This is a genomic window from Flavobacterium sp. TSSA_36 (assembly GCF_051547165.1).
In the GTDB taxonomy this organism is placed as follows: domain Bacteria; phylum Bacteroidota; class Bacteroidia; order Flavobacteriales; family Flavobacteriaceae; genus Flavobacterium.
In genome coordinates this window covers 288,357-346,027 of record NZ_JBPTTP010000001.1, presented here as the reverse complement: position 1 = coordinate 346,027, position 57,671 = coordinate 288,357, and the positions used below count along the sequence as shown (strand labels likewise).

Here is a 57,671-nt window from a genome sequence, read left to right as displayed (position 1 = left end):
AACAGGAGTATAACCAGTAAACATTGAAAACAACCAAGAGATTAAATAGTACGTCGCAATAGCTAGTGTTGCAGCGACAACCACCGATTTAAATTGCTCTGTTACTTTTACAATTTGGTATTTATAGAGTCCTAAGCAAACGGCAAAAGTTACAAAAGTGGCACCCACTGCTTGAGTAACAATTCCAGGGTATTTCGCTTCAAATATAGCCGAAATTCCCCCAATGAATAACCCTTCAAAAACGGCATATCCAGGTGCCAAATAAGGTGATAAATGAGGTTTGAATGCAGCAATCATAACCAAGATTAGTCCTACGATAGCTCCGCCTATAGTGGGTACCATCGGATTCATTTCATTAAAAGCCATCCACCATGTAATAGTCGCAGAGGCTGTTAGTAACAAAAACAAAATTAAACTTCTGTTTAAGGTTCCAGATAACGTCATACTTTGATTATAATCAATAACCGTAGCTTGGTGTACCGTTTCAGGATTTCCTTGATTCTTAAAACTTTTATTGTTTAAAAATGGATTATTGGAGGTGTTAAAAGCCATATGTTGTTAATTTAAGTTAGTAGTCGATTTTATATTGGCGATGCTAAAGATATACATTCTTATTAAATTGAGAAAAAAATACTATAAAAAACGCCCCTATTGAGGGGCGTTACATTTATAAACTGCTGTACATTATTCTATTTCAGAAACTCTCAGCGTGTTAACCATCCCTTTGTCTTTAATTGGCATTGCCGCTAAGTTGATTAGGTAATCCCCTTTTTGAACAAATCCTTTTTCTTTGACGATTTCATTTACATCGGTTACTGTATCATCGGTACTAACATCTTTAGTGTACATGAATGATTTAACGCCCCACAATAAGTTCAATTGTGTTAAGATGCGCTTGTTTGAAGTAAATACTAAAACATGTGCATTAGGTCGCCAAGCCGAAATTTGGAAAGCGGTATAACCACTATTGGTTAGTGTACAAATCGCTTTGGCATTGATAGAATTGGCCATTAAAGCCGCATGATGACAGATCGTTTTAGTGATGTATCGGTTGGTTTTAATTTGAGGCGTATTCTGAGGAACATTGATTAGTGGTGAATCTTCAACAGCTTCCAAAATTTGAGTCATTTTTTGAATCACTTGAACAGGATAATTTCCTGTTGCCGTTTCTCCAGAAAGCATTACAGCATCTGCGCCATCCATTACTGAGTTGGCCACATCATTTACTTCAGCACGAGTTGGAGTCAAGCTAGTAATCATGGTTTCCATCATTTGTGTAGCTACAATTACTGGAATTCTTGCTGTTTTAGCTCTTCTGATTAATTCTTTTTGCACTAAGGGTACTTCATGAGCAGGAAGTTCTACACCCAAATCGCCTCTGGCTACCATTAGAGCATCGCAATAAGCTACAATTTTGTCTATGTTTTCTAATGCTTCTGGCATTTCGATTTTGGCAATAATTGGAATTTTGAATTCAGAGTTTTCTGCGATTAATTCTTGAAGATCTTGTAAATCTCTAGGAGTTTTAACAAAAGAAAGAGCGATCCAATCTAATTGTAATTCGATAGCAAATTTAGCATCCGCAATATCCTTTTCAGTCATGGCGGGAAGAGAAATTTTAGTATTTGGAAGATTTACTCCTTTTTTGGATTTTAATTCTCCACCTTGGATAACCTTAGCAAGGACTTCACTTTTTTTATCAGTTTCAACAATTTCAAAAATTAATTTACCATCATCCAAAAGGATTCTTTCCCCTGGATTCACATCGTTTGGAAAGTTTTGATATTTCATGAAAACCTTCTTAGATGTTCCAATGATGTCTTCTGCGGTGGTGAAAGTGATTAAATCACCATCATTTACAAATACGCCATCTTCCATAACTCCAACACGAAGTTTAGGCCCTTGTAAATCACCTAAGATGGCAGTTGTGTATCCGTTTTCTTCGTTTATTTCGCGAATGATGTTTACCTTATTTCTAACATCATTATAATCAGCATGAGAAAAATTTACTCTAAACACATTAACCCCTGCTTCAATCATATCTTTGATGATCTCTTTTGTACTACATGCAGGCCCAAGTGTGGCTACAATTTTCGTTTTTTTGTTTGTAAGCATTTTATTAAAAAATTAAATTGTTTTTTGATTTTATGTTTTCGGTTTCAATACTATACGACATATTTATAGCGTCTATAGCGTTTAACTTTGTTACGGTTTGTGATACATTAAAATTGTTTTGACTTGCCTCGATTTTTAAAAAATAATCTGCTTTTTTCAGTTCGGGTATTAAATAAGTTTGAACCGAAATCTCAATTTCTTGTTCTAAGAACAAATTTGTTTTTGTGTTATTTTTAGTTTGTATTACCTCATTCTTATTTTGAATGAGATGCCAATACCTATCTTTTTTGGCGTCGTAAAAAGAGAATCTTGAAAAAAATGTTTCTCCTTCTTTAATCTTAACAAAAAGATCCTTTGGGTTTTTAGCAAGATTGATTTGTAAGGAAGAATTAACGGAGTAGGCTAATCGGTAATCTTCCATAGTGGAATGAATTGCGATAATAGCGTATTCTATTTCTTCAAATTCATCTAAATTTACTTTATGAATTGCCATTCTGTTACAATAAGCAGTAAAGATAGTATTTCTATTGAAGAATTTCTAAGTAGAAATGATATGATTTTGTTAAAAGACTACCGAAAACGTTGTAGTTTTAAGAAAATTAAGGTTATTTTTTGTTTATCTTTTCTTGAAAGGCAAAATAAGCGCGTTGTGCTGCTTTTTCTTCAGCTTTCTTTTTGGAAGTAGCTCGTGCTTTGGCAATTACTTTCTCGTCTATGCTCAATCGTACTCCAAATAGGCGTTGACCATCGATGGCATTATCTTCAAAAATATCGAAGAAAAAACTTTTCTTTTCTTTTTGACACCATTCAATAACCAAACTTTTATAGCTGATAACTTTGCCTTCAAGTTTGCTAATGTCTACATAAGGGCGAATGACTCTTGAATGGATAAATTTTTCGCAAAAAAGGTACCCTCTATCTAAATAAATGGCGCCAATTAATGATTCGAAAATATTGCCATGTATGTTTTCGCCAAAATGGTTAACCGGTACTTTGCTTTCTATAAATTGAATTAGTTTTAGGTCTTTTCCTAGTTCATTAAGATGTTCTCTACTGACAATTTTTGAGCGCATTTTGGTAAGATAGCCCTCATCGCCATAAGGCGCTTGGTTGAATAAGTATCCTGCAATTACTGAGCCTAGCATGGCATCGCCTAAAAATTCTAGGCGCTCGTAATTCATAGGATTTCCTTCGCTATCCATTTTGTTAGAAGAGCGATGGGTGAACGCTTTTCGATATTTTTCTAAGTCAAGCGGTGAAAAGCCTAAGATTTTTTCGAGGGCATTAAAAAAAATCCCGTCTTCAATGGAACGGGATTTTGAAAATATTTTTCTAATGATATTCATAGATAAATTAGTCAACTAATTTTTTAAATAATACGCAAGCGTTGTGTCCTCCAAAACCAAACGTGTTACTCATCGCTACCTTAATGTCTCTTTTTTGAGGGGAATTAAGGGTAAGGTTAAGGGAAGGGTCGATTTTTTCGTCAATTACGGAGTGATTGATTGTAGGAGGGACTATCCCGTGTTGCATAGCTAGTATCGAAGCAATGGCTTCAATAGCTCCTGCAGCACCTAATAAATGTCCCGTCATTGATTTGGTTGAATTAATATTAATAGTTTTGGCATGATCTCCAAAAACGGCACTAATAGCTTTCAATTCGGCTACATCGCCAAGTGGCGTTGAAGTTCCGTGAGTATTGATGTGGTCTACTTCCTCTGGATTCATTCCTGCATCACGGAGTGTGTTTTTCATTACCGCGATTACTCCAATTCCTTCAGGGTGTGGTGCGGTTAAATGGTAAGCATCTGATGACATTCCGCCACCGCCAATTTCGCAGTAAATTTTGGCTCCTCTTGCTTTCGCATGTTCGTAATCTTCTAGCACCAAAGCACCAGCACCTTCGCCTAATACAAACCCGTCTCGTGTGCCATCAAAAGGTCTAGAAGCTGTTTCAGGGCTTTCATTTCTTGTTGACAAAGCATGCATAGAGTTAAAGCCACCCATTCCTGCAATGGTTATAGCGGCTTCAGAGCCTCCTGAAACAATTACATCACACATGCCTAAGCGAATGTAGTTGAAAGCATCAATTAAGGCATTGGCAGAGGAAGCACAAGCCGACACCGTAGTGTAATTAGGTCCCATGTAACCATTTCGCATCGAAATGTGAGCCGGTGCAATATCAGCGATCATTTTTGGTATAAAAAACGGATTGAATTTTGGCGTTCCATCTCCTTTTGCATAATACATTACTTCATCTTGAAAAGTTTCTAAACCTCCAATTCCGGCACCCCAAATAACGCCAACTCTTTGTTTGTCGATGTTTTCGTTGTTAAGTCCTGCGTCTTTGATGGCTTCATCACTTGCTGCAATTGCATATTGAGCAAATTTGTCCAATCTACGGGATTCTTTGCGGTCCATGTACTCTTCAATATTGAAGTTTTTTACTTCGCAGGCAAATTTTGTTTTATGTTTTTCCGTATCGTAGTAGGTAATAGGGGCGGCTCCACTAATTCCATTCAAAAGACCATGCCAGTATTCTTGGATGTTGTTTCCAATAGGAGTTAGTGCTCCTAAACCTGTAACTACAACTCGCCTTAATTTCATAACGTATTTATTTTGTTAGCTTTAAACAAATAAAACCCACGTTTTCTTGATTGTATGTTGTACAAAAGAGACATGGGTATTACATATATTAGTATTTACAAGAAGAAAAAAATCTTCTAGTGTCATTTTATTAAAAAAAATAAAATAATAACACCCGTTTATTTTGCATCATAAACGGGTGCGAGTTATTATTTTTTTGCTTCCTCGATATAAGAGATAGCTTGACCAACAGTAGCAATATTTTCTGCTTGATCGTCTGGAATTTGAATGTCAAATTCTTTTTCGAATTCCATAATAAGCTCAACAGTGTCTAATGAGTCAGCTCCTAAATCATTGGTGAAGCTAGCTTCTGTTACAACTTCGTTTTCGTCAACACCTAATTTGTCTACGATAATCGCTTTTACTCTTGATGCAATGTCTGACATAATTTTTAATTTTAGAATTTAATTTGTTGGCAAAAATAAAAAACTTTATTTTAAAACAACTATTTAGTTAATAAATGTGTCCTCTAAATGCTAAAATTTATTTAACAAAGCCGTTAGAAAGCTGTTTTTTTTGGATTTTTATCCCGTTTTTTGCAAAATAAAACTGCTGAAAAAATGAAAAAAATTATAGTTTTTGCTTCTGGTTCGGGAACAAATGCCGAAAATATTATCAAATATTTTGCAAATTCTGATTGCGCTAGAGTAATCAGTGTATTTACTAACAATGCAAGTGCAAAAGTTATAGAAAGAGCTGAAAATTTGAATGTAGCCTCTTTTATTTTTTCAAAACAAGACCTAAATGAAGGTAATGTTTTACGAAAATTGAATTCTTTGCAGCCGGATTGGATTATTTTGGCGGGTTTTTTATTAAAAGTTCCTCAAGATGTAATTGATGCCTATCCTGATAGGATTCTAAATATTCATCCGGCCTTGTTGCCAAAATTTGGAGGTAAAGGAATGTATGGCATGCATATTCATCAAGCAGTTGTGGCCAATAAGGAAAAAGAAACCGGAATCACTATTCATTATGTAAATGAACATTATGATGAGGGGGCTATTGTTTTTCAAAAGTCCGTGTTGCTTACTCCGGGGGATTCTGCAGAAGATGTAGCTGCAAAAATTCATGATTTGGAGCAAAAACACTTTCCAGAGGTGATTGAAAAAGTGCTTCTAAAATAATAAAAATTCATTATGTCACATCAAGTACATATTTATACCGATGGTGCAGCCAAAGGTAATCCAGGGCCAGGAGGCTATGGTGTGGTAATGGAATGGGTAGGAAAACCTTATAAAAAGGAGTTTTATGAAGGATTTCGGTTGACTACTAATAATAGGATGGAGTTGTTGGCTGTAATTGTTGGTCTTGAAAAGTTGAAAAACGAAAACACTTCGGTGTTAGTGGTGTCCGACTCAAAATATGTGGTAGATTCTGTGCAAAAGAAATGGGTCTTTGGCTGGGAGAAAAAACGATTTGTAGATCGTAAAAACGCAGACCTTTGGAAACGTTTTTTAGTTATATTCCGAAAACATCAAGTCGAGTTCAAATGGATCAAAGGGCACAATAATCATCCTCAAAACGAGCGCTGTGATGAGTTGGCGGTAATGGCTTCGAAGCAAAAAGAACTTTCTGTTGATTTTTTTTATGAAAAGGAAGAGCAAAAAATAGTGTAAATAACCGATAATCAACTATTTTTTGTTTTGATTCTTTGCCTTGTGAATCATTGCAATTTTACACTTTAAAAACTATCTTTGCGCCTTAATTTGAAACTAGGCAAATGAATAAATTATTGATTGTTGGAACAGTAGCTTTCGACGCAATTGAAACTCCTTTTGGGAAAACTGATAAAATTTTAGGTGGAGCAGCAACTTATATTGGATTGTCCGCTTCTTTTTTTAACTTACAATCTGCAATTGTATCCGTAGTTGGCGATGATTTTCCGCAAGAACATTTAGATTTGTTGACTTCAAAAAACATTGATATTTCTGGGGTAGAAATTGTAAAAGGTGGCAAAACTTTTTTCTGGAGTGGTTTGTATCACAACGATTTGAATTCAAGAGATACATTGGTTACCGAACTCAATGTTTTGGCTGATTTTCAACCAAAAGTACCTCAAAACTTTAAAGATGCTGATGTAGTGATGCTAGGGAATCTTCATCCCTTAGTACAAAGCAGTGTTTTGGATCAAATGGAAGCAATGCCAAAATTAGTAGTCTTGGATACGATGAATTTTTGGATGGATTGTGCCTTACCAGAATTACTTGAAGTGATCAAGCGTGTTGATGTGATTACGATCAACGATGAAGAGGCAAGACAACTTTCAGGAGAATATTCTTTGGTGAAGGCAGCGGCCAAAATTCACACCTTAGGACCCAAATATGTAGTGATCAAAAAAGGAGAACACGGCGCTTTATTGTTTCATAATAAAGAAGTGTTTTTTGCGCCAGCATTGCCATTGGAAGAAGTATTTGATCCAACGGGAGCTGGGGATACCTTTGCGGGAGGCTTCTCTGGATTTATCGCACAAAGCGAAAATATATCTTTCGAAAACATGAAAAATGGAATTATTTATGGCTCTAATCTAGCTTCATTTTGTGTTGAAAAATTTGGAACCGAAAGAATGGAGACATTAACCCAAAACGAAGTGAATCAGCGTTTGAAAGCCTTCAAAGCGTTAACTCAATTTGATATCGAATTATAAATGACAAAGCTCAGGAAACTGGGCTTTTTTTAATACGCAATACTAATTACAACACAACACTAAAATACCATGAGCGACGCTTTACAACACGAATGTGGAATAGCATTAGTACGACTTCTTAAGCCTCTAGAATATTACAAAGAAAAATACGGATCTGCTTTTTATGGCATTCAAAAGATGTATTTGTTAATGGAAAAACAGCACAATCGAGGACAAGATGGGGCTGGATTTGCTAGTATTAAACTTGATGTAGAGCCCGGGCAACGCTACATAAGCCGAGTGCGCTCTAATCACGCGCAACCTATACAAGATGTTTTTGCACAAATAAATGCTAGAATAAATGATGAATTGGCTCAAAATCCTGATTATGCTGAGGATGTAGCTTTGCAAAAAGCAAACATTCCTTACATTGGAGAATTGTTTTTGGGACATGTTCGTTATGGAACTTTTGGTAAAAACAGTATTGAAAGTGTGCATCCTTTTTTACGTCAAAACAATTGGATGCACCGCAACTTGATTTTAGCGGGTAATTTTAACATGACTAATGTAAAAGAGCTTTTTGAAAATCTAGTAGAGTTAGGTCAGCATCCTAAAGAAATGGCCGATACTGTTACAGTAATGGAGAAAATTGGACATTTTCTAGATGATGCCGTAACCGATTTATATCAAGAGTGTAAAAATGAAGGATTAAATAAAAGAGAAGCTTCTCCAGTGATAGCTGAACGATTAGATGTAGCGAAGATTTTGCATAGAGCTGCTAAAAATTTGGATGGAGGTTATGCAATGGCGGGGCTTTTAGGGCACGGAGACGCTTTTGTTTTTAGAGATCCTGCGGGCATTCGTCCTGCTTATTTTTATCAAGATGATGAAATAGTTGTGGTGGCATCAGAACGACCTGTGATCCAGACCGTTTTTAATGTCCCTTTTGATCAAGTGCGTGAGATTGATCCGGGCGCTGCTTTGATTATCAAAAAAAATGGTACAGTTTCTATGAAAGAAATTCTTCCTGCCATTACCAAAAAAGCGTGCTCGTTTGAACGCATCTATTTTTCTAGAGGCAGTGATGCTGAGATTTATCAAGAGAGAAAAATGTTAGGGCGTTTAATCTTGCCTGCCGTATTAGCATCTATTGAAAACGACACCGATAACACTGTCTTTTCATACATTCCTAACACCGCAGAAACTTCTTTCTTTGGAATGGTTGAGGCCGCTCAAGATTTTTTAAACAAACGAAAAAATGATTATATTTTAGCGAATAGAAATAAACTCACCACTGAGAGTTTACAAGCATTATTAGCTGTCAAAATCAGAACGGAAAAAGTAGCGATTAAAGATGCTAAATTAAGAACCTTTATTACAGAAGATAGTAGTAGAGACGACTTAGTAGCACATGTTTATGATGTAACTTATGGTGTTGTTCAGCCTACAGATAATTTGGTAATCATCGATGATAGTATTGTTCGAGGTACAACTTTAAAGAAAAGTATCATAAAAATGATGGATCGCTTGAATCCAAAACGAATTGTAGTTGTTTCTTCTGCTCCACAAATTCGATATCCCGATTGCTACGGAATTGATATGGCTAAACTTGAGGGATTGATTGCTTTTAAAGCTACTTTGGAGCTTTTGAAAGAAAGAAATTTATATCATATCGTAGATGAGGTGTATGCCAAGTGTAAAGCTCAAGAAAATTATAAAGACGTGGAAGTGGTGAATTATGTTACGGCTATTTATGAACCATTTACACCACAGGAAATCTCGGATAAAATTGCAGAAATGTTAAGTTCATCAGAAATAAATGCCGAAGTAAAAATTATTTTTCAAACTGTAGAAAATCTACATGTGGCTTGTCCTAAAAATTTAGGGGATTGGTATTTTACAGGGGATTATCCTACTCCAGGAGGGAATCGAGTAGTCAATAGGGCCTTTATGAATTTTTATGAAGGTAAGGATGCAAGAGCGTATTAAAATTAGTCGAAAAGTGTATTTAATCGGATTTTTATGCATTTCATCGGAAAACCTTGTGATGAACGTAGAGTTGTAGTAAGTTTATATCACCATAATATTAGTAGGTTAAGTTTATGGTAGATTTGGGGCAAAAAGGGTGGAAGCAATTCCACCTTTTTTATTTTATAGTTAAGAAGTTTTTAATGCTCTTCTTTTTTGGGATAAAATTTACTGAAATGAAAATATTTTAACAAAACAGTGTTTTTGACGGATATAAAAAAAAGAGGCACTTTAGGATGAAAGTGTCTCTTTTTTTTGAAGCCTATTTTTAGCCTAAAACAGATTTAGGATCAAAGCCTAAATCATACGCTTTTGAATTTTGGTTTAGGAATTTACCCAATTAATTTTCAAAGGCATTCCATCCTCTCGCTTTTAGAGGAATTTTAGTATTAGCGCGGGTGACCAAATGGATGCCTTCACTTGGCTCAGTCATGTGCCCAATAATCGTGAAATTAGGATTTCCTTTAATTTTATCAAAATCAGACATTGCTACAGTAAATAATAACTCATAATCTTCTCCTCCGTTGATCGCGATAGTTGTACTGTCGATATTGAATTCTTCACAAACCGAAATAAACTGGGGGTCCAAAGGAAGTTTGTCTTCGTATAAATTGCAACCTACATTAGATTGTTTGCACAAATGCATAATTTCAGAGGAGATGCCATCTGAAACATCAATCATGGCTGTTGGTTTTATTTCAAGAGCATGTAGTAAGGTTCTAATGTCAGTTCTAGCTTCCGGTTTGAGTTGTCTTTCTATTAAATAAGTATACGCATCTAAATCAGGCTGTGAATTGGGATTAACTTGGAAGACTTGTTTTTCTCTTTCTAAAACTTGAAGCCCCATATAGGCTGCGCCAATGTCTCCAGATACTACTAATAAATCTGTTGTTTTAGCCCCATTTCTGTAGACTAATTTGTTTTCATCTGCTTCTCCTAAAGCGGTGATACTGATAATCATTCCTTTTTGAGAAGAAGTGGTGTCGCCACCTATAACATCAATTTTGTATTCTTTGGCCGCTCGGGCAATTCCTTCATACAATTCCTCTAAAGCTTCTAACGGGAATCGATTAGAAACGGCTACCGAAACTGTAATTTGCGTCGGCTTTGCATTCATAGCACAGATGTCTGACAGGTTAACCACTACCGCTTTGTAGCCAAGGTGTTTTAAGGGCATATAGGCTAAATCAAAATGAACGCCTTCAATTAGTAAATCGGTGGATATTACCGCTTTTCTTGTTCCAAAATCGACTACTGCGGCATCGTCCCCAATTCCTTTTATGGTTGAGGTGTGCGAACTTTCAAAATGTTTAGTCAAATGTTCGATCAACCCAAATTCACCTAATTGATCAATACTAGTACGTTGTGGGTTTTTATCTTCAATCATATTTTAGCTATTTTAAAAAGAGCAAAGATACGAAGTTGTGAATCGAGTATTGGTGTCGTTGGATTATAAATGCTACATTGCTCTCTAATGTTGGAATTTGGAAAAGAAATGATGATCCTTGATAGCATAGGATTGTTATCTTTTCATACTAAAATGAGATTTGAAGATTTGTTCTTTTTCATTTAGTATATAAAAAACCTGAAACCAATAATCGGTTGATGGTAATGGATTTCCGTTATAAAATCCATCCCAACCAGGACCTGAAGGCTTAATTTCTTTGATGAATTTTCCGTAGCGATCAAATATTCTGATTATTGCATTGGGCTGAAATGCGAGGTCATCTATGTTCCAAGTGTCATGATAGCCATCACTGTTAGGAGTGAAAAATTTGGGATACTTTAACACATTAGCAATCAAAATGCGGTCATCACATCCGCCTTTGACGTCTTTTATGGTGAGCGTATGTTCTCCAGAATCTACGTTGAAAAAAATGTTGCTGGTTTGAAAATTACCGTCATCGATTTTAAACTCATATGAACCAAGTCCGTTGCTCAGGGTTACGATGAGATCAATCGAATCAGTAAAAGCATCCGATACTGTAATTTTTGCCGCAGCTGGACTTGATTTTTCTACGGTGTATGTGGTGGAATTGTAGCCGCAATCTGAGCCAATATTTGGTGAGATTTTATCGATTTCTAATGTATATATTCCTTCCTTGGTTGTGGTGTAATTAGGGCCTTCTGCTACGGGATTACCCTCTAGATACCATCTTACATTGTATTGAGAGGGATCTAAGCCAGCATCTAGAAAAGCAGGTTGGAGTATGTTTCCGGTTTCGGCCTCGATACAAACGTAGGCTTTTTTTGGAGCGATATCTCTTAATGGAAAAATAGTGATGTTAAAGGAAATTTCGGAAAAGCAATTTGGATTTTCAACGGAGGCTGCGTAAATATACATTTTTTGGTTGGTGGTTATTTCGGTGCCAGCTTGAAATAGGGTACCAGTTTTGTTGGGTCCAGAATAATATTCACCTATTGTTAAAGGAGGTAAACGGTAGTTTAAACAACTCAAAACAGTAGGTATGGGTTCAATTTTTGGTGCGTTAGAAATGGTCACTAAAAAAGAGGTTTCACTGGTACAAGTAATACGATTCCCTACTTCGGCATAAACATAAATTTTTTGTGATTGATTTAATACAGTGCCCATTGCTATAGGGTCTTTGCCATTGGGACTCAAGAAATAATTTCCAGTTGCCAGCGGAGGTAGGGTATAAGAATCGCAGGTAATGATATGGTTGAATGTTCCTACTTCTACTTTTTTGATGGTAACTTTAAAAAACGATTCGTTAGTACATTCTTTAAAATCAGCCCATTCGTTATAAATAAATAGTGTTTGTGATGTAGTGATTAATGTTCCTTCATTTAAGGCCATTCCTTGACCATTTGGACCACCAGAAGCGGTATAATACGTTCCATTTTTTAACTTGGGTAGTAAAAAACTTTCACAACTTAAGACGTCTGTGAAATTGTCTACCACAGGCAATGATCTAATTGTTATAGTAAAAGCATGTTCGTTGCTACAATCGGGTCCTGATTTGAAAACGTAAAGTGTTTGAGTGGTAGATAGTATAGTTCCAAAGGCTACTTGTTGACCACCTCCATTAGGCAGTGTAAAATAATTACCATTGGTAAGATTTGGTAAAATATAATTGGTACAGCTCAGCACATCATTAGGTTTGTCAATTAAGGGCAATGGTTTAATAGTGATGTCTATTTTTAGGTTGTCAGTGCAGTTGGGGGTGGTCGTTGTGGTTGCGTAATAATATACTATTTTTGAACTTGTGATTTTGGTTCCTTCAGGGATTAAATTTCCTTGTCCTTTAGGTTGATCGTAATATCCTCCAATTGGGATATTGGGCAAGATGTATTCTCCACAATGGCTGATTGGACCAAATAAAGTAGTATCAATAATGTTGATTAGAAAGTGAGATTCATTAGAACATTGACCGTCATTAGCATAAATGTAGAGGGTTTGTGTAGCAGTAATAGCGTTTCCTTCGGTGAGAGTAATGCCGTTACCTCCGGGTAGTGTGTAGTATTTTCCGTGGGTCAAAGTAGGTAAAGTAAATGAATTGCAGGTCACAACATCCGATAGTTGATCTACTTCAGGTAAAGGAAAAACAGTGATAGGAACGGCCTCGTCTCGACACACAATCCCGTTGATCACCGCAAAATAGTAAATGATTTGGCTGTTACTAAGCACGGTTCCGGAAGGGATTTTGTTTCCTCCTCCATTGGGTTCGGTAAAGAAATCACCCACTAGTACTGCTGGTACGCTATATTGTCCACAGCCTTGATTTGAAAAAATAAAATCTTTTACAAGGGTAATTCTAAAGGAGCTTTCGTTGGGGCAGTTATTGCTTGAGGAAGGAAAGTTGTATATATAATATGTGCCTGATTGCGTAATTGTATCTCCAATGTTTAATGAAATACCTGTGCCATTTGGTCCTGAGTAATATCGTCCATTAGTAATATCGGGTAAAATGAAAGTATCGCAAGCCACTACATCTCGCAATTGATCTACGTTGAGAAGCGGAATTACGATGAGGTCAAAAAATGAAGTAGTGTAGCACTGTGTTTGGTTTTTATTTTCAATTCGCACCCAAATCTTAAGTGGGGAGCGTTGTGACGACATGGGAAAATTAATTGGATTTTTGATTTCATTCGTCTTATTGTTGGCATCAAGTAAGTTGAGGTAATAGGAAAAAGCATATTCATTTGAGGGTAATCCATTCAAGATGAGATTGTTGTTTATTGTTAAATCTGCTGTGATAAATCCACTTGCGGTTTCACATACCAAAAGATTTGGTGGATTGATGATGCTCAAGGGAGGGTTGGTTTGAAGAACAAAGGAAATGAAATCATTGCAAATGCTATTGTTATTGGTTTTATGAATGATTTTTATGTAAATCGTTTGTGGACTAGTGATCGTATAAGTGGTCAATTGATTTTGTGGAATTACGGGATCATTTGCAGTGGCTGCAGCAAGAGAAGCAAAATAATTAATAGTATAGTCATTGGGGTCTAATCCTAAGGATTGTAGGCTGTTTTGAGTGAGATCGAAGGAGTAGGTTGAAAGGCCTCTGTAACAAGCCACAAGATTTGTAGGCGTGTTGATGAGTAGTTGGTTGATAACCACTTCATCTTTGATAACACAACCCGAAAGTGTCGCTGTAACTTCATAAGTGCCTGGTTGTGTAATCAGCAATGTAGCTCCGGTTTCCCCTGGAATTACGACTCCATTTCGACTCCAAGAATAAGCAAAGTTTCCTGTCAACTTAGTTTCAATTGTGAGTTGCTCTCCTTCGCAAATACTTCTATCTGGACCTAAGTCCATGGTGGTTTTGAAACTGCCTCCTTTGATTAAAACAGCAGAATCATAGTTGCTATCATTATAATCACCTATCGCTAGTTTGATTCGGTAAGTTCGGTTAGGAATCACAGCAGAAGAGGCCGTAAGTACTTTGGTTTCTCCTCGCATGTTCAGGAAGGAATTTGCAGGGTTTTTCAAGTTGTACTGAGCAAATAATTCTGGATTAGCAGACAAGCAGGAAGAATTATATTGCTCATCCCTTATATTTAAAACCGAAACGGGTAAGGAGGTGTTTGGGACCACGGCCAAATTAGTAGTGCTTCCTGTGGTTAAATCAGTTAGCACAAAAGCGAAAATATCACTAAAACCACATTGAAACTCGCCATATTCATTCGAAGCAAATAGAAAATCAAAACTAAAGGTGCTCGACAAGGGCGTGAAATCGAATTGTAAAAAACTCACATCGGTTATGGGAGTCGATTGTCCATTGCTATTGCTGATGAATTGCAGATCAGGATCCCCATTTTTGTTTAATTGACTGCTTTCGTTAATTCCTGTGTACAATCCTTCGGTATATTTCGCGATGCCATTTCTCAGGATGATGCCGTCTTGAAAAGGAAAATTAGGATTTGAACTGCTAAATTTCCCGATTCCTTGTCGTGATGAAAACAAAAAATTCCCTTCTTCGGCGCAAGCATTTTGTAGTAATTCATTTCTAACTAAATCAGGAATACTCATTGAGGTTGTGTCCACTTCAATCCCTTGAGACACGGCTATTGTCGTACAAAATAAAAACAATAGAAAAAGAGTGGCTCTCATAGTTCTGAATGTATTTTTGGGAATAACAAATATACAAATCGTTTCAATTAAAAACTTGAAAATCAAATGTTTAATATTGTGTTTCAAGGTAAAATTGAAAGTTGATAGCATGAAAAGATTGTGCTCATTCAATATTCAAATCAAGACTATTTTGGTCTACATATATCTTTGTTTCTAGCTAATTTGAAAGAAGGTGAGCTGGTTTTCTATTGTCTTTACATTAAGTCGAATGAGTTCATGTCAGAAAACAGAATGGTAGGAGTATGTTTGAAGATCAAAATTCAGTACATTGCAGCTAGGATTAATTAAATGGAGAAAAAATGAAAACATTCGATATAGTGACCTTAACAGTCAACCCTGCTGTAGATAAAAGTACTAGTTTTAAAGGATTAGTAGCCGAACAAAAAATTCGTTGCGAGGTACCCAGATACGATGCGGGAGGTGGCGGAATCAATGTCTCTAAAGCGATCGCACGATTAGGCGGAAATTCTATGGCACTATTCACTTCAGGAGGCGCTATGGGCAAATTATTGGAAGAATTGGTAGCTCAAGAAAATATTGCTAGCGAGGCGGTTCCTGTGGAGAGTTGGACAAGAGAAAGTTTTGTGGCGGTAGATACGAATACCAATTCGCAATACCGATTTGGATTCACAGGAGGTTCGTTAACCCAAGAAGAGAGTGAACGATTTTTAGCTAAAATTGCCGAGTTCAAACCCAAGTATTTGGTAGCTAGCGGTAGTTTGAATGAAGGTTTGAATGCCGATTTTTATCAAAAAGTAGCGCATATTGCTAAAGAGAACCACTCAAAATTAATTATTGATACTTCTGGAGAAGCTTTAGAAAAAGTCCTTGAAGTTGGTGCTTATTTAATCAAACCAAACGTAGGTGAACTAGCCAAATTAATTGGGGAAGAGCGACTAGAAATGGAAGAAGTAAATGAAGCAGCCAAGAAAATTATAGCCAAAGGAGGTGCAGAAATAGTAGTGGTATCGCTTGGTCCACAAGGCGCTATTTTGGTGACCAAAGACCATTATGAGTTTGTCCCTGCTCCCAATGTTGCCAAAAAGAGTACGGTAGGTGCTGGCGATAGTATGGTAGGAGGCATGGTTTGGGCGCTATCCCAAAATAAACCTTTAAAAGAAGTTATTCGATGGGGAGTGGCTTGTGGTTCAGCCGCCACTATGAACGAAGGCACACAATTATTCAAAGGTTCCGATGCACATCGATTGTTTGATTGGTTGAAGGATAAATAAGCCCCCTAGCCCCAAAGGGGGAATAAAAAAAAGCCTGACAATTTTAAAATCGTCAGGTTGTTTAATACTATTTTCTGAGTTTATAGACTGTTAGATACTTTGTCCCAATCCAAAAGGCGTTCAGGATTAGTTTTATCTTTAGCGATTCGATCTAAAACAATTTTTTGATGTTCTATAGGAATTTCAACATCTTCATTCCAAAGCGCATCATTGATTTTCAATCGGTCTTTTGGAGATAATTGTTTAACCGCTTCAAGTAATTGACTTACACTTAAATCAATATTTAATTTTATTGTTTCCATAAAAACAAAGTTAATGAAAAAAGGTCTTGTCACCTGTTAGTCTTAAGCTATTTCCCAAAGTAAATTAGTCTTATTATTAGTTTGAAAACAAAAAAACCTGACAACTTTTACATTGTCAGGTTATATCTTAATACTTTGTACTTAATTCTTAATACTTTAAAATTTAATCATTCAACTTCAAAACCGCCATAAACGCTTCCTGCGGAATTTCTACGTTTCCTACTTGGCGCATGCGTTTTTTACCTTTTTTCTGTTTTTCCAACAATTTACGTTTACGAGAAATATCTCCACCGTAACATTTGGCAGTAACGTCTTTACGTAAGGCTTTTATGGTTTCACGAGCAATGATTTTGGCTCCAATTGCCGCTTGAATTGGAATATCAAATTGCTGTCTCGGAATCAACTCACGTAATTTTTCGGTCATTTTCTTTCCAATATTGTAAGCGTTGTCCTCGTGAATCAACGCTGATAAAGCATCAACAGTTTGTGCATTTAACAATACGTCTAGTTTCACCAATTTTGAAGTACGCATTCCAATAGGCGAGTAATCAAATGAGGCATAACCTTTAGAAACCGTTTTCAATCGATCATAAAAATCGAATACAATCTCGGCCAAAGGCATATCAAAATTCAATTCTACACGCTCGGTGGTTAAGTAAGTTTGGTTGGTAATCAGTCCTCTTTTTTCAATACACAAACTCATTACGTTGCCCACAAAATCGGCTTTGGTAATAATGGTTGCTTTGATATAAGGTTCTTCTACATGGTCTAATTTGGAAGGCTCGGGCAAATCGGATGGATTGTTGACAATCAAAGCTGTTTCTGGATCTTTTTTGGTGTAAGCCAAATACGAAACGTTGGGAACCGTAGTAATCACCGTCATGTCAAATTCACGTTCTAAACGCTCTTGAATGATTTCCATATGTAGCATTCCTAAGAAACCACATCGGAAACCAAATCCTAATGCGGCAGAACTTTCCGCAGTAAAGACTAAAGAAGCATCATTCAATTGTAGTTTTTCCATTGAAGAACGCAAATCTTCATAATCTTCTGTGTCTACAGGATAAATTCCGGCAAAAACCATTGGTTTTACGTCCTCAAAACCGGTAATCATATTGGTGGTAGGGGTTTTGGCATCTGTGATGGTGTCCCCTACTTTTACCTCTTTGGCTTCTTTAATTCCAGAAATCAAATAACCAACATCCCCTGTGGAGATTACGCTTTTTGGAACCTGATTTAATTTCAAAGTTCCTACTTCATCCGCAAAATATTCATTGCCAGTAGCCATGAATTTGATTTTTTGGCCTTTTTTTATTTCCCCATTTTTTACACGAAAAATGACTTCAATGCCACGAAACGGATTGTAATGTGAATCAAAAATTAAGGCTTGAAGCGGTTCGTCTACATTTCCTTTTGGAGCTGGAATTTTTTCAATAATGGCGGCCAAAATATTTTCGACACCAAAACCTGTCTTTCCAGAGGCATGAATAATATCCTCTAATTTACAGCCCAACAGATCAATAATGTCATCGCTTACCTCTTCAGGATTAGCGCTTGGTAAATCGACTTTATTCAAAACAGGAATGATTTCTAAGTCGTTTTCTAAAGCCAAGTATAAGTTTGAAATCGTTTGTGCTTGTATGCTTTGAGCCGCATCTACAATCAAAAGCGCCCCTTCACAAGCAGCTATTGAACGAGAAACTTCATAGGAGAAATCCACGTGACCCGGAGTGTCAATCAAATTCAAGATATATTGTTCGCCTTTGTAGGTGTATTCCATCTGTATGGCGTGACTCTTAATCGTGATACCACGTTCGCGCTCCAAGTCCATATTGTCCAGCAATTGGGCTTTTTCTTCGCGAGCGGTAACCGTTTGCGTAGCGCCTAATAATCGGTCGGCAAGGGTACTTTTTCCGTGGTCAATATGTGCAATAATGCAAAAATTTCTAATGTGTTTCATGCGGTGTCTCTGTCATTAATGGCGAAAAATATCGCTTTCAAGCTGCAAATATAGCGCAAAGTTTAGATTTAATGGTATGTTTTTAAAGTTAGTACCGATAACTATTTATTTTTAATCCTCTTACAGTAAGAGTTTATGAATTGAAGGATGTGGTTGGTATTTTGATATAGTAGTTTTTTATCGATTAGAAGCAGTAGAAAGGTATTGCTGTTGTTTTTGTATATTTGAGAAATGAGTACAACATCCCCTTTTTTTAAAAAACTACATCTTATTATTTCAGCAGCTATAGTAGTACCTGTTGGTTTGATATATGGCGTTAAACCTGATTTTCTTTTTGAGGTAAGCCTACAATCACCCGACGAATTTTCAATTTTCAAAGCCATAATGGGTTTGTATTTGGGCTTTTCGTTTTTTTGGCTTTTCGGAATTTTTCAAAAACAATTTTGGAAAGCAGCAACAATTTCTAATATGATTTTTATGTTGGGCTTGGCTTTCGGGAGATTGGTTTCGATGTTCTTAGACGGCTTGCCTTCTGTAGTATTTCTCTTGGGAACTGTGGGGGAATTGGTGTTAGGAGTTTACGCTTATTATCAATTGGCTGATGATGAAATTGGCTGAGGTTTTTATCTTTTATCAAAAGTAAAGAAGACATTGGTCGTGTCTTTTTTTGCGTCAAAAATGATTCTTCTATTCTCTTTGTTTTCTAATTCAAACTGCTCATTTACCACAAATTTTACTTCGGTGAACTTGTATCCCGTATAGGTAGTTATTGTAGTTTGATAAAGACTATCTTTTTTAATGGCTTTCATTTCGGTATCCTTATCCCAAGAAAGAGGTTTGTCGTTTCCTCGAATTCCTACTTTTTTTATGTTTTTGATTTTTGATACATCCAAGGTATAAACTACCGTTTTTTTATACGTTTTTTGAACACAACTTGTCAAAAGTGTGCAAAGTAATAGTGTCATTATTATTGGTGAAGTTCTCATAATTATGCTTTGTTTTTAGTGAATAAGTAATCCATACCAAAACGTCCAGAGCCTACCATCAGATTAAATAGCCCAATCCATAGAAAGCCCATAGCAGGAAGGCAATTCCAAAGGCCGTTATTGATTTGTTGCATAAAAATGGCTACTAGCATAGTGCACACTATTAGAAATGAAGCTATCCTTGTTTGCAGGCCAATTATTAGAAGAAGCCCACCAATTGTCTCCGAAAAAGCACCCATCCAAGCAAAAAATGCTGGGGCAATCGCAAATATTCCGCCGTAACTTGCCACATCATTGGGGAACCAAAATGCGACCTCAAATAAGCCTAGGTTGTTGTCTGCGGGAGACCAAGGCATTCCGAATTTGGCCGCTCCAAAATCAAAGGCTAATAAATAGCCGCAGACGATTCGTGGTAGGGTTACGACTAAATCTTGTGACCAATGTGGTAACAAGCTAGGGGTTGTGATTGTTTTTATTATTTTCATATATGTAAATATTATTTTTTATAGGTAATAGATGGTATGCTTCGCCAATTCGCTTCGCTCGGGTCGCCTTTTACTGATCGGTGTTTGTTTGCAACAAACTTGTTGTTAGTGGCGATTTCATAATTGGTTTGATTTTGTGATTGAAAACGCTAATTGGTTATTAATTTACCATTGCCTGATTTTTTTGAATGGGCATCAAATATGGCTTTCCCTTTGTTGATGATATTTCCATTTCCTGATACTTTTGCTGAAAGTGTTTCGGATACATTTACGGTAAGATTTCCGTTTCCAGTGCTGTGTAAAGTGGCTTTTTTGGCTATGAGGTTTTGAGCGTTTACATCGCCATTTCCTGTTTTATTGATATCCAAAACATCAATAGCTCCAAGAATTTTACTATCTCCATTTCCTGTGTTTTCTAATCTAAAATAACGTCCAAAAACATTTTTAACCTCCAAATCACTATTTCCTTCATTCTTGATGACACTAGCTTCGGGCATTGTGATTTTAATTTTGATGTTGGTTTTTTCAATATATTTTTTATTGTTTTTGTTGTCTTTGAATTGAATTTTTAGTTCATATTCTGAGGTGTTTTCTGAGAAAATTAAAAGATCTTTCAAGTTGTCATCGATGGTTACCGAAATGCTCCAAGGTTTGCCTATTTCGATTTCAATTTTTCCATCCAAATCTTGAAGATAAACTTTGTCGAAATTTTTGTAATCATAAGTCGAAGTGATGGTTTTTCCAGAACCTTGAAGTTGTGCTTGAGCAACGATTGACGTAATGGTCAATACGATGGTGAGGATTATTTTTATTATACTCTTTATCATTAGTTTATTGGTTATTGTAAGTCATTCCTAAATTTAAGTCGCCTTTTACTTTTAGAGTTACGGAGCCATATTCGTTGCCCGTGTTTTCTATTATTAAAGCCGTATTTTTTGCGGTTTTGATAGTTGCGGTTCCTTTGGGTTTGATAACAACGGGAGAGTGAGTTCCACCGTTAAGGGGAGCTTGATAAATTTTTAAGGTGGTGGTTCCTTCGTTTTTCAAATAGGTTTTGAAAGTATTGTGTTCGTTTTTACCTAAGACAAATGTTTCGTTGGGTTTAATAGAAGTATTAGAGTTTAATGACCCAAAAACACCGCATGAGGTGGCTAAAAATAGTGTTGCTAGACAAGCAATACTTGTTGTGCTTAATTTCATAGTTTTTGTTTTTATGGATGAATAACAAGGCAAAGATGCGTGGTATAGCCGTAGCAAGCGTTGCAAATTATAATTTGAGTCCAACTAAGAGAGTCTCAAATTATAAATAGCTTTTGTCATCAAGCACAATCAATGATTTAGAGGGGAGTCTCAGATTATGTTTTGAAAAGGAGACGGTGTTTTTTGAAGTTTTTTTGCGCGAAGGATGCAAGGGAAAATCCTTTTTTGCGATTCTTTAAGCAAAAAAGATGGGAATAAGCAGCCTGACCCTTTTCGGGTCGCGCCCAAATTTAGCTAAAGCTTGGAAATATATTCTTTTGGAGAAAGACCTGTATTTTTTTTGAAAGCACGATTGAAGGTAGCTTTGGAATTAAAACCGCAATCATAGGCAATTCCTAGAAGCGTGGTTTTTTTATGTTCACCTTGTGCAAACGCTTTTTTGACAGATTCAATTCTGTGATGGTTGATGTAGTCATTAAAGTTCATCTGAAACCCTTGATTGATGGTTTTTGAAATTATGGACGCGTTGGTTTGTAATTTTTTGGCCACTTCGGTCAATGATAATTCGGGGTCTTGATACAGTTTTTGATGAATAATAATCGATTCGATTTTATCTTTCCAAAAAGTAATTTCTTCTGAAGGTTTATTTTCCAGAAATTCGAAATCAATATCCAATACTTCGGTTTCTGAATGGAACGGGTTGGCTAGTAATAGAGCTGGCTTTTTTTCAAAAACAGATATTTCAAAAGGAATTTTGGCAACAATAGCATTGGCATATCCTTCTATAGCAATGTAATAAAGGACAAAAGAAAAAAACAGAAAAAACCACCAACTTCCTGTATAACTATTAAGTGCTGCAAAATACAAACCCAAAACATCAAAAACCACGGGTAAAATCAGCATAATCAAAAAGCTGTACAAGAACGTTTTTATCCATTTAAAAAGTAAGCTATCTGCGTAACTGACCACCTGTTGCATTAGTTTTCGGTATTTATTGTAAAATCGAATTGAAATGATAAAATAAAAAAGCATTGAGAGCTGTCCTGTGATTTGATACCATTCGTCAAAATCTTTATCGGAACCATCTTGATAAAAATAGTAATCGCCCAGAATTAATTGATCATAAACAAATAATGATAAACTATAAAGCAGATATAGGAGGGCAGGAATAAAATGAATACTATTTTTTGTGTTTAGGGAAAAAGAGGGATTCAATAAGTTTTGAATATAAAAGTACATCAAAGGGCCAATCAAAAACAAATGCTGAAAAGGCGTATAGAATAAAATATCTCGATAAGGCTGATTGTCATACCATCCGCCAAAACCCAACATCCAAGGCGCAATATACAAGCAGCAAACAAAAATGAAAATGCTTAGCCAATAGTTAGAAGAAACCTCGGTTTGAATTCCTTTTTTTAGCAACAAAAAGGAGTAAACAATGCCGTGAGAAAATGAAATTAATAGCAGCGAAGAATAAAAACCAAAGGTAAAAAGCATAGCGAAATTTTAGTAAAAATACTTATAAAAAGCTAAAAATGAGATACTCTTGAGATTAAATTTTATTACTAGAAATTCTTAACTATCTTTGCAAAAAATTTAAGCAATGCCCAAAATTGGCAACATAGAACTTCCAGATTTTCCTTTACTTCTTGCACCTATGGAAGATGTAAGCGACCCACCTTTCCGTAGATTGTGTAAAATGCACGGTGCCGACTTAATGTATTCTGAGTTTATTTCCTCAGAAGGTCTAATTCGCGATGCCATCAAGAGCCGAATGAAATTGGATATTTTCGATTACGAACGCCCTGTTGGGATACAAATCTTTGGTGGTGACGAAGAAGCGATGGCGTTGTCTTCTAAAATTGTTTCTACCGTAAATCCAGATTTAATTGATATTAATTTTGGTTGTCCCGTAAAGAAAGTCGTTTGTAAAGGTGCCGGTGCAGGAGTTCTAAAAGACGTCGATTTGATGATTCGTTTGACCAAAGCGGTGATTGATAGTACGCACTTACCTGTAACCGTAAAAACCCGTTTGGGTTGGGACGATAATTCTATCAATATCGATGAAGTGGCGGAGCGTTTGCAAGATATTGGCGTTGCTGCATTGAGCATTCACGCGAGAACGCGCGCTCAGATGTACAAAGGCCATTCGGATTGGTCTCACATTGCTCGTGTCAAAAACAATCCAAGAATTACGATGCCGATTTTTGGAAACGGCGATATCGATTCACCAGAAAAAGCATTAGAATATAAAAACAAATACGGTATCGACGGTATTATGATTGGTCGTGCCGCGATAGGTTATCCTTGGATTTTTAACGAAATAAAGCATTTCTTTAAGACAGGAGAACATCTAGCCAAACCTACAGTTGTAGATCGAGTTGAAGCAGTTCGCAACCACTTGACTTGGGCTATGGATTGGAAAGGCGAACGTCACGGAATTGTAGAAACAAGACCACATTATACCAATTATTTCAAAGGAATTCATTCGTTTAAAACGTACAAACAACAATTGGTTACGCTCGATAAACCAGAAGAATTATTTGCGGTACTAGACGAGATTATCGACGCTTATGCTGGGTATGAAGTGGTGTAAAAATTATATAGGCTTCAGATTTGCCACTAATTCACTAATAATTCGTGGATTCGTGGCTTTTTTTTAATCCAATAACTTTTTACTCACGCGACTACTAGCAATCAACGAAGCCAAAAAACCAAGGGTGATAATGGTCGCCATTACAATAGCGATATTTTCAAAACTAAAAACGACTGGATAAGCCAATGTAGGGGTAATCATAATCCATTCAAATTGTTGTTGCAATAACACAATTACGATACCCAAAAGCAATCCAATGATTCCGCCATAAACACTCAACAACGTCCCTTGTAGCAAAAAAATGTTGCGAAGACTTTTGATTTCTGTTCCAAGATTGAATAAGGTTTTCAGATTGCTTTTTTTGTCCAAAATCATCATAATCAAAGCGCCAATCAAGTTAAAAAGCGCCACGACAATCACTAAAGTAAAAATTAAATACACCGCGATGTTTTCGGTGTTCAACATTTTATAAAGCGATTCGTTCAATTGCGCTCTGTTTTTTAGCGTGATTTTATTTTCAAAAATCGTTTGTAATTGGGCAATAATGGCGTTTTCATCCGCATTTGGGCGGAGTTTAAATTCAATTCCCGAAATTTGATGGGGTTGGTATTCTAGTAATTCTTGCGCCAAGCTTAAATCGGCAAAAACGTACTTAGAGTCCAAATCTTCACTAATCGAATAAATCCCAATCGGAATCAAATCGGTTTGATTAAAGGCTTCTGAGGGAATAGTAATCGTCCCTTTGCCTGGCCTTGGCACCATTACTTCTAGCGCCGTATTGTAGTCAAACAAACCCATCGAGAATTTTTGCGCCATTCCGTATCCTACGACAACTTGATAGGTATTGGGTTGCAGCCATTGCCCGTTATACAATTTTTTTTCAATGGCGTTTACTTTGGTGAATTGCGTGTCTACTCCTTTCAAATAAGTCACTTCTTGCTTGTCTGCAAAAGTAAAAAGTACTCGTTCTTCAATAATCTTGGAGAACGAAGCAATTCCAGCTATTTTTTTGATTTCTTGATTTTGTTGGGGAGTAACAAAAAACGATTTGCCAAGGGTAGGCGTCGCTTTTAAATCGGGGTCAATTTCGTTGGTAAACGAAAGGCTAAATTCTTTCAAACCGCTAAATACTGATAACACTACAAATAGCGCCATAGCACCCACAATGATGCCCAAACTAGCTATACGATTAATGATGTTAATAGCACTGTTTTTGCTATTACTTCTAAGGTATCGGTGCGCGATGTAAAGCGAAAAATTCAATTTAAAACTGTCTGCGTTTTTCTAATAAATCTCTGTTTTCAATAGGATTTTCTTGGTTTTTCAAGGCATTATCGATTTTCTCGATATAATCCAACGAGTCATCAATAAAGAAAACCAAATTAGGAACTCTACGCAATTGCAAACGAACACGTTGCGACAAATCGTGTTTAATCAAGTTGGTATTCGTTTTTATGGCTTCTAATGTTTCTTTTGCTTTCTCTTGAGGAAAAATACTTAAATGCACCGTAGCCACCGATAAATCTGAGGTTACCACGACTTTGGATACGGAAATTACTAAGTTAGTAACGCCATTTTTTCTCACTTCACCTTGCAAAATGTCCACCAAATCTTTTTGGATGACACCGCCTATTTTTTTCTGTCTATTTGTTTCCATACTGCAAAAATACTACTTTTAAAAATTAAATGAGCAAATTTCCAACGGAACAATCCTGATTCTAGAATAATCTGATGGGTAATCAGGAGCTATTTCCTGCTGTACGCTATATCTTTACTGCCGAACCCCGGCAGCAAAGGATGCCGCTTCCATCAGGGCTAGGGTTTAGGATAATCGAGAGATTTTGTTTTTTCCACTCATTTGGTGAAATTCAAATAAAATAAAAAATTCAACCACAAAGAAGCATAGATTATTGCTTATGAAAAGGAATAAATAGAAATAGCGCTATTTCACACATAGAATACTATGTGAATAGTAAAACGTCTATCTTTTCTTTTACGAATTATAATTTCTATGTTTCTCCCTATGTGGTAAAAAATAATTTCACCTAAAGGGTTATAAAAGTTTACAAACAATCACAACTATGCAAAGCACCTCCTTTTCAATTTATGACGCATCTGCTGGCTCGGGGAAAACCTATGCATTGGTCAAAGAATACCTCAAAATTATTTTGGTCGCCCCAAAAAACGATGCTTATCGCCATATTTTAGCCATCACTTTTACTAACAAAGCGGTGCAAGAAATGAAAAGCAGGATTGTAGGTAGCCTATCCGAATTTGCCAAAGACGAACCCAATGCGAAAGCACTTGATTTAATGCAGGATTTGGCTATTGATACTCAGTTGTCATTGATTCAAATCAAAACCAAAGCGCAACAAATTATCAAGCATATTATTCATAATTATGCCGCTTTTGATATTTCTACCATCGATAAATTTACCCATAAAGTCATTCGTGCTTTTGCTCTCGATTTGAATCTTCCGATGACTTTCGAAGTGACCTTGGATACCGAAAATTTATTAGTCGAAACCGTAGATGCCATTATTGCTCAAGCTGGCGAAGATGTGACCCTAACGCAACTTCTCATCGATTTCACTATGGAGAAAACCGATGATGATAAGTCTTGGGATATTTCAAGGGAAATATTAGAAACGGGCCGACTAGTGCTGAATGAGAATAACCGCAATGAAATTGCTCAATTTCAAGACACTTCGATTGGTGAGTTTGTAAAAATAAAAGAGAAATTGCTGCAACTTAATCGCGATTTAGAACAAGAGACGATGACTGCGGCAACTGCAATTTTAGAACAAATAGACTCAAATGGTATTGATGCAAAATCATTTTCTGGGGCTTATTTTCCAAAGCATCTTTTAAGTATTCAAGAAGGAAAATTTAATCCTAAGAACAAAACCTATCACGAATTTGACGATATAAAAATCAACAAAACAGCCAAAGACAGAGCGATTATTGAGGCCTTAATTCCTGAATTTTTGAGTCAGTTAGCTGCAATTTATAAGATTTTTGAAAAGATTAGTTTTTATAAAGCTTTTCTAAAAAACATTACGCCTTTGTCTTTATTGAATACAGTCAGCAACGAATTGGCCAAAATTCAAGCAGAACAAAATGTGCTTTCCATTGCCGAGTTCAATGCGATTATTCATCGTGAAATTCAAAATCAACCTGCGCCTTTTATTTATGAGCGTTTGGGGGAGCGCTATCGTCATTTTTTTATCGATGAGTTTCAAGATACTTCCGAAATGCAATGGCAAAATCTCATTCCGTTAATTGATAATGCCTTGGCGGGTCAAGATGATTATGGCGTAAAAGGAACGTTGATGATAGTGGGCGACCCGAAACAGTCGATTTATCGTTGGAGAGGCGGGAAAGCAGAGCAATTTATCGCTTTGAGCAAAGACCATAATCCGTTTAGCAATCCAGATAAAAAATTGATTCATCTGGACAAAAATTACCGAAGTTATGCTGAAGTAATTGAGTTTAATAATGCTTTTTTCAAGATGTTATCGGCTGAATTCACCAATGTAGATTACAAAGATTTATACGAAAATCACAGCCATCAAAAAGCAAATGACAAAAAGGGAGGCTATGTAAATATCTCTTTTATTCCTCAGTCAGTCACTAATGAGGAAGATGAGGAAACACTTGATAAAACAGCATTGTATGTTTTGGCAACATTGCAAACGATTCAAAAAGTAATCGCTCAAGGGTTTGAATACAAAGACATCGTTATTCTTACCCGAAAACGAGAACAAGGAATTGCGGTAGCCAATTATTTAACAGAGCAAAACATCCCTTTGTTGTCCTCAGAAACTTTGATGATTCAAAATGCCACCGAAGTCCGTTTTTTGATTCATTTGTTGCGCTATTTGAATAATAGCAATGACTTAGAAGCCAAGGTGAACTTTTTGTATTTCATTGCCAAAAACAAACAAGATCTAGTAGCTGTCCCCGATTGTATTGCGCAAGGAATGGCATTGTCAAACGAGGCTGATTTTGAGGTTTGGTTACAGCAGCAGTTTGGGGTGCAATTTTCATTTCAAGATATCCGAAAAAAAGCCTTGTATGAGGCGGTTGAGATTAGTATTGCTAAGTTTTTGACTGCAGCAAACAGCAATTCTTATGTGCAATATTTTTTAGATATTGTGCTTGAGCGAGACATTCGCAATCAAGCTGGAATAGCAGATTTTTTATTGTTTTGGGAGAAAAATGGCTCCAAATTCAGCATTCCTTCTCCAGAAGGTAGCAATGCAGTCCGAATAATGACCATTCATAAATCCAAAGGATTGGAATTTCCAGTAGTAATTATGCCTTTTGCAGAAGAGGATTATTCACGCAAACCCAAAGATAAACTATGGCTTGATGCTGAAAAGGAAGAGCTCGGATTAGAGAAGGTATTGATTGATAATAGTAGTGCGGTTGAGGGTTTCGGAGCAGAAGCATCCGAAGTTTACCATCAAAAAAAGCAAGAAGAATTGTTGGATAATATTAACGTTTTGTATGTAGCATTAACTAGGGCAGAGGAACAATTGTATGTTATTTCTAATATGAACTTGTCCAGTAAAGGTGAGTTGCCGAAGAACAATATGTGTACTTTCTTTATTCAATATTTAGAGGGCAAAAATCAATTTGACAGCGAAAAATTAACCTATGATTTTGGTTCAGCTACTAAGCTTTCTAAATCGGTAAAACATATCGATTCTACCAAGTCAATTCCAATGATGGAAGCTTTTTTAGACCCCAAAAACATCAAGATTGCTCAAAAAGAAGCCTTAATGTGGGGCACACAACAGCAAGAGGCCATTGCTTACGGAAACGTTGTGCACGAAATTTTATCATTAGTAAAGTATAAAACAGATATTGAAAAGGCTATTGAGATAGCTTTGGCTAATGGATGGATTCATTTTGAACAAACAGAAACGGTAACTCAAACGATTCAAGCTATTGTATCGCATCCAGAGTTGGTGGGCTATTTTGAGGAAGGAAATCAGGTTTTTAATGAGCAAGCCATTATTCAAAATGAAGGAAAAACAATGAAACCTGACCGTATGGTTTTGAAAGGTGCGAACGAAATGCTCTTGTTGGATTATAAAACAGGAGTTCATACTGTTAAATATCAGCAGCAATTGGAGAATTATCAAGAAGCTATTGAGAAAATGGGATATAAAGTAGTTAAAAAGGTATTGGTATATATCGGATTAGCAATCGATATAGTAAATTTGTCATAAAAACTAAATTTAGAATATAAAAACACATACTATGTACGGTAAGATACAAGAATACTTGCAAACCGAATTGCAAACCATCGAAGCAAATGGCCTTTTTAAAAAAGAAAGAATTATTACTTCAGCTCAAGGGGCAGAAATTACAGTGAATGGCGAAACGGTACTTAATTTTTGTGCCAATAATTATTTGGGGCTTTCTTCGCATCCAGAAGTGATACAAGCCGCAAAAGATACTTTAGATTCTCACGGCTTCGGAATGTCATCCGTTCGTTTTATTTGTGGTACGCAGGATATTCACAAAACCCTAGAAAAAAAGATTGCCGATTTTTACGGTACGGAAGATACGATATTGTATGCAGCAGCTTTTGATGCTAATGGTGGTGTTTTTGAGCCTTTATTAGGAGAGCAAGATTGTATCATTTCAGATAGTCTGAACCACGCTTCTATAATAGATGGGGTGCGTTTGTGTAAAGCAGCTCGTTATCGTTATGAAAATAGCAATATGGAAGATTTGGAGCAGCAACTAATCAAAGCTACCGACGCGGGGACACGTTTTAAATTGATTGTTACTGATGGCGTTTTTTCTATGGATGGACTTGTAGCGCCTTTGGATAAAATTTGCGACTTAGCCGATAAATACGACGCAATGGTGATGGTAGATGAATGTCACGCGGCAGGTTTTATTGGAGCAACAGGAAAAGGAACATTAGAAGCTAAAGGAGTAATGGGACGTGTTGATATAATTACAGGTACACTAGGGAAAGCCTTAGGAGGAGCTATGGGAGGATATACTACAGCTAAAAAAGAAATTATTGAAATTTTACGTCAACGTTCAAGACCTTATTTGTTTTCAAATTCATTGGCTCCAGCTATTGTTGGAGCATCAATTAAGGTGTTTGAATTGTTAGAAAAAGACACCTCATTGAGAGATCAACTAGAATGGAATACCAATTATTTCAAACAAGGAATGATTAAAGCTGGTTTTGATATCATTGATGGAGATTCTGCCATTGTACCTGTAATGTTGTATGATGCTAAATTGGCACAAACAATGGCCAATGAATTGTTAAAAAATGGAGTATATGTTATTGGTTTCTTCTTTCCAGTGGTGCCCAAAGAAAAGGCTCGGATCAGAGTTCAGTTGTCTGCAAGTCATACAAAAACGCATTTAGATCAAGCATTGGATGCCTTTGTGAAAGTGGGTAAAGGATTAAACGTGATACAGTAATACAGATTCTTTGGTTTTTTGTAGGTTTTTTTTATATTTTAATTTTGTTCGTAAAAAATAAGTTGCTATTTTTGTTCATAATTAACTAAATATTAATAGAATCATTATGAAACATCTTAACAAATTTTTAGTTGCTGTATTGATGGCTACGGGATTATCTTCCCAAGCGCAAGATAGTAACAATCCGTGGGCAATTACCATTGGTGTAAATGCTATCGACTCAAGACCGAGTGTTAAACAAGATCACGTTAACTGGTTTCCACAACACTTCTCTCAGCCATTTGCTGTAAAAGACAACTGGAACATTCTTCCGTCTGTGTCTTATATTCAGGTATCTAGACACATCAATGGAGGTTTTTCTTTTGGATTAAGTGGTTCAGTCAACAAAATCGACAAATTCGTAAGTTTTGCTCCAACTGCTGCTGGTGCTGATAGTAGAGGAATGGTCGTTACAAATCCTGGAGACTTAATGTACTACGGAATTGATGGAACTGTAAAATACAGTTTCATGGAGTTGATCGGTACAAAATGGTTTGATCCAAGTTTACAAGCTGGTGGAGGGTATACTTTCTTAGGGAAAGATAGCTTCGGAACGGTTAATGTAGGATTAGGATTAACTTTATGGTTTACTGAAAATGTAGGTTTAGCATTGTCTTCAACTTACAGAAAATCTTTTGGAGACAGAAATGATGGTTTAAATCCTGAATCTCCATCCTTAGCACAGCACACAGCTGGTCTTGTATTCAAATTTGGAGGTAAAGATACTGACGGAGATGGAATCTATGACAAAGATGATGCTTGCCCAGATGTTGCTGGATTAAAACAATTCAACGGTTGTCCTGATACTGACGGCGACGGAATTGTTGATGGAAGCGATGCTTGTCCAGATGTTGCTGGTTTAGCTGCGTTCAACGGATGTCCTGATACAGACGGAGACGGAATCGCTGACAAAGATGATGCTTGTCCAGATGTTGCAGGTCCAGCTTCAACTAAAGGTTGTCCTGATACTGATGGCGACGGTGTAGCAGATAAAGATGACAAATGTCCTACTGTTGCAGGACCAAGAGAGAATCAAGGTTGTCCAGTTGTTTTAGATGCTGATAAAGATGGTGTGCCAGATTTAGAAGATGCTTGTCCGTTAGTGGCAGGTCCAGCTAGTAACAAAGGATGTCCAGAAGTAACTCAAGAAGTTGTAGAAAAATTACGTGTAGAATCTAGATCTATTTTCTTCGTAACAGGTAAATCTACATTAGATGCTGCTAAACCACAAACTGCTACTAGTTTAGATGCTATCAAAGAAATCTTGAAAAATTACCCAAATGCTAAATTTGAAGTGAATGGTCATACTGATAATGTTGGTAAACCAGCCATGAACAAAAAATTATCTGAAGCAAGAGCTAAAGCAGTAGTAGAAGCATTAGTAGCTAGAGGCATTAATCCTGCTAATTTAACTGCTCAAGGTTTTGGTGATACTAAACCAGTTGCGTCTAACAAAACTGCTAAAGGTAAAGCTGAAAACAGAAGAACAGAAGTTATTTATGTTGGTGGTGTTGACGGAATGAAAGTTAACATGAAATAATAAATAATATTTTATTTTTGAAAGGCCGTTCTTAATTGAACGGCTTTTTTTATTTTTATAATATGACAAACCCAACTTTTCTAGATCAAATCGCGACTCAATTAATCACCAACTATTCGGGAAAATTTCCGAATACTGTTGTAGTACTACCTAATAAGAGAGCTAAAATATTTTTGATTGAAGCCTTAAAAAAACAAATTACAGGAACTGTTTTTTGTCCAGAAATAACAAGTATTGAAGATTTTGTACAAGAGGTTTCAGCAATTCGTTCCATAGATTCAATTGAATTATTGTTTGAATTTTATGAAGTGTATTTGTCAATTACATCTAAACAAAATCAGCAATCCTTCGAATTATTTGCCAATTGGGCCAAAATGTTGTTACAGGATTTTAATGAAATCGATCGTTATTTATTGGATCCAAATCATGTTTTGTCTTATTTAAAAGATATTGAAGACATTAAAAAATGGGGAATAGCTGTTGAAGATAAAACACAATTACTTGAAAATTATATTGATTTTTGGAAGCTTTTGCCATATTATTACCAATCGCTATATCACTATTTACTAGAAAAAAAGACAGGGTATCAAGGCTTGATCTATAGAGAAGCGGTAGCTAATCTCCCTGCGTTTTCAAAAAAAATCGGGACTAAATTTTATGTATTCGCGGGGTTTAACGCCTTAAATGCTGCCGAAGAAAAAATTATTCAACATTTAATAGCTAATGATAAAGCCACTATTTTTTGGGATGCTGATCAAACATTTTTGAATGATCCTTATCATGATGCTGGATTATTTATTCGAAGATTTAAAGAAAGTTGGAAGCACTACAAATCCCACCCTTTTGAATGGATACAGGATGATTTCTCTAAGTCTAAAAACATTCATATAATTGGTACTCCAAAAACTATTGGGCAAGCCAAAATTGTGGGTAGCCTTATTGAAAAAACCATTGCCGAACAAGAGACACCGCATCTCGATAAAGTAGCAGTGGTTTTAGGCGAGGAAAATCTTTTAATGCCGTTGTTGTATTCTCTTCCTGCTTCGGTTGGCGCTTTGAATATTACCATGGGATATTCGAGTAAAAATAACCCAGCCCAATTGCTAGTAGCAAAATTGTTTAAAATGCATACGAATGCTTTGAAAAGAAATCCTTCTCAATATGTATTTTATTATAAAGATGTACTCGATATTCTTACGCATCCTTTAGTAGCATCTTTTGCAAACTCGAGCCATTTGGTTTGGATTATAAAAGAGAATAATTACACTTTTATTACACTTAAAAAAATACTAGAACTCCAAAACCAAACGAATCCATTATTCGATTTGTTGTTTCAAAAATGGGACAGCGGTTCTATGGCAGTTTTAGATGTTATTGCTAGTTTGTTGTTGCTTTTGCGTAATAATCTGAGTAATGATAATGAAGAAGAGAAATTAACCAAGGCCTTTGTGTTTTCAATTTTTACGGTGATTAACAAGTTGAAGAGTTATTATGCTCAACACTTGCATATTGATCAAATACCGACTCTTTTTGCCATTTACAAACAGATAATTGATTTGGCTGAGGTTTCCTTTGAAGGAGAGCCGTTGAATGGTTTGCAAATTATGGGCGTTTTAGAAAGCAGGGTATTGGATTTTGATACGGTTATAGTGACTTCAATGAATGAAGGAAAATTTCCGGCTGGAAAATCGATGAATTCTTTTATTCCTTATGATGTCAAGAGAGAATTGGGATTGCCCACTTTTAAAGAAAAAGATGCGATTTACACCTATCACTTTTATCATTTATTGCAACGCGCTAAAACTATTTATTTGATTTACAATACCGAAAATGAGGGATTAGATGGTGGTGAAAAAAGCCGTTTCATCACACAACTCGAAGTGGAGCAACGACAGAATCATACGCTTACTCACGAGATTTACAATGCCACTGTCCCTGATTCGGCTTACGTGCCAATGTGTGTTGAAAAGTCGCCATTGGTTATGGAGCGTTTGAAAGAAATTGCAGAGAAAGGATTTTCACCTTCGGCCTTGACTAGTTACATTCGGAATCCTATTGATTTTTATTTCAAAAAAATAGTGCGAATTCGAGATACAGAAGAAGTTGAAGAGAACATAGCTTTGAATACTTTAGGTACAATTATTCACAAGACCTTGGAGGAATTGTACACGCCTTTTATAGATAAGTTCATTTCGGAACAAGATATCGAGCAGGCTATTCAAAAAATTGATTCAGAGGTGTTGAAACAATTTAAATTGGTGTATAAAGAAGGCGAAATTTCTAAAGGACGCAATTTATTGGCTTTTGAAGTAGCGAAACGCAACGTCTTTAATTTCTTGAAGTCTGAATTACAATCCATAAAAGCGGGTGATGCTGTTAAAATTTTGGCTTTGGAAGCTACTTTTGAGCGTGTTTTGGAACATCCGAGTTTACCTTTTCCTGTGAAAATTGCAGGGAACGTTGACCGAATTGAAGTTCGAAACGGTACCATTCGAATTATAGATTATAAAACAGGTAAAGTTGAAAAAAGCAATGTTACCTTGAAATCTTGGAACGGATTAGTGGATGACATTAAAAATGACAAAATCATTCAAATTTTGGTGTATGCCTTTATGTACGAAACCCTAGCCAAAGAACAACCGATGCAAGCGGGTATTATCTCCTTTAAAAATAGTAAAGCTGGATTTTTGCCTTTTACTTTAAAAGAAGAAAAAATAGAAGAATCCACTATTAATGCGGCTATTTTGACTGCTTATTTGGAGCAATTGGTTGGCTTGTTACAAGAGATTTTGGATCCAGCAATTCCATTTAAGGAGAAGGTTTAGATCTTCTTCAAAAATTGCATTAATTCTTCACTTAACTCCGTTTCATTTTCGATGTGACTCATATGGCCATCTGGGAAAGTTACCAATTCTACGGTAGTTCCTTGGATTTGAGTAACGGTTTCTTCGTAGTTCAAAACAGGGTCTTTTTTTCCTAGGATTAATAGTTTAGGAAAAGCTGTAGTGTGGAGCAAGATTTCTCGGTCTTTACGGATTTTCATCCCTTCAAGCGAGGCGACGATGCCTTGCAAGGGTGTTTGTAAAGCTTCGATTTTTACCTTTTCGATGCGGTTGTTTAAACGGTCGCGGTTGTCTTCGCTGAATAAGTTGGCGATAGAAAGACGAATAAAGGTTTCGTAATCTTTTTTGACCGCTTTAATGGCGCGGTCTCGGTTGGTTTTGCGTTCGGGACTGTCTTCTTTGGCTGTGGAGTTGAGTAACACCAATCCTTTGACACTTTCAGGATATAACTCGGCATAGGCTAAAGCTATGTAACCGCCCATGGAATGCCCGATGAAAACCGCTTTTCGCAGACGCAAACTAGAAAGCACTTCGTGTACCGCATCGGCATTGTCTTCCATAGTTTGGAGGTAACCCATAGGTTCGGTTTGGCCGTGACCTAACAAATCGATGGTGATGACGCGGTATTTTTGACTCAAAACGGGTACTAAAGCACTCCACATCGATTGGTTTTCTAGGAAGCCATGCAATAAAACAATAGCGGTTCCTTTTCCCGTGTCGGTGAATGCGATAGAGGTGTTTTTGTAGTGAAGGGTTTTCAAAGTTCGAGTGTTTTTTGCAAAAGTACTTTTTATTTCTAGACTTTTTGAATTCAAAATGTAGCCTAATAAAGCCAAATGTTGGTTTGTAGCCCCGATAGGAGTGGAAATCCTCTAGTGCCGGGGTTCGGTACTAGAGATTACTTCGTCAATTCGCTTTCGCTCGGGTGTAGCGGATAGCGGGACGGTGTTTACAAAAAATCCCTATGCTTACTGCTCCTAAAAAAATACTCCAAAATTTGTTGTTTTGGGGTAGGGTGTTTTTGAAAAAATGCTGTTATTAAAAGCGGTTATCGCCATCTAAAAGATTGCCGAGTCCGCCCAAAAGGCTGCCTTCTTCTCGGCTACTGCCACCGGCTCTTGGGGCTGAGGCAATGATACGATCGGCCAATCTTGAGAACGGAAGCGACTGAATGTACACTGTTCCAGGGCCACGCAAAGTTGCGTAAAACAGGCCTTCGCCACCAAAAAGAGAGTTTTTGATGCCGCCAATGAACTCGATATCATAATCTATATCTTGGGTGAAACCTACGATACAACCGGTGTCTACTTTGAGGATTTCGCCAGGTTGTAATTCTTTTTTGGCTAAAGTTCCGCCCGAATGTACAAAAGCCATGCCGTCGCCTTCTAGTTTTTGCATGATGAAACCTTCGCCGCCAAAAAGACCTGTGCCTAATTTTTTGGAGAATTCAATACCCACGGCTACGCCTTTGGCAGCGCAAAGGAAAGCGTTTTTTTGGCAAATGAATTTTCCGCGAAATTGTCTCAAATCAATTGGAATGATTTTTCCGGGATAAGGCGAGGCAAAGGAGACTTTGCTTTTGTTGTAATTTTGATTGAGAAACGCGGTCATGAACAGACTTTCTCCTGTTAAAACTCTTTTTCCTGCGCTTAGTAGTTTGCCAAACAACCCAGATTGTTGTTGGGAGCCGTCTCCAAAAATGGTCTCCATTTGGATGCCATTGTCCATCATCATAAAGCTTCCCGCCTCGGCAATGACAATTTCTTGTGGATCGAGTTCTATTTCTACATATTGCATTTCTTCACCATAAATATGGTAGTCTATTTCGTGTGCTATCATGATTTTGTGTTTTACCGTTTAGGGAATTAGTAAGCGGTTAAATTGAAATGTTACATTTTTGGGCATAAAAAAAACGGCATCCAGAAAAAGATGCCGTTAGTTGTATTTATTTTGAATTCTACTTTTTCGTGAGAATTAGTGTACTTCGTGTTCTATTTTTAAGCGTTCATTAAGCTTTCGATTTCGTCTGCTTCTATCGGAATGTTGCGCATTAAATTGAACGGTTCTCCTGATTTTTGAATCACCACGTCGTCTTCAATTCGGATACCGAAACCTTCGGCAGGAATATAAATTCCAGGTTCTACCGTGAACACCATATTGGCTTCCATCGGTTCGTGGAGCAATCCATAATCGTGCGTGTCGAGTCCCATATGGTGAGAAGTTCCGTGCATAAAATATTTTTTGTAAGCTGGCCAATCAGGATTTTCGTTTTGAACGTCGGCTTTGTCAATCAGACCTAAACCTAATAATTCGGAAGTCATAATTTTACCCACTTCTACGTGATATTGTTTCCAAAGTGTACCTGGCGTAAGCATTTTGGTAGCTTCGTTTTTCACGCGAAGTACTGCGTTGTACACGGCTTTTTGTCTTTCAGAATAGCGTCCAGAAACTGGTATGGTACGGGTTAAATCGCTTGAATAATTGGCGTACTCTGCCGCTACATCTAGCAACAATAAATCGCCTGCTTTACATTGTTGGTTGTTTTCGATGTAGTGTAATACGTTAGCATTATTTCCAGAAGCGATAATGGGCGTGTAGGCAAACCCTTTGGAACGGTTGCGAATGAACTCGTGAATCAATTCGGCTTCTACCTCATATTCCATTACGTTGGGTTTCACAAACGAAAGCAAACGACGGAATCCTTTTTCGGTGATGTTACACGCTTGTTGGATCAAATCGATTTCTTCGGTTTCTTTTATGGAGCGAATGCGTTGCAAAATGGGGTTGCTTTTGGCTACGGTATGTGCAGGATATTGTGCTTTCCATTTTTTGATAAAACGGTCTTCACGGGTTTCGGTCTCAACAGCTGAACGATAGTGCTCGTTGGTATTGATGTACATCACTTCGGCATAGGTCATGATTTCTTTTAACGTCTTATCGAAATCTTGTAGCCAATATACGGTTTTAATTCCCGATACTTGAAAGGCACGTTCTTTGGTTAGTTTTTCGCCTTCCCAAATGGCAATGTGCTCATTGGTTTCTCTCAAGAAAAGGATTTCTTTCAAGTGTTCGTAAGGCGCATCTGGGAATAACAACAAAATGCTTTCTTCTTGATCTACACCCGATAAATAGAAAATATCTCTATGTTGTGCAAAAGGTAAAGTACTATCGGCAGAAACCGGATATATGTCGTTTGAATTAAAAACCGCCACGCTTTTCGGTTTCATTTGAGCAGTGAATTTTTCTCTATTTTTTACAAAAAGCCCACTGTTTATTTGATGATATTTCATGATTATCAAATTATTTATTAGTAAAATTCAAAAATAGTAACTTTGCCATGATTTTTATCCAATTAAATAGAATTTTTAACGTTGAAGTCTCTTTGTAGTAAAAATTTCTATTTTGGTTTAGTGGTGTACTAAAAGTATTTTTGGTAAAAATTGTCCCAAAGTGATTTATGGTCATTCATGAATTTCGAGTTCAAAATTTATGCTTCTCTTTGCGTTTTTTTTGAAAAAGGAGCACACTTTCATTCCTGTAAAGGATAACGAATGATTTATTCTTATTCGATTTGGAACGACTCTAGTAATCTTCTTTAAAATTCTCTAATTTTGAGGCATGTCAGAAAACGCCACACCGCAATACGATTATATTTTTACTGGAGTAGGACTCGCCGCTTTAATGACGGTGTATAAAATGGTGCAATTGCCTTTTTTTGCCCAAAAGAAAATCCTTTTAGTAGATGAAAATTCTAAAACCACTAACGACAGAACTTGGTGTTTTTGGTCTACAAAGCCCTCCTTGTGGGAGCCTTCAGTCAGCAAGCACTGGGATGTGGCTACATTTGCCTGCCTCGATTACAGACGTGAATTACAGCTCTATCCCTATCGGTATCAGATGATTCGAGGGTTGGACTTTTACAACCAAGTTTTAAACGAGTTAAGGCGGCATAATAACGTAAGCTTTGCTCAGGAAAAAGTAATGGATATTGAAGAAACCGAGCAGCAAATTTTTGTCAAAACAACCTTCAATGTCTACTATGGTAAACGGCTTTTTAATAGTATTTACAATCCTAATGTTGTAGTCAATCAGCAAAAATATCCGGTGTTACAACAACATTTTGTGGGGTGGTTTGTGCAAACTAAAGAGAAAGTTTTTACGGCAGAGAAACCTACGTTTATGGATTTTTCGGTGGCGCAAAAAGGGAATACGCGTTTTATGTATGTGCTGCCTACTTCGGCTACCGAGGCTTTGGTGGAATACACGCTTTTTTCGGCCTCGCTCTTGCCCAAAGACGAATACGAAACCGCCATCAAAGACTACTTACAGCAACTCGGAGTGACGAGTTATACCATTCAAGAAAAAGAGCAAGGCAGTATTCCGATGACTTGTTATCCGTTTTGGAAAGCGAATACAAAGAATGTCCTGAACATCGGCACCGCTGGAGGTTGGACCAAAGCCAGTACGGGCTATACTTTTAGGAATTCTGACAAAAAATCAGATGCTCTTGTGGCTTTCTTACAGCAAGAAGCTTCTTTTACAAAATTTATAAAAAAGACGAAATTCTGGTGGTATGATCTATTACTTTTGGATATTTTGGATCGTACCAATGAAATGGGAAGCACCATTTTTTCAAAATTATTTGAAAAAGGAAATCCAACCTTAATTTTTAAATTTCTGGATGATGAAACTACCTTTGTGGAAGATTTGAAAGTGATTTGGAAATGTCCTAAACTTCCGTTTATCAAAGCATTATTTCGAGTTGTTTTTCGTTTTCGTTAGTTGGTAATTTTAAAAAACAGCTAATTTCAATTGTTTTGACTACATTTGCGAAGGATGAAAAACAACGCTATCATATCGAGATTCCTTTTGCTGGTGTTACTAGCAACGATGGTTTTTCAAGCCAAGCACAGTTATCTGCATTTGCAAGAGCAATTGGAAGCGGCTGTTTGTCATCATGAAAATGCATACTCCGATAAACAAATCACCCATGCGCATCATTATTCTGAGCCGTGTTCGGTTTGTGCGTTTACGATTAGTAGTTTCTTAGCAACTCCTTTACTGTTTTTGGAATGCATTCCAAAGATGGAAATACTACAACATCAAGTGCTTTATTGCGCTCCAGCGGTAACATTCTATTCCGGGTGTTTACTGGCTTTACGAGGCCCACCTTTAGCTTAGCTTTTTTAAATACCTTATTTTCAATTCTGTAAAATGAGGAAAATCTTATTTTAATTTTTTTCGAATATAAAAATGCAAGCAAAAAGCTATAGTGTTTTCGTGTTCTTTTGGTTTACGGCTATTGTTTTTTCACAGAACAAATTGAGCGGAATCATTACGACTGAAAACCAAAAAGGCCTGGAGGGCTGTCACGTACACATTGGAAACAAAACGGTAAACACCACTAAAAAAGGCTATTATGAAATTAAAGATTTACCTTATGGTAAGTGCACGATTTCGTTGTCTTTTGTTGGATACCAAGCCATTGATACTTTAGTTGAAATCAGCAGAGATACGCAACTTCATTTTGTAATGAAACAGAATGCGGAGGCTTTGTATGAGGTTTTGATAAAACAAAAAGGAAATACCTTATCCCAATCCGTGGTAGAGCAGAAAGTAAAATTAGCCACTATAGAAAAGTTTAGCAACCAATCTTTAGGAGATGTTTTGCAAGAAGTGGCAGGCGTTTCTGGGCTCAAAACGGGAAGTACAGTGGTAAAACCGATTGTAAATGGTATGTTTGGAAGCCGAGTGCCTATCATTAACAACAATGTTCGGATGCAAGATCAAGAATGGGGATCAGAACATGCTCCTAATTTTGATGTCAATGCTGCGGGGAAAATCAGTGTAGTCAAAGGAGCTTCGGGCTTACAATACGGTGGCGACGCTGTAGGAGGTTTGGTGATTTTAGAACCCATTCAAGTCCGAAAAGACACTTTGTTTGGAAGAACGATGCTTAATTTGGCTTCCAACGGAAGAGGTGGGTCAGTCACTACAAGTTTACATAAAGGGAATGACCTAGGCTGGAGTTGGAACGTACTCGGCACCTTCAAATATATGGGAGATCGTGAAGCACCCGATTATGTTTTATCCAACACAGGGAATCGAGAAGCTAATTTTACGGGAGATATAAAATATACTGGAGACCGATATTTTGTATCGGCTTTTTATAGTTATTATCAAACCACAATTGGTATTTTAAGTGCTTCGCATACCGGGAGTATCAATGATTTGTACAACTCAATCAATAACCAAAAGCCTTCGGTAATCAACGATTTTACTTATAATATCGATAACCCAAAACAAGAGGTGCTACACCATTTGGCAAAGTTGAATTATCAGTACTATTTTGATGAAACGGCTTCTCTTTCTTCGCAATATTCTTTTCAATTCAATAAACGATTGGAGTTTGATGTAAGAAGAGGAAATTTTAATAAACTAGCAGCTTTGGATTTAGAATTGTCTACGCACAATTTGAATGTAGATTTCAAGAAAACCTACCACGATTGGCATTTGAAATCTGGCGTAAATGCCGGTTTTCAAAATAATTTTGCCAGTCCTGCTACGGGTATTCGTCCGTTGATTCCCAATTATGAAAAGCTAGACGCTGGAATTTATGCAATTGCGAGTGTTTCTTTATCAGACGATTTGGTTGTAGATGGTGGTTTGCGCTATGACTTTTCAAAAGTTGATGCCAAAAAGTTTTATTTCAAAAGTAGATGGACTGAAAGAGGTTACGATGTTCTTTTCCCAGAATTTGTGGTAAGAGAGGTGGGAGACCAAATATTGGCGCACCCTAGTTTTACCTTCCATAACCTATCGGCTAGTCTTGGTTTTAGAAAAACGTTTGATAAGCAATGGGATTGGTATACCAATATTAGTTTGGCAACAAGAAATCCAAATCCATCTGAGTTTTTTAGTGATGGATTGCACCATTCAACGGGTATTATAGAGCTCGGGGATTTGTCGTTACAGAAGGAAGAATCGCTTAAATTCTCGACTAGCCTTCAAAAATCGTGGCGTGCTTTTTCTTTTGAACTTAATCCCTTTGTGCATTCGGTGAAGAATTATATGTTTTTACGTCCTGTTGGGGCCGAAACGACCATTCGTGGGGCTTTTCCCGTTTGGGAATACCAACAAACCAAAGCGCTTTTGGGTGGGGTAGATTTTCAAACCAATTGGGAGATTACTTCTCAATGGCAACATCGTTTTTCAATGGCTTATATTAAAGGGACTGATTTAGATAACGACGAACCTCTTATTGATATGCCGCCTTTTCATTTTGTCAATGCTTTAGAGTGGAAGAAAAAAGACGGGTGTCCATTGCTTTTATCGCTTAAAAGTGAAGTGGTATTTAGGCAAAAAAGTTTCCCCAACAATAATTTTACTATTAATCTAATTGATCTCAATGGCGAGTTACAGCCTGCTATTTTAGACATCAGTACACCGCCGCCAGGCTATCATTTGCTCCATTTTTATTCAGAAATGCAATTGGAATGGTTGCCTAAAACGAAAACCACTATCGCTTTTTCAGTGCAAAATATATTCAATACAAATTACAGGGATTATCTCAATCGCCAACGCTTCTTCGCAGATGAAGTAGGGCGTAATTTTCAAATACAAATCAAATTCAATTATTAAAAATTATCTAATTTAAATTCTAATGAAAAATTCAAAATTTTTAGCTTTAACACTAGTAACAATCCTTTCTTTTTCTTCTTGTAACAACGACGATCCCGAAATAGTAAATGAAGAAGAATTAATTACCACAGTAACCACAACGCTTACTGCTGGTGCCAGTGTAATAACTTTAAAATCGGTAGATTTGGATGGTGATGGACCGAATAAGCCTGTTGTTACCGTTTCGGGTGATTTAAAAACAAATACCACTTATAATGGGACCACTTCTTTTTTGAACGAAAGTGTTACACCCGCTGATAATATTACCAAAGAAATTCTGGAAGAAGGTGATGCACATCAATTGTTTTATCAATCCCCTACCGCGATAGGAATTTTTAGTTACGGAGATCAGGATAAAAACGGAAAACCAATAGGTTTGACTTTTACCTTAAAAACGGGTACCAATGCAACTTCAGGAAATCTAACTGTTACTTTGCGCCATGAGCCTAACAAGAACGCTACGGGTGTTGTGTCAGGTGATATTACGAATGCTGGAGGTGCTACAGATGCTTTTGTTACTTTTCCTGTAAAAGTTAACTAATTTCCAAACACATTTTTTTAAAGCACTGCTTTGATTGGCAGTGCTTTTTTTTGGCTATTGATTGTTAAAATAAAAATAAAAGACTACAAAAATAATGTGTTTTAAAGGGGTATTCTAACGATTGCGATTGTTAATATTCTGAAAAACTCGGTCAATTTTCTCTTTGAAATTTATAAAAATGGTAATTTTAAGGCATCTATATATATAAATTCATGGAAGAAGTTGCCAAAGTAAGTAAATATGAATTGGGCGAAATGCTGTTGGAAATTGGCTCAATTTTGATGGTTTCTGGAGCGAATACAGAGCGTATAAAAGTTACGATTAGTAGAATAGCCCGCGCTTTTGGTTGTGAATCTGAGCTTTTAATTACTAACCACGCTTTGATGATTACCTTAATTTATCAAAACAAGCACAAAACGTTTACCAATGTAAAATGGGTACCCAACATGCATCTTAATTTCAATCTGATTTCTGAGATCAGTATCATGAGCTGGAAAATCGTATTGGAAAAATGGAGCGTAGAACGGGTAAATCAAGAATTGGCTACCTTAAATAGAAAGCCACTTTATCCAAGATTTTTAGTGTTAACAATGGTAGCACTTGCGGGTGCTTCTTTTTGTCGGTTGTTAGGCGGGGATTTTATCGAACTTTTAGCGTGTTTTGTGGCAACGTTTGCGGGGCTTTTTGTGCGACAGGAAGCTATGAAAATGAAATTCAATTTTTATCTATGCGTCTTTTTTGGAGCAGCTACAGCAGCCATAGTTTCTGGGCTATATTTTTATTTTAATCCACAACTTACCTATATTCATGCATTTTCAACTTCGGTTTTGTTTTTGATTCCAGGAGTACCCATGATGAATGCCGTTGCAGATTTGATTGATGGGAATATTTTGAATGGAATAACTAGAGGTGTCAATGTTTTGATTATTGCATTCGCGATAGCTTTAGGATTGTTAATGGGGTTGTTAATTTATAATTTCTAAGTCATGGATATTGTATTTTTTTTAGAAAAAGGAATTTGGTTGGGCTGCGCGGCATTAGGTTTTGGGATGTTATTTAATGTCCCCAAAAGAGCCTTGACTTCTATTTTTGTCATAGGCGCATTGGGTGGTTTAATGAAGTTTTTTATGTTAGAATTTGAAATTGGAATTGTGCTTGCAGTACTATGCGGTGCGACTTTAATAGGTTTTTTGAGTGTTTTTGCTGCCCATAAGCGCAATTGTCCTCCGATTACTTTCTCCATTCCGGCCGTAATTCCGATGATTCCTGGATTGTATGCTTACAAAGCGATGATTGGTATTATTAAACTCACATCAGAGAAAGACCCTATGGTGTATTCAAAAATGTTCTTTGAAGCGCTAAACAATGGTTTGACCGCTTTATTTGTTCTTATCGTTTTAGCCACAGGCGTTGCTATTCCGTTACTGGTTTCTAGAAAATCAACGGTAAAGAGAATTCAAATCGACGAAAAATAAGTGTTTTAAGATGCCAAAATTTTGCAAAATCAGTAGCTTTTTTCTTGTGATTTTCTTAAATTTGAGTATAACATTAAAAACACCTAACTATGAAAGTGCAAATTAACACCGACAAGCATATCGAAGGACATGAAAGAGTTGAAGCTTATTTTACTGCAGAAATAGTCAAATCATTAGCTCGTTTTGAAGATAAAATAACGAGAGTTGAAGTTCATTTTGGAGACGAAAATAGTTACAAATCAGGAATTGATGATAAACGTTGTTTGATTGAAGTAAGACCTGTGAATTGTCAGCCAATTGCCGTAACAGAACATGCAAACACTATAGAAAGAGCCTTTCATGGTGCCATCGATAAAATCAAACGTTCTATAACCACAGCCTTTGAAAAGCAAAAAGTATAGTAACTCGCAAGAGTGCATAAAAAAAAGGCAATGTCAAATAAGTCATTGCCTTTTTTTATGGGTATAATGCAATTAGAAAGTTAAAGCAGCACCCAGCTGGAATACTTGATTTTTAGCATCACTATTTTTAATGACTTCATTCAAACTACTGATGTACCTTGCATTTACTGACAAGCCAAAGGGAAGATTGATCGAAGCTCCAAAAGCCCACGCGGCATCAAAAGTTTTGAAATCCGGATTGCCCAATCCTCTTACTTTATCGCTTACTTTGAATCCAAATTGAGGTCCTGTTTCTACACTTACAATTTTTAAAGCATATAATTTAGCCAAAATTGGCACTTGGATGTAGCTTAAATCAACATCGGAAATTGCAGTACTGAATCCTTGCTTAGAGAATTGTACTTCGGGCTGGATGTACAATAATTTGTCTAAAAGGGGTACTTCTTTGTAAAGTCCAACATAGTATCCGTCTCTGTTAGTTGTGTTGCCTAATTTACCCTCGCTTACATTCGAGAAGTTATACCCCGCCCGAACTCCAAGTCCTTGTGCAAAAGCATTTTTAGAAAAGCTTATTAAAAGAACTGCGACTAATAATACTTGAATTTTTTTCATAATGAATAGACTATTTAATTGTTTTGTAGATCAAATTTAGGATAAAAAATACAGCCTTTGAAGTGTCTACCCGTTTTTTTAGAATTAAATAACGTTTTGATTAAAGTTGTCATAAAGTCGTTAATTTTGTGGTCGAAACCATATTAAATAGCTATTGATCATGAACAAGAAATCTTTTTTAGTACTGATTGTTATCCTTTTTGGGTTGAATTCCCATGCACAGCAAGAAACTAGCACGCAACAGCAAATTGCTTCGCTTTTAGACAGTTGGCACAAAGCAGCCGCACAAGCACAATATGATATTTATTTTGATTTAATGACTCCCGATGCAATATTCATTGGGACAGATGCTACAGAAAATTGGGATAAGAAGGCTTTTCAAGCTTTTGCAAAACCGTATTTTGATAAAGGCAAAGCTTGGAATTTTACTGCGGTCGAGCGTCATATTTTTGTTGACAAAAGCGGAAAGCTAGCTTGGTTTGATGAGTTGTTGACTACGCAGATGAAAATTTGTAGAGGCTCAGGCGTATTGGTCAAAATAGGCAACCAATGGAAAATCCAGCATTATGTGCTTTCTATGACTATTCCAAATGAAAATGTGAATGAAGTAGTGAAAATCAAAACACCTTTAGAAGATACCTTGTTGAAGAAATTGACAGACAAAGGGTAGTCTTCGTTTTTTTGTTGGCTAAAGCAAGCCTTCTAATATAATTGCTTATTTTTGCGCAAAATAGTCAAGAAAAGTGGGAAGCAAGAATAAATTAAAAAGGTTCAAGGAAAATGAAACATTCAATAATGTGTTTCAACCAACTAGAGAAGAAGTAGTAGGGGAGTTGTTTCCTCTAAAAGGAAAATGGAATACAGAATTCTTCAATAATGACAATCCACTTGTTTTGGAATTGGGTTGTGGAAAAGGAGAATACTCCGTTGGATTGGCTGAGCGCTATCCTAATAAAAATTTTATTGGTATCGACATCAAAGGGGCTCGTTTTTGGAGAGGAGCAAAAACCGCAGTAGAATCGGGTTTACATAATGTAGCTTTTGTGCGTACTCAAATCGAATTGATTCATCATATTTTTGCTGAAAATGAAGTGGACGAAATTTGGATTACTTTTCCCGATCCACAGATCAAATACAAGAGAACTAAGCATCGTATGACAAACTCAGAGTTCTTGCAATTGTATAAAAAAATCCTCAAAAAAGACGGTATCGTTAATCTTAAAACGGATTCGGAGTTTATGCATGGCTACACTTTGGGTCTTTTGCATGGCGAAGGACATGAGGTTATTTACGCAAATCATAATGTGTATAAAAATGAAGGAAGTCCTGAAGAAGTAACTGCTTTTCAAACTTTTTATGAAAAACAGTATTTAGCGGTTAACAAAGCCATCACTTTTATCCGTTTTAAAATAAAACCATAAGTTAGGGCTATTTAGGCTTTTTCTATTCCAATAACAATATGCATATACTTGCTCTCTTCTTTTTAGGATTTATTAGCGCTTTCGTAGGGATTTCTCCTCCAGGATTAATCAATATGACGGCAGTAAAAGTGAACCTAAAAGAGGGGAAGTCAACAGCTATGTGGTTTGTTCTTGGAGCCATCATCATTATTTTTATTCAAACTTTTTTAGCTCTTCTCTTTGCGCGGGTCATCGATAAGAGTCCTTCACTTATCTTATTGCTTCGCGAAATGGGGTGTGTGATTTTTGCATTGCTTACGTTGTACTTTCTTTTCATTGCCAAAAAGCCCAAATTAAAACAAGGTTCAATTAAGAAATACAGCAATAGTTCTCGTTTTTTTCTTGGAGTATTGCTGTCTGCGTTGAATTTTTTTCCGATTCCCTATTATGTGCTTTTGGGAATTACTTTTGCCTCCTATCAGTTGTTTAGCTTTGATTTTACCTCTATTTTGATCTTTGTTATGGGAGTAGCTTCGGGGGCTTTTTTGGTGTTTTACGGCTATGTGGTTTTCTTCACAAAGATTGAATCCAAAGCCGATTTTTTTATTCAAAATATGAACAAAATTATTGGTTCAATCACCGGAATAGTGACCTTGATTACTTTTTGGAATATTTTAAAATATTACGACCTTCTCCTATTTTAATACTGATGGAAGAAACAAACTTTTTTGATCGTGTTTATGCTATTGTCAAGCAAATTCCCCATGGAAAAGTGACTTCTTATGGTGCTATTGCTAAGGCTTTGGGAACCACTCGTTCTGCTCGTATGGTAGGTTGGGCGATGAATGCTTCGCATCATTTAGCCGATGTACCTGCTCATCGTGTTGTGAATCGTAAAGGACTTCTAACAGGAAAACTTCATTTTGATGGAACGAATTTAATGCAGCAATTGCTAGAGAATGAAGGTATTGCTGTTAAAGACAATCAGATAGTAAATTTTGAAGCTCATTTTTGGGAACCTTCCATAGTTCAAGAATAATTATGGATGTTTTTTGAGTCAAAAAAACTGTTGCTTAAAGTTTTCTTAAAACACTACTTTTGAAGTGATTTCTCTTATTTTTCTATCAATTATTTCAATTTTTTACTAATTGAATACAAGAATTAACCATTATCTTTGTGACTCAAAAAAAAATCTTGTGTAAGATTAATTTAGATAAATATTTAATTCATGAAACTAGATAGAAAAGAAATACTAAAGGCTTTAGAAACAATTACTATTGCCGGAGAAGGAAAGAATATGGTGGAGAGTGGCGCAATTGCCAATGTAGTGACTTTTGGAGATGAAGTGGTAGTTGATTTGGTTTTGCATACTCCAGCCATGCACATTAAAAAACGAGCGGAAGACGATATCAAAAAAACGATTTTGGAAAAAGTTGCAGCCGAGGCAAAAATCAAAATCAATACGAAGGTAGAAGTACCGGACAAGCCAGAAATAAAGGGCAAAGCCATTCCTGGAATTAAAAATATAATTGCTGTAGCCTCTGGAAAAGGAGGAGTAGGAAAATCTACTGTTACGGCAAACTTGGCAGTTTCATTAGCCAAAATGGGGTTTAGTGTTGGAGTATTAGATGCTGATATTTACGGGCCATCCATGCCAATCATGTTCGATGTTGAAAATGAAAAACCAATCTCTATTGAAGTAGACGGAAAGTCAAAAATGAAACCCGTTGAAAGTTATGAAGTAAAAATGCTATCTATTGGCTTTTTTACCTCACCTAGTCAGGCGGTAATTTGGAGAGGTCCAATGGCGTCTAAGGCTTTGAACCAAATGATTTTTGATGCTAATTGGGGTGAATTAGACTTTATGTTGATTGACTTGCCACCAGGAACAGGAGATATTCATTTATCAATTATGCAATCTTTACCTGTAACAGGTGCTGTTGTAGTGAGTACTCCCCAAGCGGTTGCTTTGGCAGATGCTAAAAAAGGAGTGGCCATGTTCATGTCTGAAGCGATCAATGTTCCTGTTTTGGGTATTATTGAGAATATGGCTTATTTTACGCCACAAGAACTTCCTGATAATAAATACTATATCTTTGGAGAAGCAGGTGCACGTGATTTGGCCAAAGATTTAGGAGTGCCTTTCTTGGGAGAAGTGCCCATTGTACAATCTATCCGTGAGGCAGGAGATTATGGTAGGCCTGCGGCTTTGCAAACGGATTCCATTATTGGAACTATTTTTGAGTCTATTACGCGTAATGTCGTAGAAGAGACTGTAAAAAGAAATGAAAGTTTACCAGCAACCGAAGCCATAAAAATTACTACTATGGCAGGTTGTTCCTCGGTAAAAAAATAATTAATTAAAAACACCATCACAAAGGAAACTTATGGATGGTGTTGTTAAATTTAAAATCAAAATGACAACAGAAGAATTAACGGAAAATGTAATCAAAGCATTAGACGAAATTAGACCTTTTCTTAAATCTGATGGAGGTGATATAACTCTCATTGGAATAGAAGACGATAAACACGTGAAAGTGCGATTGGAAGGCGCTTGCACTAGTTGTAGTGTTAATCAAATGACGCTGAGAGCTGGCGTGGAAACTACTATTAAAAAATTTGCTCCTCAAATCGAAACGGTTGTAAACGTGATGTGATACAGGAATAGGGGATGACTTTTTATAAAAATCATTTTTGCTTTTGAGTTTTTAAAACGTATTCCGATGTCGAGATAAATTTAGTGTTGTATTCATTTTTTTCTTGTTTTGGTAGAAAAATGTACGAATAATTCATATTTATTTTCTTTGTTTATTTGAGAAAAAAATTATATTTGAGTTATTAACCATAAATTAACCAATTATGAAAAAACAGTACTTATTTTTTATGTTGCTTTTGTCTCTTTTTACGGGCTATGGACAAGAACTTATTCAAGAAGCGGAGGTTTCAAAAGCTTATATCGGATATGATGGGGAATGGCAGAATACTTCGTTTAAAACGCCAGTAAAAGTGTTTTCGAATCGGTTAGGGTTTTTGAAAATTGCTGGGGCTGATTTTTTAATCAAGCTTAGTGGAGACAAAGCAAAAATGGAAGAAAACACGGCTTATGATTCTGCAGAATTGACTTATCCTGAATTAGTAAATACAAAAAATGAAAAAAATGGTTTGGTGAATACTACTTATAAGGGAAAACTAGTCTATAAAACCATAGATGGAGTGTATACTCCTGATGTGACTGTAGTATTTACCATAAATCAAGCGGATATACTTCGTTTGAAAATTAGTAACAATAGAAATAGTAAAGAATATATTTTAGATCTTCAGATCAAATAAATAATAAGGAATTTTAGATAATGGATGTTTTAATAAAGATTAAAGATAGAGAAGGGGTTGTTCACGAATTGCAAGCACCTACGGATATGGCAATGAACATTATGGAATTGTGCAAAGCCTATGAGTTGCCAGTTGAAGGAACTTGTGGCGGAATGGCCATGTGTGCTTCTTGCCAGTGTTATGTGCTCAATGAGGTTGAATTACCTCCTATGGGTGATGATGAAGAAGCCATGCTATCGGAAGCTTTTTATGTGAAATCCAATAGTCGTTTAGGTTGTCAAATTCCAATAACGGAAAGCCTTGAAGGCCTTGAGTTAGAATTGGCCCCAGAAAATTAAAATTAAGCCCTGTCATAATAAGATGGGGCTTTATTTTTGAACTATTACGTTCGCTTTTGGCGCTATTCTTTCAACAAATAAGGAATATGCTTTTTCTGAAGGATGAAGGCCATCTGTAGCTACTAAATAAGTTTCTTTTAATCCTTGTCTTGTGATGTCGGTTATGTTGATAAAAGTAATGCCATTGGCATCGCAATAACTTTTTGCAAATGCATTATACCGATCGATTTCCGTTGAGATTTTGGTAGGAGTTCCAAATTGTTGACCGAATGGAGTGTAAGCATAATCAGGGATCGAAACCACTATAACATTGTCTTTATTGCCTTTTGCTAATGTGATGGCTGTTTGTGCCAATTGCGGAAACTCTCTTTCGTAAATACCAAATTCCCTGTTTTGATATTGATTGTTTACGCCTATAAGTAAGGTTACCAAGTTATAATCGGTAGTGGGTTGCTGTTCTTTAATCGCATTGATTAAATTAGAAGTCGTCCAGCCCGTTTGCGCAATGATTTTTAGGTCAACCGATAAACCAGGAATCGTAGTCTCTAGTTTTTTCTTTAATTGCTCAGGGAACCGACACGTAAGACACACACTTTGTCCAATCGTATAGCTATCTCCAAGGGCGATATAAGAAACTTTCTTGCTTACGGGTTGTGGCTGAGGTTGAGGTGCTGGGGTAGTTTCAGGTTTAGGAACAAGAGTTGTGTTTTCGCTAGAACATTGGTTGAAAAAAAGCACCACAACCATCATAATGAAGTGTTGTAGTGCTGTTTTTATAGGTTTCGAAAACTGTGTCATACCCTTTTTTTAAGCGGTTTCCATCGTTAAACTCAATTGTTCTTCGATACCATCCCAAAGGCCTATTCTTTTTTCTAACGCTAGAATGGAAATTGCTTCAACTTCTTCCCATTTTTTAGGATCATTTCCGCAAAGCTCTGTAATCATTTGCATGGCCATTGGTCCGTGTTCGTCTGCATCCAATTCAATATGTCTTTCGAAATAGTAAATCAATTGTTTTAAATCCGTTTCTGGAAAGTTTTTTTGAAAGTTTTGCAGTATTTCAGTAAACATACTCGGAATCAAATCTTCTCTTCCGAAAGTGAAAGCTGCGGCGATTTCGTGAGATTTACCGTGTTCAATTACCTGAAAGGTAAAATCTAAAAAGGATTTTATTTTTGGGTGTAATTGACTTTTCTTGATGGCAACAAATATGTTTTGGATGGATTGTACTTCCTCTAAAAAAGTTTTAATACCTGATGTGTCTGCACCACAAGCTTCCATAGCTTCTAAGTACATTTCGAAGTGACTTAAGCGTCTACCATCAATACTGAGGTCAGTTTCTTCGGCCAAAACAATTTCGTTAATTAAATAGCGTGTTTCTGGATTGGGAGTAGCAAACCATGGCGTTGTCGTGCATGTTAGTTTGGCTTGCAAAGCTTTCAAAAGAGACATAAAGTCCCATACGGCATATACATGAGATTCTAAAAAACTATGTAAATCTTCTAGGGTTTGTACTTTATGATATAAACTATGGTTTAAAAGCTGCTCCTTTTGGGTAGCTATCTTTGAATTGATGTAGGTAATATTCATTGGGATTTTTTTGTAAAATTAAAAAAGCTTCCTGTTACCAAGAAGCTTCTATAATTGATTTTATCAATACTTTAATATTTGTTTATCTTATTTAAAAGCTGCAATTCCTGTAATGTCCATTCCTGTGATTAATAAATGAATATCGTGGGTGCCTTCATACGTAATTACCGATTCTAAATTCATCATATGGCGCATGATGGAATATTCGCCTGTGATTCCCATTCCGCCCAGAATTTGTCTGGCTTCACGAGCTATATTGATAGCCATGTCTACATTATTTCTTTTGGCCATAGAGATTTGAGCCGTTGTTGCTTTTCCTTCATTTCTCAAGACACCTAATCTCCAAGTTAGCAACTGTGCTTTGGTGATTTCGGTAATCATTTCGGCCAATTTTTTTTGTTGCAATTGGGTTCCTGCGATAGGTTTGTCAAATTGAATACGCTCTTTGGCATAACGCAAAGCCGTATCATAACAATCCATAGCTGCGCCAATTGCGCCCCAAGCTATACCGTAACGAGCAGAATCTAAACAACCCAGAGGTGCGCCTAATCCTGATTTGTTTGGCAGCAAGTTTTCTTTTGGAACTTTTACATTATCAAAAATCAATTCTCCAGTTGCCGAAGCTCTTAAAGACCATTTGTTGTGGGTTTCAGGAGTGGTGAATCCTTCCATGCCGCGTTCTACGATTAAACCGTGAATTCGTCCTTCTTCGTTCTTCGCCCAAACTACAGCAATATCAGCAAAAGGAGCGTTAGAAATCCACATTTTCGCACCATTTAATAAATAATGATCACCTTTATCTTTAAAGTTAGTGGTCATGCCGCCAGGGTTTGAACCGTGGTCAGGTTCCGTCAATCCAAAACAGCCCATGAATTCTCCAGTAGCTAGTTTGGGTAGGTATTTCATGCGTTGTTCTTCGTTGCCGTATTTCCAAATGGGATACATTACCAAAGATGACTGTACTGATGAAGTAGAACGCACGCCAGAATCACCACGTTCAATTTCTTGCATGATCAATCCGTAAGATATTTGATCCAATCCCGCACCGCCATATTCAACGGGAATATACGGGCCAAAACCGCCAATTTCTCCTAAACCTTTGATGATTTGTTTTGGAAATTCTGCTTTTTGAGCATAGTCTTCTATGATAGGGGATACTTCTCTTTTTACCCAAGCTCTTGCTGCGTCGCGCACTAACTTGTGTTCTTCGGTTAATAAATCGTCAAGATTATAATAATCAGGAGATTGAAATAAGTCTGGTTTCATGGTTCGAAAATTTTATGGCAACAAATCTACATAAAGAAATATAACAAAACTATTCAAAAATGTTATAATTTTTAAAATCAGTTGTTTTTAGATTGAAATATAAAATTACACCTAAAATAGTTTATTTATAATGTATGAAGTCTAATTTATTTTAAATAAAATTAAAGATTACTTTTTACATCTTCAAATAAAAATCCTTAGTTAATTCAATATATTCTGGAGTGTAGACGTGTCTTGCGGTTTCGATAACCAATTCGTCAATTGGTAAATCAGTAGTTTCATTTCGGCTAAAAGCCAATAAACTACGTTTGATTTCTGTAGTAGGTGTTCCTTTGACACGTGTGATTTTCAAAGGATACAATTCGAATTCGTTCGCCAAAGCCATAAAATTTTCTTCTTCTTTGAAGGGTATAATGACTGCAAAAATCCCCTGTTCAGAAAGTAGTAAATCAGCCGCTTCGAGTAATTGCTCAAAAGGCATGGCATCTTGAAATCGTGCTAAATCGCGTGATTCGTTTTCGGTTTTGTAATCTTCGGAATAGAAAGGGGGGTTGGAAACAATCAAATCATATTCGTCTTCGGGTTCTTCTATAAATTCATCCAAACCGGCATGAAAACAAAACAAACGATCGTTCCAAGGTGAATTTTCGAAGTTATCGGTTGCTTGTTCGTAAGCAGCTTCGTCTATTTCTAAAGCATCAATTTGCTGTGCGGCGCTTCTTTGTGCTAACATCAAAGCGATGATGCCTGTTCCAGTACCAATATCTAAAATGCTGAAAGGATGATTGTCAATAGGAGCCCAAGCGCCCAATAAAACACCATCGGTGCCAATTTTCATAGCACAACGGTCTTGTTCAACAAAAAAGTTTTTGAATTGGAATTTTGACATAAAGATTTCAGATTGTAGATTGACGAGTGTTAACCCGAACGATAATGAACTAGCGAAGTATTTCTGATTTTTTCGATTAACCGAATAAACAAATAACCGATTAAACTTTACAGGTACATTTCAATCAATCCCTCTGGCAAATCCATGATGACTTTTTTGTTTTCACGGTCTACTTTTACCAAGAAATGGTCAATCATTGGGATTAAGATTTCTGCGTCGCCTTTTAGTACTTCAAATAAAGGTTGTGCAGTGGTGTCGTTGATAGATTGGATTTCTCCAACATAGCCTAAACGTTGGTCTTCAATTTCAAATCCGATTACTTCGTGAAAATAAAATTTGTTACCGCTCAATTTGGGTAACATTTTTAATGGAAGGTAGATGTCGTTTCCGATAAGTGCATCGGCTTGTTCCTCGGTAGTAATATCCTCAAAACGGATGCGTAAAAAGTCGTTTTTGTGCAGGGAACTACTTTCAATAAAAAAAGGAACCAAGTGTTTGTTGTGGTCAACAAACACTGATTCCAAGTTTTCGTATAACTCAGGTTCGTCCGTGTCTAGATAAGCTAGGACTTCCCCTTTGAAACTAAATTTTTTAGCGATTTTACCTAAATAGAAACAGTCCTTTTTATGCATTGTCGCTGGGTAAAATTAAGCCTCAGTTGTTTCGTTATTCTCTTCTGCAGCTGGAGCTTCTTCAGCTTCAACTTCAGCAACTTCTTCAGCAGGAGTTGCAGCAGCAATAGCGTCAGCTTCAGCTTGAGCAGCAGCAGCTAAACGTTTTGCATTTACTTCTTGTTCTGCTTTCAAAGCTTTTGCTTTTTCAGCAGCTTGAGCTTTAGTCAAACCTTCTTTTTTAGCATCCACTTTACCAGCTTTTGCTTCTAACCAAGCAGCTAATTTTGCATCAGCTTGTTCTTGAGTTAAAGCTCCTTTACGGATACCTCCATCAAGGTGGTGTTTCAATAAAGCACCTTTGTAAGAAAGAATTGCTCTTGCAGTATCAGTGGGTTGAGCACCATTGTGCAACCATTTCACTGCACTATCCAAATTTAATTCGATAGTTGCTGGGTTAGTGTTTGGATTGTAAGTACCGATTTTCTCTAAGTATTTACCATCTCTTTTTGAGCGAGCATCTGCTGCTACAACCCAGTAAAAAGGTTTTTGTTTTTTACCGTGTCTTTGTAATCTAATTTTTACTGACATAATCTTGTGATTAAATTTTGAGGTACTCGACCTCGATTAATTGAGGGTGCAAAGATACATTTTTTATTTAAAAAAACTAAAACGGACTTATATTATTAAGCCATAGAATTTTAATCCCAGATTGCAAACTGTTTTTTGATGGTTTGAAGAGAAAAAAAGAATAGATTTGCAGTCCATAATTGTGATTTGTGTCAAATGAAAAAAACGCTATTTATTATTATTTTGTCCTTGTTTATGAGCTCATGTTCTGATGAGGTGGTTTTTAATACTCCTTCGGTTCAAGGATTAATGAACACTATTTTTTGGCGCGCTCTTCAGAGTAAAGCGACTTTGTCTAAAGACGGAACAATAGCGATAGAAGCTGTTACTTTGGAGGAAACCTTGACATTACATCTTTCTTCCACTCAAGTAAAAACCTATGTCTTGGATAATAATACGATAGATTATGTGTCCTATACATCACGCGAAACTACTCCTACAACTACTCTTTCTTCGCAGGACGGAAAAGGAACAGGTAAAATTACGATTACCGAGTATGATGCAATAAAAAATACGATTAGTGGCACTTTTAGTGTTGTGATTCCTTATGTTGCTACAGATACTCAAGAATCTAAAGAATTTTATTTTTCACAAGGTGTTTTTTACAAAGTTCCAGTAGCTCCAGAAGTGGTGACTTTAATCAAATAGTCTAGTTATTAAATTGTTACAAGTGGTAGCGAAATATTTTTTTTTCACAATAATTGTATAATTATTGTATTACATAGTAGATTACAATAAAATAAGATTACATTTGTTGCATTATTATAAATAAGTACTTATGAACATTTTTGTTGGAAGTCTTCCATTCAGTATTGAGGAAGCAGATTTAAGAGAGTCTTTCGAGGCTTACGGAGCAGTAGATTCAGTTAAAATTATTACTGATAAATTTACTGGTAGAAGTAAAGGGTTTGGTTTTGTTGAGATGCCAAACGACGCGGAAGCTCAAAAAGCAATTGACGAATTAAATGGTGCTACTGTTCAAGGACGTGCAATTGTGGTTAACAAATCTGAGCCAAAACCAGAAGGCGAAAGAAGAAGTTTCAACAACAACCGTGGTGGTGATTCACGCGGAGGTTACGGAAACAACCGCGGTGGTGGTGACAGAGGAGGAAGATATTAATATTTTTTTCTAGTATAAAAAAAGGGAACAGTTGAAAAATTGTTCCCTTTTTTGTTTCCTCACCCCCTGCGCTCTCCGAAGGAGCGGGGGCTGAAGAATGTTTTTTTGTTTTACAAATTGGCCACTAACCAATCACCAACTTCACTTGTTTTATAAGTTTTACCTCCATTAGGTGCTAAATCTTCGGTAACGATTCCTTCTTCTAGTGATTTGTTTACTACAGTTCTGATGGCTTGTGCTTCGTCTTTTAATCCAAAAGCATCCTCAAACATCATTGCAGCAGATAAAATGGTAGCCAATGGATTCGCGATGTTTAATCCCGTAGCTTGTGGGTAAGATCCATGAATGGGCTCGTATAATGAGGTGTGTTCTCCAACAGAAGCGGAAGGCATTAATCCCATTGAACCTGAAATTACAGAAGCTTCATCGGTTAATATGTCTCCAAATAAATTTTCGGTAATCAATACGTCATAAGAGTTAGGCCATTGTACCAAACGCATTGCGACTGCATCTACAAATTCATAACTCACTTCTACTTCTGGATAGTCTTTTTCCATAGCTTGAACCGTTTCTCTCCAAAGACGAGAGGTTTCTAACACATTAGCTTTATCTACACAGCATAATTTCTTAGAACGCGTCATGGCTAATTCGAAACCTTTTTTCGCCAAACGTTGTACTTCAGCTCTAGTGTACACACAATTGTCAAAAGCAGTTTCGCCATCATCTCTTCTTCCTTTTTCACCAAAATAAATTCCGCCTGTTAATTCTCTTAGGAAAATCAAATCTGTTCCTTCGATACGCTCTTTTTTTAAAGGAGAATTGTCAATTAATGAAGGAAAAGTAAAAGTTGGTCGTACATTGGCAAACAATCCTAATTTTTTACGCATTAGTAACAATCCTTGTTCCGGACGAACGGGTGCACTTGGATTGTTGTCGTATTTTGGATGTCCAATAGCTCCAAACAAAACCGCATCGGCTTTCATACATATTTCGTGCGTTTCGTCAGGGTAAGGTACGCCAACAGCATCAATAGCACAAGCACCAGTTAAGGCAGGTGTCCAAGTGATCTCATGATTGAATTTTTTGGCAATGGCATCCGATACTTTTACGGCTTCGTTGATGACTTCTG

56 protein-coding genes (2 of these 56 cut by a window edge) are annotated in these 57,671 nt (G+C 36.6%); 28 read left to right on the top strand and 28 right to left on the bottom strand.

The window, feature by feature from the left end; genetic code table 11:
• From ACSVH7_RS01560 to ACSVH7_RS01535, 6 genes are all read right to left on the bottom strand, one after another.
• A protein-coding gene (locus ACSVH7_RS01560; RefSeq protein WP_438064936.1) for a Bax inhibitor-1/YccA family protein crosses the window boundary here: on the bottom strand, positions 1-552 show its 5' portion. Its footprint begins 219 nt before the window's first position; only the first 552 of its 771 coding nucleotides appear in the window; its start codon is at positions 550-552; the stop codon falls past the left edge of the window.
• 132 nt (positions 553-684) lie between these two features.
• A complete protein-coding gene (gene pyk, locus ACSVH7_RS01555) occupies positions 685-2,115 on the bottom strand; it encodes a pyruvate kinase (protein WP_438064935.1) in 1,431 nt (476 codons plus the stop codon).
• A 4-nt stretch (positions 2,116-2,119) separates the two neighbouring features.
• Positions 2,120-2,608 (bottom strand): IPExxxVDY family protein, encoded by a 489-nt coding sequence (locus ACSVH7_RS01550; RefSeq protein ID WP_438064934.1) that lies wholly within the window; start codon positions 2,606-2,608, stop codon positions 2,120-2,122.
• A 112-nt stretch (positions 2,609-2,720) separates the two neighbouring features.
• Positions 2,721-3,461: a ribonuclease III gene (gene rnc, locus ACSVH7_RS01545; RefSeq protein WP_438064933.1), complete on the bottom strand. Its 741-nt coding sequence runs from the start codon at positions 3,459-3,461 to the stop codon at positions 2,721-2,723.
• Between the two features lie 7 nt (positions 3,462-3,468).
• Positions 3,469-4,722: a beta-ketoacyl-ACP synthase II gene (gene fabF / locus ACSVH7_RS01540; protein WP_438064932.1), complete on the bottom strand. Its 1,254-nt coding sequence runs from the start codon at positions 4,720-4,722 to the stop codon at positions 3,469-3,471.
• Positions 4,723-4,910: 188 nt separating this feature from the next.
• Complete coding sequence (locus ACSVH7_RS01535; protein WP_007137004.1) at positions 4,911-5,147, bottom strand: acyl carrier protein; 237 nt, start codon at positions 5,145-5,147, stop codon at positions 4,911-4,913.
• A 174-nt stretch (positions 5,148-5,321) separates the two neighbouring features.
• Between ACSVH7_RS01535 and purN the strand changes: the two genes are divergently transcribed.
• From purN to ACSVH7_RS01515, 4 genes are all read left to right on the top strand, one after another.
• On the top strand, positions 5,322-5,885 hold the full coding sequence (gene purN / locus ACSVH7_RS01530) for a phosphoribosylglycinamide formyltransferase (protein WP_438064931.1): 564 nt from the start codon (positions 5,322-5,324) through the stop codon (positions 5,883-5,885).
• Between the two features lie 12 nt (positions 5,886-5,897).
• Positions 5,898-6,377, top strand: coding sequence for a ribonuclease HI (gene rnhA / locus ACSVH7_RS01525; protein WP_438064930.1), 480 nt, complete (start codon positions 5,898-5,900; stop codon positions 6,375-6,377).
• A gap of 104 nt (positions 6,378-6,481) precedes the next feature.
• Positions 6,482-7,405 (top strand): PfkB family carbohydrate kinase, encoded by a 924-nt coding sequence (locus tag ACSVH7_RS01520; protein ID WP_438064929.1) that lies wholly within the window; start codon positions 6,482-6,484, stop codon positions 7,403-7,405.
• 69 nt (positions 7,406-7,474) lie between these two features.
• Positions 7,475-9,373 carry an amidophosphoribosyltransferase gene (locus ACSVH7_RS01515; protein WP_438064928.1) on the top strand — a complete coding sequence of 633 codons (1,899 nt, stop codon included), beginning with the start codon at positions 7,475-7,477 and terminating at the stop codon, positions 9,371-9,373.
• Positions 9,374-9,752: 379 nt separating this feature from the next.
• On the opposite strand, the gene thiL is transcribed toward ACSVH7_RS01515, so the two are convergent.
• The gene (gene thiL / locus ACSVH7_RS01510) at positions 9,753-10,799 is read right to left on the bottom strand and encodes a thiamine-phosphate kinase (protein ID WP_438064927.1); all 1,047 of its coding nucleotides are present in this window, start codon (positions 10,797-10,799) and stop codon (positions 9,753-9,755) included.
• A gap of 135 nt (positions 10,800-10,934) precedes the next feature.
• Positions 10,935-14,990 (bottom strand): choice-of-anchor L domain-containing protein, encoded by a 4,056-nt coding sequence (locus ACSVH7_RS01505; RefSeq protein WP_438064926.1) that lies wholly within the window; start codon positions 14,988-14,990, stop codon positions 10,935-10,937.
• Positions 14,991-15,310: 320 nt separating this feature from the next.
• Here ACSVH7_RS01505 and ACSVH7_RS01500 point away from each other — a divergent pair, with 320 nt between their 5' ends.
• A complete protein-coding gene (locus tag ACSVH7_RS01500; protein WP_438064925.1) occupies positions 15,311-16,243 on the top strand; it encodes a 1-phosphofructokinase family hexose kinase in 933 nt (310 codons plus the stop codon).
• Between the two features lie 80 nt (positions 16,244-16,323).
• Here the strand turns inward: ACSVH7_RS01500 and ACSVH7_RS01495 are convergent, their stop codons facing one another.
• Both ACSVH7_RS01495 and lepA read right to left on the bottom strand, forming a co-directional pair.
• Positions 16,324-16,545, bottom strand: a complete 222-nt coding sequence (locus ACSVH7_RS01495; protein ID WP_438064924.1) for an addiction module protein — start codon at positions 16,543-16,545, stop codon at positions 16,324-16,326.
• A gap of 163 nt (positions 16,546-16,708) precedes the next feature.
• The gene (gene lepA / locus ACSVH7_RS01490; RefSeq protein ID WP_438064923.1) at positions 16,709-18,505 is read right to left on the bottom strand and encodes a translation elongation factor 4; all 1,797 of its coding nucleotides are present in this window, start codon (positions 18,503-18,505) and stop codon (positions 16,709-16,711) included.
• A gap of 231 nt (positions 18,506-18,736) precedes the next feature.
• On the opposite strand from lepA, the gene ACSVH7_RS01485 reads away from it, so the two are divergent.
• Entirely contained in the window at positions 18,737-19,123 is a 387-nt protein-coding gene (locus ACSVH7_RS01485) for a DUF4345 domain-containing protein (RefSeq protein WP_438064922.1), read from the top strand.
• Positions 19,124-19,128: 5 nt separating this feature from the next.
• Here ACSVH7_RS01485 and ACSVH7_RS01480 read toward each other — a convergent pair whose 3' ends face one another.
• The 5 genes from ACSVH7_RS01480 to ACSVH7_RS01460 form a co-directional block, all read right to left on the bottom strand.
• A complete protein-coding gene (locus tag ACSVH7_RS01480) occupies positions 19,129-19,491 on the bottom strand; it encodes a hypothetical protein (protein WP_438064921.1) in 363 nt (120 codons plus the stop codon).
• A gap of 2 nt (positions 19,492-19,493) precedes the next feature.
• Entirely contained in the window at positions 19,494-19,976 is a 483-nt protein-coding gene (locus tag ACSVH7_RS01475; protein ID WP_438064920.1) for a DoxX family protein, read from the bottom strand.
• A gap of 149 nt (positions 19,977-20,125) precedes the next feature.
• Positions 20,126-20,803: a GIN domain-containing protein gene (locus ACSVH7_RS01470; protein ID WP_438064919.1), complete on the bottom strand. Its 678-nt coding sequence runs from the start codon at positions 20,801-20,803 to the stop codon at positions 20,126-20,128.
• A gap of 4 nt (positions 20,804-20,807) precedes the next feature.
• Entirely contained in the window at positions 20,808-21,176 is a 369-nt protein-coding gene (locus tag ACSVH7_RS01465) for a hypothetical protein (protein ID WP_438064918.1), read from the bottom strand.
• 294 nt (positions 21,177-21,470) lie between these two features.
• A complete protein-coding gene (locus ACSVH7_RS01460; protein WP_438064917.1) occupies positions 21,471-22,673 on the bottom strand; it encodes a helix-turn-helix domain-containing protein in 1,203 nt (400 codons plus the stop codon).
• Between the two features lie 106 nt (positions 22,674-22,779).
• Between ACSVH7_RS01460 and dusB the strand changes: the two genes are divergently transcribed.
• Complete coding sequence (gene dusB, locus ACSVH7_RS01455) at positions 22,780-23,772, top strand: tRNA dihydrouridine synthase DusB (protein ID WP_438064916.1); 993 nt, start codon at positions 22,780-22,782, stop codon at positions 23,770-23,772.
• 63 nt (positions 23,773-23,835) lie between these two features.
• On the opposite strand, the gene ACSVH7_RS01450 is transcribed toward dusB, so the two are convergent.
• Positions 23,836-25,035, bottom strand: coding sequence for an ABC transporter permease (locus tag ACSVH7_RS01450; RefSeq protein ID WP_438064915.1), 1,200 nt, complete (start codon positions 25,033-25,035; stop codon positions 23,836-23,838).
• 1 nt (position 25,036) lies between these two features.
• Positions 25,037-25,429, bottom strand: a complete 393-nt coding sequence (gene rbfA / locus ACSVH7_RS01445; RefSeq protein WP_064715752.1) for a 30S ribosome-binding factor RbfA — start codon at positions 25,427-25,429, stop codon at positions 25,037-25,039.
• A 424-nt stretch (positions 25,430-25,853) separates the two neighbouring features.
• Between rbfA and ACSVH7_RS01440 the strand changes: the two genes are divergently transcribed.
• The 4 genes from ACSVH7_RS01440 to ACSVH7_RS01425 all read left to right on the top strand — a co-directional run bounded on the left by ACSVH7_RS01440 (position 25,854) and on the right by ACSVH7_RS01425 (position 34,641).
• Positions 25,854-29,012 (top strand): UvrD-helicase domain-containing protein, encoded by a 3,159-nt coding sequence (locus ACSVH7_RS01440; protein WP_438064914.1) that lies wholly within the window; start codon positions 25,854-25,856, stop codon positions 29,010-29,012.
• A 31-nt stretch (positions 29,013-29,043) separates the two neighbouring features.
• Positions 29,044-30,237 (top strand): glycine C-acetyltransferase, encoded by a 1,194-nt coding sequence (kbl, locus tag ACSVH7_RS01435; protein ID WP_438064913.1) that lies wholly within the window; start codon positions 29,044-29,046, stop codon positions 30,235-30,237.
• A 106-nt stretch (positions 30,238-30,343) separates the two neighbouring features.
• On the top strand, positions 30,344-31,816 hold the full coding sequence (locus ACSVH7_RS01430; RefSeq protein ID WP_438064912.1) for an OmpA family protein: 1,473 nt from the start codon (positions 30,344-30,346) through the stop codon (positions 31,814-31,816).
• Positions 31,817-31,878: 62 nt separating this feature from the next.
• Positions 31,879-34,641 (top strand): PD-(D/E)XK nuclease family protein, encoded by a 2,763-nt coding sequence (locus ACSVH7_RS01425; protein ID WP_438064911.1) that lies wholly within the window; start codon positions 31,879-31,881, stop codon positions 34,639-34,641.
• Here ACSVH7_RS01425 and ACSVH7_RS01420 read toward each other — a convergent pair.
• The 3 genes from ACSVH7_RS01420 to ACSVH7_RS01410 all read right to left on the bottom strand — a co-directional run bounded on the left by ACSVH7_RS01420 (position 34,638) and on the right by ACSVH7_RS01410 (position 37,949).
• Positions 34,638-35,420, bottom strand: coding sequence for an alpha/beta fold hydrolase (locus ACSVH7_RS01420; RefSeq protein ID WP_438064910.1), 783 nt, complete (start codon positions 35,418-35,420; stop codon positions 34,638-34,640). The genes ACSVH7_RS01425 and ACSVH7_RS01420 overlap by 4 nt on opposite strands.
• Positions 35,421-35,697: 277 nt before the next feature.
• A complete protein-coding gene (locus ACSVH7_RS01415) occupies positions 35,698-36,498 on the bottom strand; it encodes a TIGR00266 family protein (RefSeq protein WP_438064909.1) in 801 nt (266 codons plus the stop codon).
• Between the two features lie 158 nt (positions 36,499-36,656).
• Positions 36,657-37,949 carry an aminopeptidase P family protein gene (locus tag ACSVH7_RS01410; RefSeq protein WP_438064908.1) on the bottom strand — a complete coding sequence of 431 codons (1,293 nt, stop codon included), beginning with the start codon at positions 37,947-37,949 and terminating at the stop codon, positions 36,657-36,659.
• 328 nt (positions 37,950-38,277) lie between these two features.
• On the opposite strand from ACSVH7_RS01410, the gene ACSVH7_RS01405 reads away from it, so the two are divergent.
• The 7 genes from ACSVH7_RS01405 to ACSVH7_RS01375 all read left to right on the top strand — a co-directional run bounded on the left by ACSVH7_RS01405 (position 38,278) and on the right by ACSVH7_RS01375 (position 44,756).
• Positions 38,278-39,441: a lycopene cyclase family protein gene (locus tag ACSVH7_RS01405; RefSeq protein WP_438064907.1), complete on the top strand. Its 1,164-nt coding sequence runs from the start codon at positions 38,278-38,280 to the stop codon at positions 39,439-39,441.
• Between the two features lie 35 nt (positions 39,442-39,476).
• Positions 39,477-39,620: a hypothetical protein gene (locus tag ACSVH7_RS01400; protein ID WP_438064906.1), complete on the top strand. Its 144-nt coding sequence runs from the start codon at positions 39,477-39,479 to the stop codon at positions 39,618-39,620.
• A gap of 292 nt (positions 39,621-39,912) precedes the next feature.
• A complete protein-coding gene (locus ACSVH7_RS01395; RefSeq protein ID WP_438064905.1) occupies positions 39,913-42,300 on the top strand; it encodes a TonB-dependent receptor in 2,388 nt (795 codons plus the stop codon).
• A gap of 22 nt (positions 42,301-42,322) precedes the next feature.
• Positions 42,323-42,880 (top strand): type 1 periplasmic binding fold superfamily protein, encoded by a 558-nt coding sequence (locus ACSVH7_RS01390; RefSeq protein ID WP_438064904.1) that lies wholly within the window; start codon positions 42,323-42,325, stop codon positions 42,878-42,880.
• 212 nt (positions 42,881-43,092) lie between these two features.
• Positions 43,093-43,863, top strand: a complete 771-nt coding sequence (locus ACSVH7_RS01385) for a threonine/serine ThrE exporter family protein (RefSeq protein WP_438064903.1) — start codon at positions 43,093-43,095, stop codon at positions 43,861-43,863.
• A 3-nt stretch (positions 43,864-43,866) separates the two neighbouring features.
• Complete coding sequence (locus ACSVH7_RS01380) at positions 43,867-44,355, top strand: threonine/serine exporter family protein (RefSeq protein ID WP_438064902.1); 489 nt, start codon at positions 43,867-43,869, stop codon at positions 44,353-44,355.
• Between the two features lie 89 nt (positions 44,356-44,444).
• On the top strand, positions 44,445-44,756 hold the full coding sequence (locus ACSVH7_RS01375; protein ID WP_438064901.1) for an HPF/RaiA family ribosome-associated protein: 312 nt from the start codon (positions 44,445-44,447) through the stop codon (positions 44,754-44,756).
• Positions 44,757-44,828: 72 nt separating this feature from the next.
• Here ACSVH7_RS01375 and ACSVH7_RS01370 read toward each other — a convergent pair whose 3' ends face one another.
• Complete coding sequence (locus ACSVH7_RS01370; protein ID WP_438064900.1) at positions 44,829-45,368, bottom strand: porin family protein; 540 nt, start codon at positions 45,366-45,368, stop codon at positions 44,829-44,831.
• A 160-nt stretch (positions 45,369-45,528) separates the two neighbouring features.
• Between ACSVH7_RS01370 and ACSVH7_RS01365 the strand changes: the two genes are divergently transcribed.
• From ACSVH7_RS01365 to ACSVH7_RS01330, 8 genes are all read left to right on the top strand, one after another.
• Complete coding sequence (locus ACSVH7_RS01365; protein WP_438064899.1) at positions 45,529-46,038, top strand: nuclear transport factor 2 family protein; 510 nt, start codon at positions 45,529-45,531, stop codon at positions 46,036-46,038.
• 73 nt (positions 46,039-46,111) lie between these two features.
• The gene (trmB, locus tag ACSVH7_RS01360; RefSeq protein WP_438064898.1) at positions 46,112-46,789 is read left to right on the top strand and encodes a tRNA (guanosine(46)-N7)-methyltransferase TrmB; all 678 of its coding nucleotides are present in this window, start codon (positions 46,112-46,114) and stop codon (positions 46,787-46,789) included.
• Positions 46,790-46,827: 38 nt separating this feature from the next.
• On the top strand, positions 46,828-47,472 hold the full coding sequence (locus ACSVH7_RS01355) for a LysE family transporter (protein ID WP_438064897.1): 645 nt from the start codon (positions 46,828-46,830) through the stop codon (positions 47,470-47,472).
• Positions 47,473-47,477: 5 nt separating this feature from the next.
• Entirely contained in the window at positions 47,478-47,807 is a 330-nt protein-coding gene (locus ACSVH7_RS01350) for an MGMT family protein (RefSeq protein WP_438064896.1), read from the top strand.
• Positions 47,808-47,996: 189 nt separating this feature from the next.
• Positions 47,997-49,124, top strand: coding sequence for a P-loop NTPase (locus ACSVH7_RS01345; protein ID WP_438064895.1), 1,128 nt, complete (start codon positions 47,997-47,999; stop codon positions 49,122-49,124).
• Between the two features lie 61 nt (positions 49,125-49,185).
• Positions 49,186-49,425 carry a NifU family protein gene (locus ACSVH7_RS01340; protein ID WP_438064894.1) on the top strand — a complete coding sequence of 80 codons (240 nt, stop codon included), beginning with the start codon at positions 49,186-49,188 and terminating at the stop codon, positions 49,423-49,425.
• Between the two features lie 202 nt (positions 49,426-49,627).
• Positions 49,628-50,098: a hypothetical protein gene (locus ACSVH7_RS01335; RefSeq protein ID WP_438064893.1), complete on the top strand. Its 471-nt coding sequence runs from the start codon at positions 49,628-49,630 to the stop codon at positions 50,096-50,098.
• A 20-nt stretch (positions 50,099-50,118) separates the two neighbouring features.
• Positions 50,119-50,436, top strand: a complete 318-nt coding sequence (locus tag ACSVH7_RS01330; protein WP_064715444.1) for a 2Fe-2S iron-sulfur cluster-binding protein — start codon at positions 50,119-50,121, stop codon at positions 50,434-50,436.
• A gap of 30 nt (positions 50,437-50,466) precedes the next feature.
• Here the strand turns inward: ACSVH7_RS01330 and ACSVH7_RS01325 are convergent, their stop codons facing one another.
• The 6 genes from ACSVH7_RS01325 to ACSVH7_RS01300 all read right to left on the bottom strand — a co-directional run bounded on the left by ACSVH7_RS01325 (position 50,467) and on the right by ACSVH7_RS01300 (position 55,383).
• Entirely contained in the window at positions 50,467-51,234 is a 768-nt protein-coding gene (locus ACSVH7_RS01325) for an SGNH/GDSL hydrolase family protein (protein WP_438064892.1), read from the bottom strand.
• 9 nt (positions 51,235-51,243) lie between these two features.
• Positions 51,244-52,026, bottom strand: coding sequence for a DUF3050 domain-containing protein (locus ACSVH7_RS01320; RefSeq protein WP_438064891.1), 783 nt, complete (start codon positions 52,024-52,026; stop codon positions 51,244-51,246).
• A gap of 87 nt (positions 52,027-52,113) precedes the next feature.
• Entirely contained in the window at positions 52,114-53,292 is a 1,179-nt protein-coding gene (locus ACSVH7_RS01315) for an acyl-CoA dehydrogenase family protein (RefSeq protein WP_315156814.1), read from the bottom strand.
• Between the two features lie 175 nt (positions 53,293-53,467).
• Positions 53,468-54,181, bottom strand: a complete 714-nt coding sequence (locus ACSVH7_RS01310; protein ID WP_438064890.1) for a tRNA1(Val) (adenine(37)-N6)-methyltransferase — start codon at positions 54,179-54,181, stop codon at positions 53,468-53,470.
• 107 nt (positions 54,182-54,288) lie between these two features.
• Positions 54,289-54,813 carry a ribosome maturation factor RimM gene (gene rimM / locus ACSVH7_RS01305; protein WP_438064889.1) on the bottom strand — a complete coding sequence of 175 codons (525 nt, stop codon included), beginning with the start codon at positions 54,811-54,813 and terminating at the stop codon, positions 54,289-54,291.
• 15 nt (positions 54,814-54,828) lie between these two features.
• Entirely contained in the window at positions 54,829-55,383 is a 555-nt protein-coding gene (locus ACSVH7_RS01300) for a 30S ribosomal protein S16 (RefSeq protein WP_159688096.1), read from the bottom strand.
• Between the two features lie 195 nt (positions 55,384-55,578).
• Between ACSVH7_RS01300 and ACSVH7_RS01295 the strand changes: the two genes are divergently transcribed.
• Both ACSVH7_RS01295 and ACSVH7_RS01290 read left to right on the top strand, forming a co-directional pair.
• Entirely contained in the window at positions 55,579-56,070 is a 492-nt protein-coding gene (locus ACSVH7_RS01295) for a DUF6252 family protein (protein WP_438064888.1), read from the top strand.
• A gap of 130 nt (positions 56,071-56,200) precedes the next feature.
• Positions 56,201-56,542, top strand: coding sequence for an RNA recognition motif domain-containing protein (locus ACSVH7_RS01290; RefSeq protein WP_064715451.1), 342 nt, complete (start codon positions 56,201-56,203; stop codon positions 56,540-56,542).
• Between the two features lie 110 nt (positions 56,543-56,652).
• On the opposite strand, the gene leuB is transcribed toward ACSVH7_RS01290, so the two are convergent.
• Positions 56,653-57,671, bottom strand: partial view of a 3-isopropylmalate dehydrogenase gene (gene leuB, locus ACSVH7_RS01285; RefSeq protein WP_438064887.1) — the 3' portion only. Its footprint extends 43 nt past the window's final position; 1,019 of the gene's 1,062 nt are visible here — the last part of the coding sequence; the start codon falls outside the window, past its right edge — the gene reads right to left on this strand; it ends in the stop codon at positions 56,653-56,655.

Coding starts and splice junctions, on each gene's coding strand:
- ACSVH7_RS01520 (WP_438064929.1), top strand. CDS start 6,482: ATGAATAAATTATTGATTGTTGGAACAGTAGCTTTCGACGCAATTGAA.
- ACSVH7_RS01505 (WP_438064926.1), bottom strand. CDS start 14,990: ATGAGAGCCACTCTTTTTCTATTGTTTTTATTTTGTACGACAATAGCC.
- ACSVH7_RS01415 (WP_438064909.1), bottom strand. CDS start 36,498: ATGATAGCACACGAAATAGACTACCATATTTATGGTGAAGAAATGCAA.
- rimM (WP_438064889.1), bottom strand. CDS start 54,813: ATGCATAAAAAGGACTGTTTCTATTTAGGTAAAATCGCTAAAAAATTT.
- ACSVH7_RS01355 (WP_438064897.1), top strand. CDS start 46,828: ATGCATATACTTGCTCTCTTCTTTTTAGGATTTATTAGCGCTTTCGTA.
- rnhA (WP_438064930.1), top strand. CDS start 5,898: ATGTCACATCAAGTACATATTTATACCGATGGTGCAGCCAAAGGTAAT.
- ACSVH7_RS01480 (WP_438064921.1), bottom strand. CDS start 19,491: ATGAGAACTTCACCAATAATAATGACACTATTACTTTGCACACTTTTG.
- purN (WP_438064931.1), top strand. CDS start 5,322: ATGAAAAAAATTATAGTTTTTGCTTCTGGTTCGGGAACAAATGCCGAA.
- ACSVH7_RS01310 (WP_438064890.1), bottom strand. CDS start 54,181: ATGTCAAAATTCCAATTCAAAAACTTTTTTGTTGAACAAGACCGTTGT.
- ACSVH7_RS01500 (WP_438064925.1), top strand. CDS start 15,311: ATGAAAACATTCGATATAGTGACCTTAACAGTCAACCCTGCTGTAGAT.
- fabF (WP_438064932.1), bottom strand. CDS start 4,722: ATGAAATTAAGGCGAGTTGTAGTTACAGGTTTAGGAGCACTAACTCCT.
- ACSVH7_RS01515 (WP_438064928.1), top strand. CDS start 7,475: ATGAGCGACGCTTTACAACACGAATGTGGAATAGCATTAGTACGACTT.
- ACSVH7_RS01330 (WP_064715444.1), top strand. CDS start 50,119: ATGGATGTTTTAATAAAGATTAAAGATAGAGAAGGGGTTGTTCACGAA.
- ACSVH7_RS01290 (WP_064715451.1), top strand. CDS start 56,201: ATGAACATTTTTGTTGGAAGTCTTCCATTCAGTATTGAGGAAGCAGAT.
- pyk (WP_438064935.1), bottom strand. CDS start 2,115: ATGCTTACAAACAAAAAAACGAAAATTGTAGCCACACTTGGGCCTGCA.
- ACSVH7_RS01345 (WP_438064895.1), top strand. CDS start 47,997: ATGAAACTAGATAGAAAAGAAATACTAAAGGCTTTAGAAACAATTACT.
- ACSVH7_RS01465 (WP_438064918.1), bottom strand. CDS start 21,176: ATGAAATTAAGCACAACAAGTATTGCTTGTCTAGCAACACTATTTTTA.
- ACSVH7_RS01315 (WP_315156814.1), bottom strand. CDS start 53,292: ATGAAACCAGACTTATTTCAATCTCCTGATTATTATAATCTTGACGAT.
- ACSVH7_RS01430 (WP_438064912.1), top strand. CDS start 30,344: ATGAAACATCTTAACAAATTTTTAGTTGCTGTATTGATGGCTACGGGA.
- ACSVH7_RS01380 (WP_438064902.1), top strand. CDS start 43,867: ATGGATATTGTATTTTTTTTAGAAAAAGGAATTTGGTTGGGCTGCGCG.
- ACSVH7_RS01370 (WP_438064900.1), bottom strand. CDS start 45,368: ATGAAAAAAATTCAAGTATTATTAGTCGCAGTTCTTTTAATAAGCTTT.
- ACSVH7_RS01395 (WP_438064905.1), top strand. CDS start 39,913: ATGCAAGCAAAAAGCTATAGTGTTTTCGTGTTCTTTTGGTTTACGGCT.
- ACSVH7_RS01340 (WP_438064894.1), top strand. CDS start 49,186: ATGACAACAGAAGAATTAACGGAAAATGTAATCAAAGCATTAGACGAA.
- ACSVH7_RS01550 (WP_438064934.1), bottom strand. CDS start 2,608: ATGGCAATTCATAAAGTAAATTTAGATGAATTTGAAGAAATAGAATAC.
- ACSVH7_RS01375 (WP_438064901.1), top strand. CDS start 44,445: ATGAAAGTGCAAATTAACACCGACAAGCATATCGAAGGACATGAAAGA.
- lepA (WP_438064923.1), bottom strand. CDS start 18,505: ATGAAACACATTAGAAATTTTTGCATTATTGCACATATTGACCACGGA.
- ACSVH7_RS01425 (WP_438064911.1), top strand. CDS start 31,879: ATGACAAACCCAACTTTTCTAGATCAAATCGCGACTCAATTAATCACC.
- kbl (WP_438064913.1), top strand. CDS start 29,044: ATGTACGGTAAGATACAAGAATACTTGCAAACCGAATTGCAAACCATC.
- rbfA (WP_064715752.1), bottom strand. CDS start 25,429: ATGGAAACAAATAGACAGAAAAAAATAGGCGGTGTCATCCAAAAAGAT.
- dusB (WP_438064916.1), top strand. CDS start 22,780: ATGCCCAAAATTGGCAACATAGAACTTCCAGATTTTCCTTTACTTCTT.
- rnc (WP_438064933.1), bottom strand. CDS start 3,461: ATGAATATCATTAGAAAAATATTTTCAAAATCCCGTTCCATTGAAGAC.
- ACSVH7_RS01475 (WP_438064920.1), bottom strand. CDS start 19,976: ATGAAAATAATAAAAACAATCACAACCCCTAGCTTGTTACCACATTGG.
- ACSVH7_RS01485 (WP_438064922.1), top strand. CDS start 18,737: ATGAGTACAACATCCCCTTTTTTTAAAAAACTACATCTTATTATTTCA.
- ACSVH7_RS01535 (WP_007137004.1), bottom strand. CDS start 5,147: ATGTCAGACATTGCATCAAGAGTAAAAGCGATTATCGTAGACAAATTA.
- ACSVH7_RS01365 (WP_438064899.1), top strand. CDS start 45,529: ATGAACAAGAAATCTTTTTTAGTACTGATTGTTATCCTTTTTGGGTTG.
- ACSVH7_RS01325 (WP_438064892.1), bottom strand. CDS start 51,234: ATGACACAGTTTTCGAAACCTATAAAAACAGCACTACAACACTTCATT.
- ACSVH7_RS01410 (WP_438064908.1), bottom strand. CDS start 37,949: ATGAAATATCATCAAATAAACAGTGGGCTTTTTGTAAAAAATAGAGAA.
- ACSVH7_RS01350 (WP_438064896.1), top strand. CDS start 47,478: ATGGAAGAAACAAACTTTTTTGATCGTGTTTATGCTATTGTCAAGCAA.
- ACSVH7_RS01460 (WP_438064917.1), bottom strand. CDS start 22,673: ATGCTTTTTACCTTTGGTTTTTATTCTTCGCTGCTATTAATTTCATTT.
- ACSVH7_RS01440 (WP_438064914.1), top strand. CDS start 25,854: ATGCAAAGCACCTCCTTTTCAATTTATGACGCATCTGCTGGCTCGGGG.
- ACSVH7_RS01470 (WP_438064919.1), bottom strand. CDS start 20,803: ATGATAAAGAGTATAATAAAAATAATCCTCACCATCGTATTGACCATT.
- ACSVH7_RS01300 (WP_159688096.1), bottom strand. CDS start 55,383: ATGTCAGTAAAAATTAGATTACAAAGACACGGTAAAAAACAAAAACCT.
- ACSVH7_RS01495 (WP_438064924.1), bottom strand. CDS start 16,545: ATGGAAACAATAAAATTAAATATTGATTTAAGTGTAAGTCAATTACTT.
- ACSVH7_RS01320 (WP_438064891.1), bottom strand. CDS start 52,026: ATGAATATTACCTACATCAATTCAAAGATAGCTACCCAAAAGGAGCAG.
- ACSVH7_RS01390 (WP_438064904.1), top strand. CDS start 42,323: ATGAAAAATTCAAAATTTTTAGCTTTAACACTAGTAACAATCCTTTCT.
- ACSVH7_RS01295 (WP_438064888.1), top strand. CDS start 55,579: ATGAAAAAAACGCTATTTATTATTATTTTGTCCTTGTTTATGAGCTCA.
- ACSVH7_RS01405 (WP_438064907.1), top strand. CDS start 38,278: ATGTCAGAAAACGCCACACCGCAATACGATTATATTTTTACTGGAGTA.
- ACSVH7_RS01385 (WP_438064903.1), top strand. CDS start 43,093: ATGGAAGAAGTTGCCAAAGTAAGTAAATATGAATTGGGCGAAATGCTG.
- thiL (WP_438064927.1), bottom strand. CDS start 10,799: ATGATTGAAGATAAAAACCCACAACGTACTAGTATTGATCAATTAGGT.
- ACSVH7_RS01335 (WP_438064893.1), top strand. CDS start 49,628: ATGAAAAAACAGTACTTATTTTTTATGTTGCTTTTGTCTCTTTTTACG.